The sequence below is a fragment of the Pseudomonas sp. B26(2017) genome, assembly GCF_002113045.1.
Lineage (GTDB): Bacteria > Pseudomonadota > Gammaproteobacteria > Pseudomonadales > Pseudomonadaceae > Aquipseudomonas.
Genome location: NZ_NEJJ01000019.1, coordinates 1 through 57671, shown reverse-complemented (window position 1 = coordinate 57671; position 57671 = coordinate 1). Strand labels below are relative to the sequence as shown.

Genomic DNA, 57671 nt, shown 5'->3' with positions numbered 1-57671 from the left:
GGTCGCCGAATCGATCCTGCACGACATCCTCGGACGCGACCTCATCGCACTGCTGCGCCGCAACGCCAGCGTGCGCCTGGAGATCATCGCCCTCGACAGCGAACTGGCCCTGCGCGCCGTCAGCGCCGACATCGTGCTGTGGCTCGCCCACGGCGAAACCCCGCACCCCGGCCCGACCTTCGCCACCAGCGAACCGCAACGCCTCGCGCAACTGGAATATCAGCCGCACATCGCCAAACGCTACTCCCGCGTGACCGCACGCCCGGAAAGCCCGGATGATCTTGCCGATTTCATGCTGGTGCAATGGCAGCATGACCGGCAGATCGACAGCTTCCGGCCCTGGAACAATCTGGTCGAACAGCGCCTGGCCGGAGTGGTGCAGATGCAGTCCTACGAGCTGATGCTGGAGATGATCCGGTGCAGCGCATGCATTGGTTTGTTGCCGATGTACATGAGCCGGTTTGATCGCGGGCTGGTGGCGTTGCCGGGGTTGTTTGACGAGGCGATGCGGTTGCAGGCGTGGTTGGCGGTGAACAGTGAATCGCAGGAGGTCGGGGAGGTGCAGGTTTTGGTGGAGTTGATTCAACGCACGTTCAATGAGCGACAGGAGTGGTTCGAATAACTACGCAGGTTTATAGATCGTTCCCACGTCGAGGCGTCGAACCGTCCGCGGGGGAATGCCTCAAGGGACGCTCCGCGTTCCAGCTCCGGAAGGGGCGCGGAGCGTGCCGGGCTGCATTCCCACGCAGACGGTTCGACGCCTCGACGTGGGAACGATCATCGAATTAAAGCGGCGCCTCAGTCTTCAACTCCAGATTATCCAGCGCCCGGTTCACCGCCAGTTCCCCCAGCATGATCAATTGCGCAATCCCCAGCAGCACATGCCGATGCGAGCCGTCCACCAGCCCGGCGAAATCGCTGGCCATGGTTTTGGCCGAGGTCAGGGTATCGCAGGCGTCGGCCAGCAGTTCTTCGCTCGGGATGCCGGGGGCGATGAGGTAGCGGGTGTTGGATTTGAGCAGCGGTTTTCTGGGGTGGAACGGATTGAGGTAGTGATCGAGGGCGCGTTCGGCGGCTTCGTGGAATTTCTTGGAATCGAGGGTTTCGTAGGGCGAGGTCGGGTCGGTTTCGGGTGGATTGGGTGTTGGTTTGATCATGATTGAATCTCCAGAGTCATGGAGCCGCCACGATTCGCTGCGATACGAAGGGGTGGCAGCTATACGCGGGTCGCAGACCGGGACTCTAGAACCGGCAGACCCGAGGGTCTCCCACGTACAGCCGCCATAAAACTGGAGGGTGTTGTGCGTCTAGAGATCGCGGGCTGCGAGACCCGATCACTGATTCATCAGCGACCCGGAAACGATAGAGTCGGCCCCCAAGGCACACAAGCCGGCGGATTCTGGCGGATGCGTAGGCAATGGCGCAAGGCGTTGTGGCTTGCTGGAAGTTTCGGTCAACGGCTTTAAACAGGCATGGCGAATCCGTGAGGAAGCGGTTTACATTGACCGGCCACGCACTGATCCAGGAGGGATCGTTCATGCTTGAGCACAACCCCGCGATTGATCTCGAACGCTTCAACGAATGCCATCTTGAAGGCGTCACCGCGCTCTACAACGACCCGGCGTTAGCGCGGCAAGTGTTGCAGATGCCGTTTCAATCCTCCGAGATCTGGCGCCAGCGCCTGATGCCGGACAGCGAGCGGGTGTTGAAACTGGTGGCACTGCACCAAGGGGTGGTGATCGGTTATCTGGGGCTGGAGGCTTTTTCCCGGATTCGTCGCAGTCATGCCGGCAGCATCGGGCTGAGTGTTGCGGTGGCCTGGCAAGGCAAGGGGGTGGGGACGAAACTGATGGCGGCGGCGCTGGATGTTGCCGACAACTGGATGAACCTGCACCGGGTCGAGCTTTCGGTGTACGCCGACAACGAGGCGGCCATCGGCCTCTATCGCAAGTTCGGCTTCGAAACCGAAGGGCTGTTCCGCGATTACGCCGTGCGTGACGGGCAATGGGTCGACACCCTGAGCATGGCGCGTCTGCGCCAGACGCCAAAGGTTTGAAAGATCGTTCCCACGCAGACGGTTCGACGCCTCGACGTGGGAACGATCAACATCAACGGAAGTAGCTCACATTTCGAGATTGACCCACCCCGGCTTTGCCACCTCCGGCGCTACCGCTTTCACGGTCTTGCCGGTGGCCAGCTCAACCCGCCGCGCCACCTCCGGATCATCCGCAAACGGCGTCAGACTCGCCTCATCCAGGCTTTCAGCCGTTTCATGGCGCAAGCAGTACTCAACCGCCAACCATAGAAACAGCACACCCAGCACATTCAAGAAAACATCGAACATGACCGGCTCCCTTTATCAGGCGATCTGCGCTTCACGGTGGGCAATTGCAACATCCGCCACCCGCACCGTGCGCCACACGTTGTAGGCCATCAGCTGCATGCCGCTGAGGAAGAACACCCCGCCTGCAAACCGCACCACAAACCCGGGATGGCTGGCCTGCAGCGCCTCGACGAACGAATAAGTCAGCGTGCCGTCCTCGTTGATCGCCCGCCACATCAGGCCCTGGGTAATTCCGTTGACCCACATCGAAGCGATGTACAAAACGGTGCCGATGGTCGCCAGCCAGAAGTGCAGGTTGATCAGCGGCGTGCTGTGCATCCGCTCACGGCCAAAGACTTTCGGCACCATGTGATAGGTCGCCCCGAAGGTGATCATCGCCACCCAGCCAAGGGCGCCGGCGTGGACGTGGCCGATGGTCCAGTCGGTGTAGTGGGAGAGGGCGTTGACGGTCTTGATCGCCATCATCGGGCCTTCGAAGGTCGACATGCCGTAGAACGCCAGCGACAGGACGAGGAAACGCAGGATCGGGTCGGTGCGCAACTGATGCCAGGCGCCGGACAGCGTCATCATCCCGTTGATCATGCCGCCCCAGCTCGGCGCGAGCAGGATCAGCGACATCGCCATCCCCAACGACTGCGCCCAGTCAGGCAGCGCGGTGTAATGCAAGTGGTGGGGACCTGCCCAGATGTACAGGGTGATCAACGCCCAGAAGTGCACGATTGACAGGCGGTACGAATACACCGGCCGATTGACCTGTTTCGGCACGAAGTAATACATCATCCCGAGGAACCCGGTGGTCAGGAAGAAGCCCACCGCGTTGTGCCCGTACCACCACTGCACCATGGCGTCGGTGGCGCCGGAATACACCGGATAGGACTTGAACCAGTCCACCGGGATCGACAGGTGATTGACCACGTGCAGCATGGCGATCACCAGAATGAATGCGCCGAAGAACCAGTTGCCGACGTAGATGTGTTTGGTCTTGCGCTGCACCACGGTGGTGAAAAACACGATGGCGTATGCAACCCAGACCACGGCCATCCAGACCGCGCCGGAGAATTCGATTTCGGCGTATTCCTTGGTGGTGGTGTAGCCCATCGGCAGGCTGACCAGCATGATCACGATCACTGACTGCCAGCCCCAGAAAGTGAACGCGGCGAGTTTGTCTGAGTACAGCCGCACCTGGCAGGTCCGCTGCACCGCGTAATAACTGGCGGCAAATTGCGCGCTGCCGGCGAAACCGAAAATCACCAGGCTGGTGTGCAACGGTCGCAAGCGGCCGAAGGTGGTCCACGGCAAGTCCAGATTCATGTCCGGCCATACCAGTTGCGAGGCGATCCATACCCCCATCGCCATGCCCACGACACCCCAGAAAACAGTGGCGATGACGAATTGGCGGACGACCTTGTAGTTATAAGCCTGTCCGATTGTTGCTGTGCTCATGGTCAATTCTTCCACGGTTGCAAAGTCTTGCCAGGCCACCCGGTCTGGCACGAGCTGCACTGTAGAAACCCCACCGGAAACAAAACAGGCTCAGGAATTGTTCATTTATGCGGATCAGATCCAGGCGCTGCCTGCGGCCATCTGACGCGCCCTGATACGGTTTTTATGCGTTCAGCTGAATCTGTAACGGGCTGCGCTGCAACGTCATAGTGCTTTCAGGAATCTGTGGGAACGAGGCATCTAGAGATTGCGCCAGATCGCGCAATCTCTAGATGCCTCGTTCCCACAGGATTTGTGCTGAGTGCTGATGAGGTAGCCGATGTATCAATACGACGATTACGACCGGGCGCTGGTGTTCGAGCGCGTTGCGCAGTTTCGCGATCAGGTCGAGCGCTTCATGGCCGGGGAGTTGAGCGAAGAAGAATTCCTGCCGCTGCGCCTGCAGAACGGCCTGTACATGCAAAAGCACGCTTACATGCTGCGGGTGGCGATTCCCTACGGCACGCTGAGCGCCGAGCAGATGCGCACATTGGCGAGCATCGCCAGTGACTACGACCGAGGTTACGGCCACTTCACCACGCGGCAGAACATGCAGTTCAACTGGATCGAGCTGCACCAGGTGCCGGACATCCTTCAACGTCTGGCGCAGGTCAACATGCATGCGATCCAGACCTCGGGCAACTGCGTACGCAACATCACCACCGAAGCTTTTGCCGGCGTCGCGGCGGACGAGTTGATCGACCCGCGCCCGCTGGCGGAGATCCTGCGGCAATGGTCGACGATCAACCCGGAGTTCCTGTTCCTGCCACGCAAATTCAAGATCGCCATCTGCTCGGCGAAGCAGGACCGCGCGGCGATCATGATGCATGACATCGGCCTCTACCTTTACCCCGGCCATGACGGGCAGATGCTCTTGCGAGTGATCGTCGGCGGCGGTCTGGGGCGCACGCCGATCCTCGGTTTGCAGATTCGCGACGGCTTGCCGTGGCAGCATTTGCTGTCCTATGTCGAGGCGGTGCTGCGGGTCTACAACCGCCACGGCCGTCGCGACAACAAGTACAAGGCGCGGATCAAGATTCTGGTCAAGGCGCTGGGCATCGAGGCGTTCGCCAAAGAGGTCGAGGAAGAGTGGCAACACCTCAAGGACGGCCCGGCGCAACTGACGGAGGATGAATACCTGCGAGTCGCCAGTGCTTTCGTGCCGCCGAGCTATCGCACGCTGGCGGATACGGATCTGGATTTCGGCACGCACCTGGCCGAGAACGCGGCGTTCGCCCGCTGGGTCGCGCGCAACGTGCAGCCGCACAAGGTGCCGGGCTACACCAGCGTGGTGCTGTCGACCAAACCGGGCCTGGCTTCGCCACCGGGGGATGTGACCGGTTTGCAGATGCTGGCTGTGGCCGACTGGTCCGAGCGCTTCGGTTTTGGCGAAATACGCATCGCCCACGAGCAGAACATCGTCCTGCCGGACGTGCCCAAATCCGAGCTTTTTGCGTTGTGGCAACTGGCGAAAGAGCAGGGCCTGGGGGCCGCCAACGTCGGTCTGCTGACCGACATCATTGCCTGCCCCGGCGGGGATTTCTGTGCGCTGGCCAACGCCAAATCGATCCCGATTGCCCAGGCGATTCAGGCGCGCTTTGACAACCTCGACTACCTGCACGATCTGGGCGACATCAGCCTGAACATTTCCGGCTGCATGAACGCTTGCGGCCATCATCACATCGGCAACATCGGGATCCTCGGCGTCGATAAAAACGGCAGCGAGTGGTACCAGATCACCCTCGGCGGTGCTCAGGGCAAGAACAGCGCACTGGGCAAAGTCATCGGTCCGTCGTTCAGCGCCGCTGAAGTGCCGCAGGTGATCGAGCGGATCATCGGCACCTTCGTCCGTTATCGCGAGGCCGAAGAGTTGTTCGTCGATACCGTGGCGCGCATCGGACTGGAGCCGTTCAAGGAACGGATCTACCCGAAAGCGCTGGAGGTGCCGGCATGAACAATCTGCTGCGCATGGAGGCGGGCGGGGCGCGGATCGTGCTCGACGATCCATGGACGCTGATCCGCTCGCCTGAAACGGAGCCCGGCGCCGGGATGTTGATTCTGCCGCTGGCCCACTGGCTTGAATCGCCCTCGACCCATGCGGTCTGGCTGGGTCCCGACGATGGCGTCGAAAGCCTGCTGCCATGGCTGACCTCGCTGCCGTTGATCGCCCTCGACTTCCCGAGCTTTCGCGATGGCCGCGCCTACAGTCAGGCCTATCTGCTGCGCAGCCGTTTCGGCTGGAAAGGCGAGTTGCGCGCCATTGGCGATGTGCTGCGCGACCAGCTCAGCCATATGCGCCAATGCGGTTTCGACAGCTTCGCGGTGCGCGAGGATAAATCCGCCGAGGATGCGCTCAAGGGCCTGGCCGGGATGAGCGTGTTGTACGGGCGCTCGGTGATCGAACCGCGACCGCTGTTCCGGCGCAGGTGATGCAGGGGAAACCCCTAGAACCCTGATGAATCGGGGATTTTCCCTTGGGTCGATGGTGGCCTTTTGGTAGAGTCCCCGTCGCCAGCGGGTTTTCGGCTGGACGACGGAACGAAGAAGGGAGTCTGATCAGTGAGTCCGGGCAAAAAAATTCTGGGCATCACCGCGTTGCTGCTGATGGTGACGCTGTGGGCCGGTTACATCTATGTGTTCAACGAAAACCGTGGCGGTCAGCTCGGTGGCGTCGGCGAAAGCACCGCCTGGTGCGGCACGCCGCCGAACACACAAGCGGCGCTGCAGGGCAAGGATCAATTGACCTTGCGCATCACCAACAACCTGCGTGGCGAGTTCATGCTCAGCGGCGCGGTGGTGGTCTCCGAACGTACTTTCAACCGCTATGACCTGGGCCGCAACGAACTGCGTCTGCGCCTGGAACCGTTGCAGTGGTCCTACGGCGTCACGCCGATCTTCCTTGAGCAAGTAAAAGTCCTGCCCCTGAGCCGCAACCTCGCCTCGACCGACAAGAGCGCCTTCGCCGAACTCGAATCGCGCCCGATCAGCGTTCAGGGCCGGGTCACCGAGTTTCCCTTCGACACCTATCGCTACGGCTACAAACCGGTGTTGTATTACCTCAAGGGCAGCGAGCGTATCGACCTGCGCTTCAAGAACATCACCACGCTGATGGAGATGTCCAACACCTTCACGCCGATCCAGAAGTACAACCGCGCTGACTACATCAACGAGAAAAACTCGATGATCCGCGACGAAGACTACAAGGCCTACGGCCCCCACGAATGCGCGTTCAGCGTCGAGCGCAAAGGCTCGTTCAAGGTCGTGGTGCTGTTGATGCTGCTGGTGCTCTGCCTGCCGTTGCTGCTGGTGTTCTATCGCGATGAACCGGGGATCGACTTCCTCGCCACGCTGGTGGGAATCGGCGTGGTACGCACTGTGCTGGTGGGGCCGGTGCAGGATTTCCAGCTGTACAACATCGATTTTCTGTTCGGAGCGGCAATTTTGCTGGTGGGCACGGTGTCGCTGATCAAGGCGATGCGGGCAAACAGCCGGCGGGAGATGGCGTTGAGGAGCGGGGAGACTTCGAGCTGGTAGCAGGAAGCTTCAAGTACCTGTGATGGCCCGGACCTTTCAAAGGTCCGGGCCCGGCATTGCCCAGTGTCGGCGTTTCTGATCGCAAACGACACGGATTCAGCTATACCTGTAACTCCCCCCGACGCAATAAATTCGGCCTTCCGACAGGAGTTACAGCATGAAGCTAGCCGTAATGATGAGCACCCTGTGCATTGCCACGCTGGGCGTAGTGGGCTGCTCCAGCAAAACCGTCGCACCCGACGAATACTCAGGCTTCCTCAAGGACTACAGTCAGCTCAGGGAGGCCAAATCTCCGTCGGGGGCCGAAGTGATGCGCTGGATCGACCCGAAAATCGACATCGGCAAATTCACCAGCGTCTACGTCGAACCGACCCAGCTCTATCCCAAACCGCAACCCACCGTGAAGATTCCGCAGCAGACCCTCAACGGCATCACCAGCTATTACGATCAGGCACTCAAGCGTGAATTGGGCAAATCCCTGCCGCTGGCCTCAGGCCCCGGACCGGGTGTGATCGTGGTGCGCGCGGCCATCACCGCCGTGAGCAGCAAGACCGAAAGCCTGCATGCCTATGAAGTGATTCCGATTGCTCTGGTCGCCGCAGCGGTCAGTACCGCCAGCGGGATTCGTGATCAGGAAACCACCCTGGCGACCGAAGCGGTGTTCCTCGACGGCGGCACCAACAAGGTGGCGGCGCAAGTGGTGCGCAAGGGCACCGGCAAACCACTGGAAAACGATTCGCAGGTGATGAAGGCCGATGATGTGAAAAGCGTGATCGACGGCTGGGCGGCGGATCTGCATCAGTCCTACCTCAAGCTCAAGGCCAGGTAAGACCGGCGCGCCGGGTTGCCCCAACGGACGACCCGGCGGGTTCACTGCGTCAGAAGTTGGCGCGTGCCAGCCGGTTGTAATGGCTGAGCAAGCCGTCGTAACTGCGGGTCACGGCGTAATAGTCCTCGCTCAGGCGCTGAGGCTGTGCATGGTTCTGCCAGTCTGCCTGCAGGGTGTTCAACGCCTCGAGATAGTTTTGCCCCGGCTCGCCAATGCGCAGCCACAGATCACGCGCGGCATCGGTCTTGTTCTGGAACCCACCGGTGCGCGGCGCGAGCCAGGGTTCGCGACGGTTCCAGGCCTGTTGCAGCTTTGCGATGGTCTCGGCCAGCAATTTCGGGGTCAGGGTGCGGTTTTTCATCGCTTCGTCGAGCACATCGACGGTCTCCCGCGCCTGAATCATGTACGCCAGCAAGTCCCAGTGAATGTCCCTGCCCAGACGCGCTTCGATCAGCTTGAGCTGTTCGGGACGCTGCGCGGCGTCGAGCGGCAGCAGGCTTTGCCGCAGAGCTGTCGAAGCGCCGATGTACTCCTGTGACACGCGCTCGATCGCCGCGAGTTCGCCAGGTGAGGGCTGTTGCGATCCGGAGATGAAACTCGCCTCTCGGTAAAAGCGCGCTGGAGCAATGGTCGTCGTGACGTGATTCAGCGCCCGGACATACTCGTTGGCCTGTCGCGCCAGCTCTGGTTGCCAGGTCAGCAGTTCGAGTTTTTCCGTGAGGCCCTGACCGCAGACATCACGCTGTATGTCGCGCACATTGAACGCGTCACTGTCGTCGAAATCCTTGAGGCTCTTCAACCAGCGCTGGTCGCGAGGCAAGGGCGGTTGAGGGTTCTTGTAGCGATCGTAGGCCGCTCGCCATTGCACGTCGATCCGGTTGACGCACGCGATCAGCGGGCTCAGGGCATTGGCCTGAGCGGTGACCGGCGCATCGCGTCCATCCAGCCAGAGATCGAGCTGGAGGAAAGGTCGGGTCGCACTGGTCAGCGCCATCACCACCAGCGCGAAGAAAATACCGACGCAAAACATCACTCTGCTGCTCATGGTCGCGCCTCCTTGCCGTACCACTGTTCAACGGTGGCCGGTGCGCTGCATTCGGCGGTGGTGGCCGGCAAGCGGCTGCACAGGCGTTCGGTCCAGGGTTGCAAGCCCTGATTGCGATTGACTGTGCCTTGGCTGGCGACCACCTTGAACACGCCGAGCACAAGGGCCAGCACTACAATCCCGAGGATCGTCACGCCGACTTTCACGGCAGGTCGGCTCTCTTCCCAGGACACCCGTGGCCGGGACTGCCAGCGCCGCACCAGTCCGAACGTTGCAAGGGTTGCGGCATACACCACGCCGGCAATCGGGCCGAAAAACCAGGCAAGCCCGGCCACCATCAGCGCGCCGGGCACGAAGTCGCGCAGCACGCCGAACGGCGGCCAGTCTTTGAGGGATCCGGGGCAAAGGCTTGCGCTGAGCCGGTCATCCAGCCGCCAAACGCGATGAGCAACGTTGTGCACCAGCCAATTGAGCCCCGCCACGATCACGCCAAACACCACGGTCGAGATCATGACGATATTGATCAGTCCACTGAGGCGTGCGCCCAACGGAATGTAATGGGTGAACGCGCCGATCAGGCAGGCCAACACCACGCCCACGTAGGTTGGCCAGTCATTGAAACTCAATTCCCAGTCGCGCCAGAAAAACGCCGTGCCGCCGGGCATCTGCGCGCAGACATTGGGGTGATTGGCGTACAGTTCGGAACTCAACTTGCGGCACTGCGCCCAGTCTTCTTCGCGCAAGCGTCGGGCCAGCGCACGGCGGGCGCTGAACGAGCCGGTACCCAGCAGCAGGCGGGCGGCGCGGTGTTCGGGGGTGGCGGGTGGTTCCAGGGCGAGCTGTTGCTGGCGTGCCACAAAAAACGGCGCATTTTGTCGAGCCAGCAGGCGTTGCCATTCGCCGTCAGGGCAGGGATTCCCTGTGCCGCCGTGCCAGCCCTGACCGGTGCGCACCCGTTCGAATACCTTGGGAGACCAGAAAGGCGAATCCAGCAGCATCTGGCTCAGGGCACGGTTGAACCATTGCTGATGTTGTTCAATCGCCAGCCAGTTGAAATCCGCACGGCGGGCGTAGGCCTGGAGGAATTCGTCAACGTCTTCGCGTTCGAGGGCATCACGCATCGGTTGCGTGATACGCGTGCGCTGCCGGGCCAGCAACAGCTCGATCGATTCCTCATCCAGCTCCAGCCGTTGCCAGGCGCTGAACCAGAAAAAGGTCGGCACTGCCCAGTCCACCAAGCTGTCGGAGGATTGCGGGTGTTCGATGCAGTGATGCAGCAGCGTGTCCTCGAAGATATGCGCACAGCCTTGTTCGAGGGCGACGGTGTGGCGATGTTCGAGCTCTTCAACGCTGAGCCCGTCCAGCGAGCGGGTTGCCAGTTGCAGGGCGTCGACCTCGACCACGGTCAGGCCGCTCAAGTCCCAGGATTCCTCAATGCGCTGGTCCTGCGCTTGTTGCTGAACTTCGTCCTGATCCTGCGCGTGATACTGCTGCCATTCCTTGTAGGCCAGCGCCTGCTCATAGGCATCGCGCAGTCGCTGGAAACCCTCGGGGTCGTCGTCGGGGCGGGTCTGTTTGAGCAGGACGGCATATTGGCGTTTGATAGTGCGCACATCGGCGTCGGCCGACAGGCCAAGGACGGTCCAGCAACTCATTGCGATGACAACTCCATAAAAACCGCGACGCGATCCAGTGGTGGCATTGTGATGTTGCGCACCCTACCTGTTTCGCGTCGAAAAGTCCTCGTGTCTCGTTCAGTCGCCACCGGCCTTAAAGAAAATGCTGATGTTCTCCATTCGGGGCTTCAGTGTTTTTTGGCTTGTTCGCGTATGCGTTCTTCCTGCTCGCGCAGTTCCGGGGTGAACTCGGCACCGAAATCCTCCGCGCTGAACACCTGGCGAATCTCGATTTCCGATTCAGTGCCCGGCATGGGGTTAGGGCAGCGCTTGACCCATTCGATGGCTTCTTCTTTGGACTTCACGTCCCAGATCCAGTAGCCAGCGATCAGCTCCTTGGTTTCAGCGAACGGGCCGTCGATCACGCTACGGTTTTCGCCGCTGAAGCGCACACGGGCGCCTTTGCTGCTGGGGTGCAGGCCGTCGGCGGAAACCAGAATGCCGGCCTTGGCCAGTTCCTCGTTGTAATTGCCCATGTCGGTCAGCAGTTGCTCGCTGGGCATCACGCCGGCTTCGGAGTCGTGGCTGGCTTTGACAATGATCATGAAGCGCATGGTGTTTCTCCACAGTCAGGTAAGGGATTCATGGCTTAGTCGAACGGCTCGGGTCGGAATCGACAGGTCGTTAAAGAAAAGATGCAGACTTGCGTTTTAACAAGCAGCACCTTCTTTGAGAGCAGGGATGTGGGAAGCCTGGAGAATGTGTATCCAGTTTTGGGCGCCAGCACATGACAATTTCAGTCCAGGCATAGGTCGTCGGACAATTTCGTGGTTAACTTCCGCCTCTTGCATGCTTTCCCAACAACGTTAAGAAGGACTCCGTTCATGGCTCAAGTCACTCTCAAAGGCAACCCGGTTCAAGTCAACGGCCAACTGCCACAAGCCGGTTCCAAGGCGCCAGCCTTTTCCCTGGTAGCCGGCAATCTGTCCGACGTCACCCTGAAAGACTTCGCCGGCAAGCGCAAAGTGCTGAACATCTTCCCAAGCGTCGACACCCCGACCTGCGCCACTTCCGTGCGCAAGTTCAACGCTCAGGCCAACGACATCAGCAACACTGTGGTGCTGTGCATCTCGGCTGACCTGCCGTTCGCCCAGGCTCGCTTCTGCGGCGCCGAAGGCCTGGAAAACGTACAAAACCTGTCGACCCTGCGCGGCGCCGAGTTCATCGAGAACTACGGTGTGGCCATCGCTGACGGCCCGCTGAAAGGTCTGACCGCCCGTGCGGTGGTTGTTCTGGACGAAAACGACAACGTCCTGTACAGCGAACTGGTCAAGGAAATTGCAGAAGAGCCTAACTACGACGCGGCACTCTCGGTTTTGAAATAAGTGTTCTGAACAGCGCTTTTACAATTGTTAACGGCCTGGCCCTGTCCAGGCCGTTTTCATTTGTGTATCAGTGTTTTGCCTCACACCTTGAAACGTAAGTGGAAGGTAAATTGCCGGTAAAGCTGCTTTGCTAAATCCCGGTCAGTGCTTATCGTTCAGCCTCCCGTAAAAGAAGCCCACGCGCCCAATGGTTAATCACTCCATGCAATCGTCTTCCCGAAACTCCCGTCGCTGGCTGTTGAGCCTGCTTGTCTTGCTGGTCATTGCCGGTCTGTGCTGGAAATTCTGGCCCGCCGGTTCGACCCAAAAGGAGGGCGGCGAGAAGGCGCAGGCCGGTCACACGGGGCGTTCCGGGATGATGCGGCCGGGCTTCGGCGGCGCGGCGGGGCCGATTCCGGTGCGCGTGGCGCCGGCGGTCACCGGGGACTTCCCGCTGTATTACAAGGCACTGGGCACGGTCACGGCGCTTAACACTATCAATGTGCGCAGCCGGGTCGGTGGCGAGCTGGTGAAGATCTATTTCGAGGAAGGGCAGATGGTCAAGGCCGGCGACCTGCTGGCGGAGATCGACCCGCGTCCGTACCAGAACGCCTTGCTCCAGGCTGAAGGCACCTTGCTGCAGAATCAGGCGCAGTTGAAGAACGCCCAGGTCGATGTCGAGCGTTATCGCGGTCTTTACAAGGAAGACAGCATCGCCAAGCAGACCCTGGATACCGCCGAAGCGCTGGTCGGCCAGTACCTCGGGACCGTGAAAACCAATCAGGCGGCGGTCAACGACGCCAAGCTCAATCTTGAATTCACCAAAATCCGCGCACCGATTGCCGGTCGCGTCGGCCTGCGTCAGCTCGACGTCGGCAACCTGGTGGCGGCGAACGACACGACTTCCCTGGCGGTGATCACCCAGACCCAGCCGATCAGCGTCGCCTTCACCCTGCCGGAAAACAGCCTGGAAACCGTGCTTGCCCGCTACCGCAGCGGCGCCAAGCTGCCCGCCGAAGCCTGGGATCGTGGCGACACCAAACTGCAAGCCACCGGTGTGCTGCAAAGCCTCGACAACCAGATTGACGTGACCACCGGCACCCTGAAATTCAAGGCTCGCTACGAGAACCGCGATCAGTCGCTGTTCCCCAACCAGTTCGTCAACATCCACCTGCTGGCAGACACCTTGAAAGGTGTGGTGCTGGCGCCCTCGGCGGCCATTCAGTTCGGCACCAATGGCACCTTCGTCTACGCGCTGGACGGCGACAAGAAAGTCACTATCCGCCAGTTGAAGATCGGTGCCAGCGACGGCGAAAACACCGTGATCACCGAAGGCCTCGCCGCTGGCGATCGCGTGGTGCTGGAAGGCACTGACCGCCTGAAGGAAGGCAGCGAAGTGGAAGTGGTCAACGACAGCAAGGACGTACCGACCACTCCGACCGAGCACCTGCAAGGCAAGTCGGCCGCGAACGCGCCTGACGCCACCGTCACCGACAAAGCCAAGAAGGGCGCATGAACATTTCGCGCCTGTTCATCCTCCGCCCGGTCGCCACCACACTGAGCATGCTGGCCATCGTGCTGGCCGGTCTGATTGCCTATCGCCTGCTGCCGGTGTCGGCGTTGCCGCAGGTCGATTACCCGACTATCCGGGTCATGACTCTTTATCCCGGCGCCAGTCCGGACGTAATGACCAGTGCCGTCACCGCGCCACTGGAACGTCAGTTCGGGCAGATGCCGGGTCTCACGCAAATGGCTTCGACCAGCTCCGGCGGTGCCTCGGTGCTGACCCTGCGTTTCAGCCTCGACATCAACATGGACGTCGCCGAACAGCAAGTGCAGGCCGCGATCAACGCCGCGACCAACCTGCTGCCGACCGACTTGCCGGCGCCGCCGGTGTACAACAAGGTCAACCCGGCGGACACCCCGGTGCTGACCCTGGCCATCACTTCGAAAACCATGTTGCTGCCCAAACTCAATGATCTGGTCGATACGCGCATGGCGCAGAAGATCGCCCAGATCAGCGGCGTCGGCATGGTCAGCATTGCCGGCGGTCAGCGTCAGGCGGTACGGATCAAGGTCAACCCCGAGGCGCTCGCCGCCAACGGCCTGAACCTGTCGGACGTGCGCACGCTGATCGGCGCGTCCAACGTCAACCAGCCCAAGGGCAACTTCGATGGCCCGACCCGGGTGTCGATGCTCGATGCCAACGACCAGCTGACCTCACCCAAGGATTACGCCAACCTGATCCTGGCCTACGCCAACGGCGCGCCATTGCGGCTCAAGGATGTCGCGCAGATCGTCGACGGCGCCGAAAACGAGCGTCTGGCGGCGTGGGCCAACCAGAATCAGGCGGTTCTGCTGAACATCCAGCGTCAGCCGGGCGCCAACGTGATCGAGGTGGTCGACCGGATCAAGGCGCTGCTGCCAAGCATCACCGACAACCTGCCGGCCGGTCTCGACGTTGTCGTGCTGACCGACCGCACCCAGACCATCCGCGCCTCCGTGACCGACGTGCAGCACGAATTGCTGATCGCCATCGCGCTGGTGGTGATGGTGACGTTCCTGTTCCTGCGACGGGCCAGCGCTACGATCATTCCGTCGGTGGCCGTGCCGTTGTCGCTGATCGGTACGTTCGGCGTGATGTACCTTGCCGGGTTCTCGGTCAACAACCTGACCTTGATGGCGCTGACCATCGCCACCGGTTTTGTGGTCGACGATGCGATCGTGATGCTGGAAAACATCGCGCGCTTCATCGAGGAGGGCGACAGCCCGATGCAGGCCGCGCTCAAGGGCGCGAAGCAGATCGGCTTCACCCTGATTTCCCTGACTCTGTCGCTGATCGCGGTACTGATTCCGCTGCTGTTCATGGCCGACGTAGTGGGGCGGTTGTTCCGCGAATTCGCCATCACCCTGGCGGTGGCGATCCTGATTTCCCTGGTCGTTTCGCTGACCCTGACGCCGATGATGTGCGCGCGTCTGCTCAAGCGTGAGCCGGAAGAACATGAACAGGGCCGCTTCTACCGTGCCAGCGGTGCGTTTATCGACTGGATGATTGCCGCTTACGGGCGCAAGTTGCAGTGGGTGCTCAAGCACCAGCCGCTGACCCTGCTGGTGGCCATCGGTACGCTGGCCCTGACCGTGTTCCTTTATATGGTGGTGCCCAAGGGCTTCTTCCCGGTGCAGGACACCGGGGTGATCCAGGGGATTTCCGAAGCGCCACAGTCGATTTCCTTTGCCGCCATGGGCGAGCGTCAGCAGGCGCTGGCCAAGGTGATTCTGGAAGATCCGGCGGTGGAAAGCCTGTCGTCCTACATCGGTGTCGACGGTGACAATGCCACGCTCAACAGCGGTCGGCTGCTGATCAACCTCAAGCCTCATGGCCAGCGTGATCTGACCGCCACCGAAGTGATTGCCCGCCTGCAACCGCAACTGGACAAACTGGTGGGCATCCGCCTGTTCATGCAGCCGGTGCAGGACCTGACCATTGAAGACCGCGTCAGCCGCACCCAGTACCAGTTCAGCATGTCGTCGCCGGATTCCGAACTGCTCAGCCTGTGGAGCGGGCGCCTGGTCGAGGCGCTGGCCCAGCGTCCGGAACTGACCGACGTTGCCAGTGACTTGCAGGACAAGGGCTTGCAGGTGTTCCTGGTGATCGACCGCGACGCCGCTTCCCGGCTGGGCGTGTCGGTATCGAACATCACCGATGCGTTGTACGACGCGTTTGGCCAGCGGCAGATTTCGACCATCTACACCCAGGCCAGCCAGTACCGTGTGGTGCTGCAGGCTCAGGCTGGAGAGAAGATCGGCCCGCAGGCGCTTGACCAGATTCACGTCAAGACCACCGATGGCGGGCAGGTGCGGTTGTCGAGTCTGGCCCACGTCGAGGAACGGCAGGCGCAACTGGCGATCACCCACATCGGCCAGTTCCCGGCGGTGATGATGTCGTTCAACCTCGCGCCGGGCGTGGCGCTGGGGCATGCGGTGGACATCATCGAGCAGGTGCAAAAGGACATCGGCATGCCGCTCGGCGTGCAGACCCAGTTCCAGGGCGCAGCCGAAGCGTTCCAGGCCTCGTTGTCGAGCACCTTGCTGCTGATTCTGGCGGCGGTGGTGACCATGTACATCGTGCTCGGGGTGCTTTACGAGAGCTACATTCATCCGATCACCATCCTGTCGACCTTGCCGTCGGCAGCGGTGGGGGCCTTGCTGGCGTTGCTGCTCAGTGGCAACGATCTGGGCATGATCGCGATCATCGGCATCATCCTGCTGATCGGTATCGTGAAGAAGAACGCGATCATGATGATCGACTTCGCCCTCGACGCCGAACGCACCCAGGGCATGGCGCCGGAGCAGGCGATCTATCAGGCGGCGCTGTTGCGCTTCCGGCCGATTCTGATGACTACGCTGGCGGCGCTGTTCGGTGCAGTGCCGTTGATGCTGGCCACCGGTTCCGGCGCTGAATTGCGTCAACCGCTGGGTCTGGTGATGGTCGGCGGGTTGCTGGTGAGTCAGGTACTGACGCTGTTCACCACCCCGGTGATCTACCTGTACTTCGATCGTCTCGGCCGGCGCTGGGGCCGTGCACCGTCGGCCGTGGAGCCGGTGGAACAGCCATGAACCTGTCCGGCCCTTTCATCAAGCGTCCGGTGGCGACCATGCTCCTGAGCCTGGCGATCATGCTGCTGGGCGGTGTGAGTTTCGGCCTGCTGCCGGTGTCGCCGCTGCCGCAAATGGACTTCCCGGTGATCGTCGTGCAGGCGAGCCTGCCCGGCGCCAGTCCGGAAGTCATGGCCTCCACGGTGGCCACGCCGCTGGAGCGCTCGTTCGGCGCCATCGCTGGCGTCAACACCATGAGCAGTCGCTCCAGCCAGGGCTCGACCCGGGTGATTCTGCAATTCGACCTCGACCGCGACATCAACGGCGCGGCGCGGGAAGTGCAGGCGGCGATCAACGCTTCGCGCAACCTGCTGCCGAGCGGGATGCGCAGCATGCCGACCTACAAGAAGGTCAACCCGTCGCAGGCACCGATCATGGTGTTGTCGCTGACCTCGGACGTGCTGGAAAAGGGTCAGCTCTACGACCTGGCCTCGACCATCCTGTCCCAGAGCCTGTCCCAGGTGCAGGGCGTCGGTGAAGTGCAGATCGGCGGCAGCTCGCTGCCGGCGGTGCGCATCGAACTCGAACCCCAGGCGCTGAACCAGTACGGCGTAGCGCTCGACGATGTGCGCAAGACCATCGCCGAATCCAACGTGCGCAGGCCCAAGGGCTCGGTCGAGGATGACCAGCGCCTGTGGCAGATTCAGGCCAACGACCAGTTGGAGAAAGCCAAGGATTACGAATCGCTGATCATCCACTACAACGGCGGCGCGGCCCTGCGTCTGAAAGACGTGGCCAAGGTCAGCGACGGCGTGGAAGACCGCTACAACAGCGGTTTCTTCAACGATGACGCGGCGGTGCTGCTGGTGATCAACCGCCAGGCCGGTGCCAACATCATCGAGACGGTCAACGAGATCAAGGCGCAGTTGCCGGCGTTGCAAGCGGTCTTGCCGGCCAGCGTCAAACTGAACCTGGCGATGGACCGTTCGCCGGTGATCAAGGCTACCCTGCATGAAGCGGAGATGACCCTGCTGATCGCCGTGGCACTGGTGATTCTGGTGGTGTTCCTGTTCCTCGGTAACTTCCGCGCGTCCCTGATTCCGACCTTGGCGGTGCCGGTGTCGCTGGTCGGCACCTTTGCAGTGATGTACCTCTACGGATTCTCGCTGAACAACCTGTCGCTGATGGCGCTGATTCTCGCCACCGGGCTGGTGGTGGACGACGCCATCGTGGTGCTGGAGAACATTTCCCGGCACATCGACGAAGGCGTAAAACCGATGAAGGCCGCCTACCTCGGGGCCAGGGAAGTCGGTTTTACCTTGCTGTCGATGAACGTCTCGCTGGTGGCGGTGTTCCTGTCGATCCTGTTCATGGGCGGGATCATCGAAAGCCTGTTCCGCGAATTCTCCATCACCCTGGCGGCGGCCATCGTGGTGTCGCTGGTGGTTTCGCTGACGCTGACCCCGATGCTCTGCGCCCGCTGGCTCAAACCCCACAAGCCGGGCGAGGAAAACCGCCTGCAACGCTGGAGCCGGCGCACCAACGACTGGATGGTCGGCAAATACGCCACCAGCCTCGACTGGGTGTTGCGTCACCGTCGCCTGACGTTGCTGAGCCTGATCATCACGGTCGGGGTGAACGTCGCCCTCTATGTCGTCGTGCCGAAAACCTTCATGCCGCAGCAGGACACCGGCCAGTTGATCGGTTTCGTGCGCGGTGACGATGGTCTGTCGTTCAGCGTGATGCAGCCGAAAATGGAGACCTTCCGCCGAGCGGTGCTCAAGGACGACGCGGTCGAGAGTGTTGCCGGGTTCATCGGTGGGACCAACGGCACCAACAACGCGTTCATGCTGGTACGCCTGAAGCCGATCAAGGAACGCAATATCTCGGCGCAAAAGGTCATCGAGCGCCTGCGCAAGGAAATGCCCAAAGTGCCCGGCGCACAACTGATGCTGATGGCCGACCAGGATCTGCAATTCGGCGGCGGCCGCGAGCAGACCACGTCGCAGTACAGCTACATCCTGCAAAGTGGTGATCTGGGCGCCTTGCGCGAGTGGTACCCGAAAGTGGTCACCGCGCTGCGAGCCTTGCCGGAACTGACGGCCATCGACGCCCGTGAAGGGCGCGGTGCGCAGCAGGTGACGTTGATCGTCGACCGCGATCAGGCCAAGCGCCTGGGGGTGGACATGAACATGGTCACCGCCGTGCTCAACAACGCCTACAGTCAGCGGCAGATTTCCACGATCTACGACAGCCTCAACCAGTATCAGGTGGTGATGGAGGTCAATCCGAAATATGCCCAGGATCCGGTGACGCTCAAGCAGGTTCAGGTGATCACTGCCGACGGTGCGCGGATTCCGTTGTCGACGTTCGCCCATTATGAAAACAGCCTGGAAGACGACCGGGTCAGCCACGAAGGCCAGTTCGCCTCCGAGAGCATTGCCTTCGACATGGCCGAAGGCGTGACGGTGGAGCAGGGCAGCGCCGCCATCGAGCGGGCGATTGCCAAGGTCGGCCTGCCGGAAGACGTGATCGCGAAAATGGCCGGCACCGCTGACGCTTTCGCCGCGACTCAGAAGAGTCAGCCGTTCATGATCCTCGGTGCGTTGCTGGCTGTGTACCTGGTGCTGGGCGTTTTGTATGAAAGCTACATTCACCCGCTGACAATCCTCTCGACGTTGCCGTCGGCCGGCGTCGGTGCGTTGCTGTCGATCTATGCGCTGGGCGGCGAGTTCAGCCTGATCTCGCTGCTCGGGCTGTTCCTGCTGATCGGCGTGGTGAAGAAGAATGCGATCCTGATGATCGACCTGGCGTTGCAACTGGAGCGTCATCAAGGCATGGCGCCGCTGGAGTCGATCCGCAGCGCCTGTCTGCAACGTTTGCGGCCGATCCTGATGACCACGCTGGCGGCGATCCTCGGCGCCTTGCCGTTGTTGCTCGGCCGGGCTGAAGGCGCCGAAATGCGCCAGCCGCTGGGCCTGACCATCATCGGCGGGCTGGTCTTCAGCCAGGTGCTGACCCTCTACACCACGCCTGTGGTTTACCTCTATCTCGACAAGCTGCGCCATCGTTTCAACAAATGGCGTGGCGTGCGCACCGATGCAGCTCTGGAAACTCCGCTATGACTGACCGTTCGCTTATCAATCTGGCTACCGTTCGCGGCTCGCGCCTGCTGAGCCTGTCTCTGTGCGTGGCGATGCTCAGTGCCTGCGCCGTCGGCCCGGACTACCAGCGCCCGCAGACCGCCGAAATCGCCCAGTACAAGGAAGCCGAAGGCTGGCGTCAGGCCAACCCGAGCGATTCCCTGGCGCGTGGTGCCTGGTGGGAGCTGTATGGCGACCGTCAGCTCAACGAGCTGATCGAGAAACTCAACAGCTCCAACCAGACCGTCGCCCAGTCCGAAGCCCAGTACCGTCAGGCCCAGGCCCTGGTGCGCAGCGCGCGGGGGGCGTTTTACCCGAGCGTCGATCTGAGCGCCGGCAAGACACGCTCCAGTCAGGGCACCGGCAGCAGCAGTTCGAGCCTTAGCAGTTCCGCCAGCGGGATTCGTGACACCTACAACGCGCAACTGGGCGTGAGTTGGGAAGCGGATGTCTGGGGCAAATTGCGTCGTGGCCTCGAAGCCAATGAAGCCAGTGCCCAGGCGAGCTACGCCGATCTGGCGGCGATGCGTTTGAGCCAGCAGTCGGAACTGGTGCAGAACTACCTGCAATTGCGGGTGATCGATCAGCAGAAACGCCTGCTTGAATCGACAGTCGCCGCTTACGAGCGCTCGCTGAAAATGACCATGAACCAGTACAACGCCGGGGTTTCCGGGCGCGATGCGGTGGCGCAGGCGCAGACCCAGTTGAAAACGGCCCAGGGCGATCTGGTGGACCTGGTCTGGCAACGGGCGCAGTTCGAAAACGCCATCGCGGTACTGACCGGCCAGCCGCCCGCCGAATTCAACATTGCCGAAACCCAGGACATTCCCAAGCTGCCGCAGATCCCGCTGAGCCTGCCGTCGCAATTGCTCGAACGCCGCCCGGACATTGCTTCGGCCGAGCGTTCAGTGATCGCCGCCAATGCCAACATCGGTGTGGCCAAGGCTGCGTACTACCCGGATTTCAGCCTGAGCTTGAGCGGCGGCTACAGCAGCAGTACCTCGCAGAACCTGATCAGCCTGCCGAACCGCTTCTGGTCGGTGGGGCCGAAAATGACCCTGCCGCTGTTCGACGGCGGCATCCGTTCGGCCGAAGTCGACCGCACCGAAGCGGTGTACGACCAGACCGTGGCCAAATACCGCCAGACCGTGCTCGACGGCTTCCGTGAAGTGGAAAACTACCTGGTGCAGTTGAAGGTGTACGAGGACGAAGCGGCGGTGCGCCAGGAAGCCCTTGACGCGGCACGAGACTCGTTGCGTCTGACCGAAAACCAGTACAAGGCTGGCGTAATCGCTTATCTGGATGTGGTGGTGGTGCAGGCGACTGCCCTGAGTAATGAACGCACTGTCCTGAATATTCTGCAGAACCGCTTGATCGCCAGCGTGCAGTTGATCGCGGCGCTGGGCGGTGGTTGGGACGGCCAGTTGGAAACCACTGATAACCGCTGACGTGAAGCAATGATCATTGATCGTTCCCACGCTCTGCGTGGGAATGCCTCCACGGACGCTCTGCGTCCTGCCTTGGAAGGGACGCGGAGCGTCCCGGGCTGCATTCCCACGCAAAGCGTTGGAACGATCAGAACCCTGAATCAGAGGCTTGTCAGACGATCAAACAAGCGTTTCATCGGGTTGATGGCTATTTGATAACTTTGTCAGTGAATTCTTTTACGCAATCAGTACAATCGGCGCATTTGGCCCCGCCGAGAACGGACGCAGTACAGCGGGGTGGTCACGAGAATTTTCATGCTCATCGGTAGCTATTCCTTCACGCTGGTTTTCATTTCGCTGTGTGTGGCGATCCTTGCTTCCTATACCGCGCTCGATCTCACCGGGCGCATTGCCACTGCCAAGGGCCGCGCCGTGCATTTATGGACGGCCGGCGGGGCGTTTGCCATGGGCATCGGCGTCTGGTCGATGCACTTCATTGGCATGCTGGCGTTCAAGCTGCCGATCAGTCTCGGTTACGACATTTCGATCACGGCGCTTTCATTGCTGATCGCCGTGCTGTCCTGCGGATTCGCCCTGTGGCTGGTCAGCCAGCCGAAACTGCCGGCCTGGCAACTGGCCTTTGGTGCGCTGATCATGGGCGCCGGCATCAGCGCCATGCATTACACCGGCATGGCCGCGATGCGCATGCAACCGGGCATCGACTACGATCCGACGCTGTTCGGCGCCTCGTTGCTGATCGCGGTCGGTGCGTCGGCCGCAGCGCTGTGGATCGCCTTTCGTCTGCGTCAGCATTCGCCTTACGTGCGACTGTTCCGTGCCGGGGCGGCGATTGTCATGGGCGTGGCGATTGTCGGCATGCATTACACCGGCATGGCCGCGGCGCGGTTTCCTGACGGCAGTTTCTGCGGTGCGGCACTCAGCGGCCTGAACGGCAATGGCCTCGACAATCTGGTGTTGATCACCACGCTGGCGGTGCTGGCCATCGCGCTGCTGACCTCGATTCTCGACGCCCGCCTTGAAGCCCGCACCGCCGATCTGGCCCATTCGTTGACCGTGGCCAACCGCGAACTCACCCAACTGGCGCTGCACGACACCCTGACCGGCCTGCCCAACCGCATGCTGCTGGATGACCGGATCAATCAGGCGATGAAAAAGGTCAACGAGCAGGGCGGTTGCTTTGCTTTGATGTTCATCGATCTGGACGGCTTCAAACCGGTCAACGACGCTTTTGGCCATCACATGGGCGACCAGTTGCTGCGCGAAGTGGCGGTGCGTCTGCGTGAAGACTTGCGCAGTCTGGATACCCTGGCGCGGATCGGCGGCGATGAATTTGTCCTGCTGGTGCGCCTGACCGAACCCAATGATGCGCTGGGGCTGGCGGCCCGTCAGGTCGGCCTGATCGCGCAATCGTTCCGGGTCGCCGAACATGACCTGCAGATTTCCGCCAGCGTCGGCATCGCGCTGTACCCGGGCAACGGCCAGAACGCCCAGGAACTGCTGATGAACGCCGACGCCGCGATGTACCACGCCAAGGGCGGCGGCAAGAACGGTTACAGCTTCTTCGACGCCTCGATGAACAGCAACGCGCGCAAGCAATTGCAACTGCTGCAAGATCTGCGCGCTGCACTGGAACACGGCGAGTTCAGCCTGCATTACCAACCCAAATTCCATGCGGCAGACGGTCGTCCGGTCGGTGCCGAGGCGCTGTTGCGCTGGGAACATCCGACCCACGGCATGCTGATGCCGGACAAGTTCATCGATCTGGCAGAGAAGACCGGGCTGATCATTCCGATTGGCGAATGGGTGCTCAACGAAGCCTGCCGGCAGATGCGCGAGTGGTACGTGCTGGGCTACACCGACTGGCGGATCGCGGTGAACCTGTCGGCTTTGCAGTTCTGCCACTCGGGGCTGGTGCGCAGCGTGGCCAAGGCCTTGGCCACTCATCATCTGCCGGCCAACAGCCTGACCCTGGAAATCACCGAAACCACTGCCATGAGCGACGCCGACGCGAGCATGACGGTGTTGCAGGAGCTGGCCGATATGGGCGTCGACCTGTCCATCGACGACTTTGGCACCGGTTATTCAAGCCTGATGTACCTCAAGCGTTTACCGGCCAATGAGCTGAAGATTGATCGCGGTTTCGTCCGCGATCTGGAGCACGACAGTGATGACGCGGCCATCGTTTCGGCGATCGTCGCCCTCGGTCAGGCGCTGGGCCTGCGCATCGTTGCTGAAGGTGTAGAAACCGATTCGCAACAGGACTTCCTGACGCAACTGGGCTGCGATTCGCTGCAAGGTTATCTGCTCGGTCACCCGATGCCGGCCGATCGCTTCCTGCAGGACATCGTGCGCGGCAAACAATTGGCGGTGAGTTGAGCCGCTAATCGCAGGTCATGCAAAAGCCGGCAATGGCGGTTATTCTTGCCCCGACTGTTACGTGTGCATCGGGGGAAAGGCCAGCATGGATAAAGTCATTGTGATCACTGGCGGCGGTCGTGGAATCGGCGCCGCCACTGCTTTGTTGGCTGCCGAGCAAGGCTATCGGATCTGCATCAATTACCAGACTGACGAACAGGCGGCTCACCAGGTGCTCGACCAGGTGCGCGAGCGCGGCGCCACGGCCATCGCCGTGCGCGCCGATGTCAGTATCGAAGACGAAGTGGTCGCACTGTTCAACCGGGTCGACAGCGAACTGGGCCGCGTCACCGCCCTGGTGAACAATGCCGGCACCGTGGGACACAAGTCCCGGGTCGACGAAATGTCCGAATTCCGCATCCTCAAAATCATGAAAACCAATGTGCTGGCGCCGATCCTCTGCGCCAAGCACGCAATCCTGCGCATGTCGCCCAAACACGGCGGGCAGGGCGGCAGCATCGTCAACGTCTCCTCGGTCGCCGCCCGGCTGGGTTCGCCTAACGAATACGTCGATTACGCAGCGTCCAAAGGTGCGCTGGATACGTTCACCATCGGCCTGTCCAAGGAAGTGGCGGGCGAGGGGATTCGGGTCAATGCGGTGCGTCCGGGCTACATCTATACCGATTTCCACGCCTTGAGCGGCGACCCGGATCGGGTCAGCAAGCTGGAGTCGGCGATTCCGATGGCGCGGGGCGGGCGGCCGGATGAAGTGGCGGAAGCGATTGTGTGGTTGCTGTCGGACAAGGCTTCGTATGCCACCGGGACCTTTGTCGACCTCGGCGGCGGGCGCTAAAACCCTACCGATCGTTCCCACGCTCTGCGTGGGAATGTAGCCCGGGACGCTCCGCGTCCCTTCCAGAGCTGGAACGCGGAGCGTCCCTTGAGGCGTTCCCACGCAGAGCGTGGGAACGATCAGCGGTAACTCAAAATGACCGCACAATCCGTCCCAGCGTCTCCATCGCCTTCTCCGCATCCTCGGTCCACGGGCTGCCGTAGTTCAATCGAATGCAATTGCGAAAGCGCTGAGTCGGCGAAAATATCGGCCCCGGCGCGATGCTGATCCCCTGCGCCAACGCCATCTGAAACAACTTCAACGAATCCATCTGCGGTGGCAGTTCCAGCCACAGGAAGTAGCCGCCAGCCGGTTGGCTCACGCGCGTCTGCGCCGGGAAGTAGCGGGCAATGGCCGCGAGCATCGCGCTTTGCTGCTCTTCCAGGGCGTAGCGCAGTTTGCGCAGGTGGCGGTCGTAGCCGCCGTGTTGCAGGTAGTCGGCGATAGCCGCTTGCGCGGGCATCGAGGCGCATAGCGAGGTCATCAGCTTCAGTCGTTCGATTTTCTGTGCGTAGCGCCCGGCGGCGACCCAGCCGATGCGGTAGCCGGGAGCCAGGCTCTTGGCGAACGAGCCGCAATGCATCACCAGACCTTCGGTGTCGAAGGCCTTGGCCGGTTTCGGCGCCTGCTGGCCGTAATAGAGTTCGGCGTAGACGTCGTCTTCGATCAGTGGCACCTGATGCTGCTTCAACAGCTCCACCAGTTCCTGTTTCTTGGCCTCGGGCATGGTTGCGCCCATCGGGTTCTGGAAACTGGTCATGCACCAGCAGGCCTTGATCGGGTGCCGCTCCAGCGTTTGGGCGAGCACGCCGAGGTCGATGCCGTCGCGCGGGTGCACGGGGATTTCCACGGCTTTGAGTTTCAGCCGCTCCAGCACTTGCAGGCTGGCGTAAAACGCCGGGGCTTCGATGGCCACCAGATCGCCGGGTTCGGTGACCGCTTGCAGGCACAGGTTCAGCGCTTCGAGGGCGCCGTTGGTGATCAGCAATTCTTCCATCGGCAGCATCAGGCCGCCGACCATGTAGCGCAGGGCAATCTGCCGACGCAATTGCGGATTACCCGGCGACATGTCGGTGACCACCATGCGCGGATCCATTTCCCGCGCAGCACTGGCCAGTGAACGGGACAGGCGTTGCAGCGGGAACAGGGTCGGGCTGGGGAACGCCGAGCCGAACGGCACGGTGCTGGGGTCCTTGATCGACTCAAGCACCGAGAACACCAGTTCGCTGACGTCGACCTTGGTGGACTCGTTGACCTGGCTGCTGATCACCGGCTCCGAGAACGGGCTCGGGGCGTGGGTGTTGACGAAGTAGCCGGAACGCGGGCGGGCACGGATCAGGCCGCGGCGTTCCAGCAGGTAATAGGCCTGGAACACGGTGGACGGACTGACGCCGTAGGTCTGACTTGCGTAGCGCACCGACGGCACCCGCTGGCCGGGGCCGAGGACGCCGGAGCGGATCAGTTCAGCGATGTCGTCGGCGAATTTTTCGTAGCGTTTCATCTTGGGTCCGGATTGATTTCTTTCTGGAAGACCGTGTCGCCTTCATTCGCGAGCAAGCTCGCTCCCACAGTTGACCGTATTCCTCTGTGGGAGCGAGCTTGCTCGCGAATGGCCGCGCCGCAGTCTAAGGGATCATCGATTCATCGGCGCAACAAACCGGCTCTTCGCCACGCTATAAATCTCTGGCTCATCATTGTCGGCAATCCTGAAGCTCAAGGTCTGCGAGCTGCTGGCCGCACGTTCGGCAGTCATCGCCACCGACACCGGCACATCGACAATCTCGCCCGGCGCCAGGCTCAGTTGGGTCTTGCCTTGCAGCTGGAAGCCATCACCGTCCTCCAGGCTCAGGTTGTAGTCCTGGCGCTGCTGGGTCTTGTTGATGACCTTTAGTGTGTAGATGTTTTCGATCTGCCCCTGACCATTCTCGCGGAACAGGCCACGGTCCTTGGTCACGTCCAGCGACACCATTGGCCGTTCGACCAATGCCAGGGCGAGTGCGCCGATCATCACGACCAGTACTGCAACGTAGCCGATCAGTCGCGGACGCAGCAGATGCGTCTTGCCACCCTGCAATTCGCGTTCGGAGGTATAGCGGATCAAGCCACGGGCGTAATTCATCTTGTCCATGATCGAATCGCAGGCGTCGATGCACGCCGCGCAGCCGATGCATTCCATTTGCAGGCCGTCGCGGATGTCGATGCCGGTCGGGCAGACCTGTACGCACAGCTGGCAATCGATGCAATCGCCGAGCCCGGCTTCGGCGGGTTTCACGTCGCGTTTGCGCGGGCCGCGGTTTTCGCCTCGGGCGGCGTCGTAGGAAATCGCCAGAGTGTCCTTGTCGAACATCACGCTCTGAAACCGCGCATACGGGCACATGTGCATGCATACCGCTTCGCGCAGCCAGCCGGCATTGATGTAGGTGGCGGCGGTGAAGAACAGCAACCAGAACAGGCTGACGCCGCCGATCCGCAGGGTCAGCAATTCTTCGGCCAGTGGCCGGATCGGGGTGAAATAGCCGACAAAGGTCAGGCCGGTCAGCACACTGATCGCCAGCCACAACGTGTGCTTGGCCGCGCGCCGGGCGAGTTTGTTCAGGCTCCAGGGCGCCGCTTGCAGCTTGATGCGCTGGTTGCGTTCGCCTTCGGTGATTTTTTCGCACCACATGAAGATCCATGTCCACGAACTCTGCGGGCAGGTGTAACCACACCAGACCCGGCCGGCGAACACAGTAATGGCGAACAGGCCGAACGCGGCGATGATCAGCAGCGCCGAAAGCAGAATGAAATCCTGTGGCCAGAAGGTTGCGCCAAAGATGTGGAATTTGCTTTCGGAAAGGTCCCAGAGCACTGCCTGACGACCGCCCCAGTTCAGCCATACGGTGCCGAAGAACAGCAGGAACAGAAATCCCGCACCGCTCATGCGCAAGGTGCGGAACAGGCCGGTGAAGCTGCGGGTGAAAATCTGGTTATCGCTGGTGGCGTGCTTCGCCTTCATTGGGCGCGCCGGTACTGTTTTTATCTGGGGAGATGCTTCTACGGTTCGGACGGGGATTCGTTCGCTCATGGTCGTTCGCTCATCAGCCTCCATCAGGCCGGGGAACTATGAGCGCCGATCTGTTTGCATAACAGACTCAGGTATTTCAATAAAAAGCGTATCAGATGGCTTTTTCAGGCATGCCTGCGACAACTTGAAGCAGCACGCCGGCCAGGGCGCAGATGCCTATCCCAGACGTCTGCGCCGGTCGTTGATCAAGGTCAGTCAAATCACCGAATCACTGTCGTCGGCCTTCAGGTGTTTGCGTCCATCGCTGGCACCTGCCACGGTCAATGCATCCGCTTCGGCTTCGGTGACGTAGATGCGCCGGCCGTCCACTTCGACGAACGACATGGATTTTTCGCTATCTGTCCTGACTTCCAGGGTGTCGCAGATCCGGATTTCCTCACCATTTTCAACGGTGAAAAAACACACTTTCGATTCCGGATTGCTGTCATCGATACGCAGGGGCATGGGCCAGTCCTTTTTCACAGGGGATCTGAAGGGTTAGGGCCTACGCTGCGCCGATCGTTCTACGCAACCGATTAATGGTCGCCGCTGTCCACCTTTTATCGCCTCTTTACAAGGACTGCAGGATGAACGCCTGGTGGCATGAAGTGTGGGAAACCCTGCAAGCGGAATTCGCCGACATCGGCGATGCATCGCAGCTGACGCGGATCACCGTGCGCCTGCTCATGGCGGCGCTATTGGGCGGGATTCTCGGGTTCGAGCGCGAGCACAAGGGCAAGGCCGCCGGGGTGCGAACGCACATGCTGGTGGCCCTCGGCGCGGCGTTGTTTGTGCTGGTGCCGCAATTGTCCGGGTCTCAGGCCGATGCCATGAGCCGGGTGGTGCAAGGGGTAATCGCCGGCATCGGCTTTCTCGGCGCCGGGACCATCCTGAAGAATCACGAAGGCGACGAAGGCCACGTCAAGGGTCTGACCACCGCCGCGGGTTTGTGGATGACCGCCGCCATCGGCGTCGCGGCCGGGTTGGGCCGCGAGGCGACGGCGGTGTTCAGTACGTTGCTGGCGCTGGGGATCTTCAGTGTCATGCCGCGGATCGTCAGCGTGTTCGAGAAGGATCAGCCGGATAAGGACCGCATCGAGAAGGATCACAGCGATCCTCGCTGATCAGACAATCACCGGCGGCATGGTCGTCGGCGGTTCCTCCTTGGGCGGTGGCGTGGTGCCAGGGGGGTCCTGTTCGGGGATCGGTTGCGGTTCGGTCTCGGGCAGGACCGGTTTGTCGATATTCGGGTCAGGTGTTTCGGCCGGAATCGGAATAGTCATCGGGTAAACCTCCGTGTGGCACTTGGCGTAGGAAGTGCTTAAGTGGATTGACCACTGCACTGCGAAATCGATCCGATTTTGTGGCGGGGCAAATCTCTGTGAACTTTTCCCGGCGATGGCCGCTCGGAACCTGAGAGATTTCATCACCGGGCGCAGGCCCGGCCGTGACCGCCAAACAGGCAAACGAGCGTCCTTGGGGCGTTAAGGAGAGATGCTCAATGACTGCTGAAAAACCCTCCGAACTGAGCTACAACCCGCACATCCCGCTGTCGCAGGCGCTGTTGCTGCCGCGCATCGTCATTGAAAACACCGCACCGACCCTCGACGGTGGACAGTTTGCCGTCAAGGCGATCGCCGGTCGCGAGATCGTGGTCACCAGCAAGGTGTTCGCCGACGGTCACGACAAACTCGCAGTGCGCATCCGCTGGCGCGAAGAGGGCGATGAGACCTGGCAGACCGAAGTCATGAGCGATCAGGGCAATAACGGCTGGCGCGGTGTGTTTCAGCCGCAGCGCATGGGCCGTTATCTGTTCCTTATCGAAGCGTGGATCGACCAGTTCGCCAGTTTTCAGTACGAACTGGAGAAAAAACACACCGCCGCCGTCCCGGTCAGTCTCGAGTTGCAAGAGGGGCGGAACATGGTGCAGCAGGCCGCCGAGCGCAGCGAAGGGCAGCTCAGCGAACAGCTGGCCGGCCTGCACCACGAATTGTCCGGCCTGCTCGAAACCGAGCAGGTCGCGTTGTTTCTGCACTCGCGCAGTGCGCAACTGATGGCCGAGGCCGATCATCGCGCCTACTTGAGCCTCAGCCCGGAATTTCCGGTGGACGTCGAGCGCGAACTGGCGGAATTCGCCAGTTGGTATGAACTGTTTCCCCGCTCGATCACCGACGATCCCGCTCGCCACGGCACTTTCAATGACGTGCATTCGCGGTTGCCGATGATTCAGGACATGGGCTTCGACGTGCTGTACTTCACGCCGATCCACCCGATTGGCCGCAGTCATCGCAAGGGCCGCAACAATTCCCTGACCGCCGGCCCGGATGATCCCGGCAGCCCGTATGCGATCGGCAGCGAGGAGGGCGGCCACGAAGCGATTCACTCGCAACTCGGTACCCGCGAAGACTTCCGTCGGCTGGTGGCTGCTGCCGCTGACCATGGTCTGGAGATCGCCCTCGATTTCGCCATCCAGTGTTCCCAGGATCACCCGTGGCTCAAACAGCATCCGGGCTGGTTCAACTGGCGGCCGGACGGCACGATCAAATACGCGGAGAACCCGCCAAAGAAATATCAGGACATCGTCAACGTCGACTTTTATGCGCCGGAAGCGATTCCGAGCCTGTGGGTCGAGTTGCGCGACATCGTGGTCGGCTGGGTGCAGGAGGGCGTGAAGATCTTTCGCGTGGACAACCCGCACACCAAACCGCTGCCGTTCTGGCAATGGTTGATCGCCGATGTGCGCACGCTGTACCCGGAAGTGATCTTCCTCGCTGAAGCCTTCACCACCCCGGCGATGATGGCGCGGCTGGGCAAGGTCGGTTACACCCAGAGCTACACCTATTTCACCTGGCGCAACACCAAGACCGAACTGGCGACCTACTTCAGCGAACTCAATGAATCGCCGTGGCGCGAGTGCTACCGGCCGAACTTCTTCGTCAACACCCCGGACATCAACCCGGCGTTCCTGCATGAATCGGGGCGTCCCGGATTTTTGATTCGCGCGGCGCTGGCGACCATGGGCTCGGGCCTGTGGGGCATGTATTCGGGGTTTGAGCTGTGTGAATCGGCGCCGGTGCCCGGCAAGGAGGAATACCTCGATTCCGAGAAGTACGAGATCCGTGTCCGCGACTTCAACCAGCCCGGCAACATCATTGCCGAGATCGCCCAGCTCAACCGCATCCGCCGCCAGAACCCGGCGTTGCACAGCCATCTGGGCCTGAAGATCTACAACGCCTGGAACGACAACATTCTGTATTTCGGCAAGCGCAGCGCGGACGGCAGCAACTTCATTCTGGTGGCCGTCAGCCTCGATCCGCATAACGTTCAGGAAGCGAATTTCGAGTTGCCGCTGTGGGAAATGGGCCTGCCGGACGATGCCATCACCCACGGCGAAGACCTGATGAACGGCCATCGCTGGGACTGGTACGGCAAATACCAGTTCATGCGGATCGACCCGGCGTATCAACCGTTCGGAATCTGGCGCATTACTTCTTCCTGATGATGATCGTTCCCACGTCGAGGCGTCGAACCGTCCGCGTGGGAATGCATCCCGGGACGCTCCGCGTCCCAGCGGTGGACGCAGAGCGTCCAAGGCGGCATTCCCACGCAGAGCGTGGGAACGATCAGTAGCAGCTTCGGCTTCAATGAATTCAACAGGAGTTTCACATGGCGAAGAAACCCAAGGCAGCCACCTTCATCAAGGACCCGCTCTGGTACAAGGACGCGGTGATTTATCAAGTTCACGTCAAATCCTTTTTCGATTCGAATAACGACGGAATCGGCGACTTTCCCGGCCTGATCGCCAAACTCGATTACATCGCCGAACTCGGCGTCAACACCATCTGGCTATTGCCGTTCTATCCCTCGCCACGCCGTGACGACGGTTACGACATTGCCGAATACCGTGGCGTGCACAGCGATTACGGGACGATGGCCGATGCCAAACGGTTCATTGCCGAGGCACACAAGCGTGGCTTGCGGGTGATTACCGAGCTGGTCATCAACCACACCTCCGATCAGCACCCGTGGTTCCAGCGGGCGCGCAAGGCCAAGCCCGGATCGGCGGCGCGCGACTTTTATGTGTGGTCGGATGACGACCAGAAGTACGACGGCACGCGGATCATTTTTCTCGACACCGAAAAGTCCAACTGGACCTGGGACCCGGTCGCCGGCCAGTACTTCTGGCACCGTTTCTATTCGCACCAGCCGGACCTGAACTTCGACAACCCGCAAGTCATGAAAGCGGTGCTCTCGGTGATGCGTTACTGGCTGGACATGGGCATCGACGGCCTGCGCCTGGACGCGATTCCGTACCTGATCGAACGTGACGGCACCAACAACGAAAACCTCCCGGAAACTCACGACGTCCTCAAGCAGATCCGCGCCGAAATCGACGCCAATTATCCGGATCGCATGCTGCTGGCCGAGGCCAATCAATGGCCGGAAGACACCCAGCTGTACTTCGGTGATACCGACGCCGAGGGCGTGAATGGCGATGAATGCCACATGGCGTTTCACTTCCCGCTGATGCCGCGCATGTACATGGCGCTGGCCCAGGAAGATCGCTTTCCGATCACCGACATCCTGCGCCAGACTCCGGAGATCCCGGCCAACTGCCAATGGGCGATCTTCCTGCGCAACCACGATGAACTGACGCTGGAGATGGTCACCGACAAGGAACGCGACTACCTCTGGAACTACTACGCCGCCGACCGCCGCGCACGGATCAACCTCGGCATTCGCCGACGCCTGGCGCCGCTGATGGAGCGCGACCGTCGTCGCATCGAGCTGCTCAACAGCCTGCTGCTGTCGATGCCCGGCACGCCGACCCTGTATTACGGCGATGAAATCGGCATGGGCGACAACATCTATCTGGGCGATCGCGACGGCGTGCGCACGCCGATGCAATGGTCGATCGACCGCAATGGCGGCTTCTCCCGCGCCGATCCGGCCAGCCTGGTGCTGCCGCCGATCATGGACCCGCAATACGGTTACCAGTCGGTCAACGTCGAAACCCAGGCCGGCGATCCACACTCGTTGCTGAACTGGACTCGCCGCCTGCTGGCGGTGCGCAAGCAATCCAAGGCATTCGGGCGCGGCACGCTGAAAATGCTCTCGCCGGCCAATCGTCGCGTCCTGGCCTACACCCGCGAATACACCGGGCCGGACGGCAAGCATGAAATCATCCTGTGCGTGGCCAACGTGTCGCGCAGCGCGCAAGCGGTGGAACTGGACTTGTCGGCCTACGTCGGCATGGTGCCGGTGGAAATGCTGGGCGGTAACGCATTTCCGCCCATCGGCCAGCTCAACTTTCTGCTGACCCTGGCGCCTTACGGCTTCTACTGGTTTGGCCTGGCGGCGGAAAACCAGATGCCGAGCTGGCACGTTGAGCCCGCGCAGAGCCTGCCGGACTTCACCACGCTGGTGCTGAAAAAACGCATGGAGGAACTGCTGGAGGCGCCGTCCCGCGCCACCCTCGAACAGGGCATCCTGCCAAACTGGCTGCAAAACCGCCGCTGGTTCGCCGGCAAGGATGCCGCCATCGACCAGGTGAAACTGGCCTACGGCGTGCGTTTCGGCGACGCACAGCATCCGGTGTTGCTCAGCGAAATCGAAGTGCACAGTGACGGGCAGACCAGCCGTTATCAGCTGCCTTTCGGGTTCATTTCGGAAGATCAGGTCGGGCCGGCGTTGCCCCAGCAACTGGCCTTGGCGCGAGTGCGCCGAGTGCGTCAGGTCGGGTTGATCACTGACGCCTTCAGCCTTGAAGCGTTTATTCGCGCGGTTCTGCAAGGCATGCAGAGCGGCACGGTGCTGGAATCCAGCGATGGCGAGATCCGTTTCGAAGCAACGCCGCAACTGGAAAAACTCGGCCTGGACGCGGAATCCGAAGTGCGCTATCTGTCCGCCGAGCAATCCAACAGTTCGGTGGTGATCGGCGGCAGTCTGGTACTGAAGCTGATCCGCAAAGTCGCTTCCGGCGTACACCCGGAGCTGGAGATGAGCGCTTACCTGACCGATGCCGGATTTGCCAATATCTCCCCGCTGCTCGGTTCGGTGATTCGCCGCGGCGCCGATGGTGAAGACAACCTGCTGATGATTGCGCAAGGCTATTTGAGCAATCAGGGCGATGCCTGGGAATGGACGCAGAACAACCTCGAACGGGCGCTGCGCGATGAGCTGGCGGACGCCGTGTCCGAGCAGGCGCAGCATTACAACGCCTTGGGTGAACTGAAGGATTTCGCCGGCATGCTCGGCCAGCGTCTGGGGGAAATGCATCAGGTGCTGGCGGCGCCGAGCGACAACCAGGACTTCGCACCGCAACTCAGTTCGGCCAAGGATGCACAGGCGACCGGCAAGGATGTCGGAGCTCAGGTCGAGCGCGCGTTGCAGCTGCTCAAACAGCATCAGGGCGAACTCGACGGGGCGGATCAGAAGCTTGTTGCCCGGTTGCTCGACAACAAGAAAACCATTCTTGCCCACGTGCAGGAACTGGCGAAGCAATCTGCCGGCGGCTTGCGCATTCGTGTGCACGGCGACCTGCATTTGGGGCAAGTGCTGGTGATCAAGGGCGACGCGTACCTGATCGATTTCGAAGGCGAACCGGCGCGACCACTGGCCGAACGCCGAGGCAAGCACAGTCCGTACAAGGACGTCAGTGGTGTGCTGCGCTCCTTCGATTACGCGGCCGCCATGGCGCTGAATGTGCACAACGTCGACAACAGCCCCGAGGCCGAAGCCGCGCGTCGGCGGGTCACGGAGCGTTACCTGCGTGAAGCCCGGGAAGCATTTCTCCAGGCATATCGCCAAGCGGCAGCTAGTCTTGATCATGCCTGGCAAGATCCTGAAGGTGCCAACGCCGCACTGGCGTTGTTCGGTCTGGAGAAAGCGGCCTACGAAGTGGCCTATGAAGCCGAAAATCGCCCCACCTGGCTGCCCGTGCCGCTGCACGGTCTGTATGGGTTATTGACGGGGCTCAAACCCTTTTCCGATCTTGGTGGAGAGTAGTCATGAGTTTCTCGAACAAGGAACAGGGTCACGTTAACGAACGATTGCTGCCCAGGGCGAAGGACATCGATGCCCTGGTGCGTGCAGAACATCACGACCCGTTTTCCATTCTTGGCCCCCACGGCGATGGTGCCGGCGGGCAATTCATCCGGGCGTATCTGCCCGGCGCGTTAAGCGTTTCGGTACTGGACAAACACAGTGGCGAAGAGCGTGGCCCGCTGGAGGCTACCGAAACACCGGGGCTGTTCGTCGGCCATTTCGAGGACGCGCGGCCCTACCTGTTGCGTACTCGTTGGGCCGGCGGTGAGCAGGTCGCGGAAGATCCCTACAGCTTTGGCCAGTTGCTCGGTGAAATGGACTTGTATCTGTTCGCCGAAGGCAACCATCGCGACCTCAGCAGTTGCCTCGGTGCGCAGCTGAAAACCGTTGATGGCGTCGACGGTGTGCGCTTTGCCGTGTGGGCACCGAATGCCCGACGGGTATCGGTGGTCGGCGACTTCAACGTCTGGGACGGGCGCCGGCACCCGATGCGCTTGCGGCATCCGTCCGGCGTGTGGGAGTTGTTCATTCCGCGCCTGCAAGCGGGGGAGCTGTACAAGTACGAAATCCTCGGGCCTCACGGCATCCTGCCGTTGAAGGCCGACCCGATGGCGCTGGCCACCAGTCTGCCGCCGGACACTGCGTCGAAAGTCGCCTCGCCGCTGCAGATCGACTGGCAGGATCAGGACTGGATGACTGGCCGTCGCGAGCGCCAGCAGCACAATGCGCCGCTGTCGATCTATGAGCTGCATGCCGGATCCTGGCAATGCGAACTCGACGATCTCGGCGAAGTGGCGCGTCAGTACACCTGGCCGGAGCTGGCCGAGCGACTGATTCCCTACGTGAAGGAACTGGGTTTCACCCACATTGAACTGATGCCGATCATGGAGCACCCGTTCGGCGGTTCCTGGGGTTATCAGTTGCTGTCGCAGTTCGCCCCGAGCGCCCGTTACGGCACGCCGGACGAGTTCGCGGCGTTCGTCAACGCCTGCCATCAGGCCGGTATCGGGGTGATTCTCGACTGGGTGCCGGCACATTTCCCGACCGATGCTCACGGTATGGCGCAGTTCGACGGGACCGCGCTGTACGAATATGGCAACCCGCTGGAAGGCTTCCATCAGGACTGGGACACGCTGATCTATAACCTCGGTCGCACCGAAGTGCACGGTTATATGCTGGCCTCGGCGCTGCACTGGTTGAAGCATTTCCACATTGACGGCCTGCGGGTCGATGCGGTGGCGTCGATGCTCTATCGCGACTACTCGCGCAAGGCGGGGGAGTGGGTGCCCAATCGCCATGGCGGTCGCGAGAATCTGGAAGCCATCGATTTCCTTCGCCACCTGAACGACGTGGTGGCGCTGGAAGCTCCGGGCGCGCTGGTGATCGCCGAGGAATCCACGGCGTGGCCGGGTGTCAGCCAGAGTACCCAGCAGGGCGGGCTCGGTTTCGCCTACAAATGGAATATGGGCTGGATGCACGATTCGCTGCACTACATTCAGCAGGACCCGGTATACCGCGCCCATCACCACAACGAGCTGAGCTTTGGTCTGGTGTACGCCTGGTCCGAGCGTTTCATCCTGCCGATTTCCCACGACGAAGTGGTACACGGCAAGCATTCGCTGATCGACAAGATGCCCGGTGACCGCTGGCAGAAATTCGCCAACCTGCGCGCTTACCTGAGCTTCATGTGGACCCATCCGGGCAAGAAACTGCTGTTCATGGGTTGCGAGTTCGGCCAGTGGCGCGAGTGGAATCACGACCAGCAGCTGGACTGGTATCTGCTGCAATATTCGGAGCACAAAGGCGTGCAGAAACTGGTCGGCGACCTCAACCGGCTCTACCGGGAAGAGCCGGCGCTGCACGAGCAGGACGATGCGCCGCAAGGCTTTCAGTGGTTGATCGGTGACGATGCGATCAACAGCGTTTACGCGTGGTTGCGCTGGAGCAAGGACGGCACGCCGGTGCTGGTGGTGGCCAACTTCACCCCGGTGCCGCGCCAGTCGTACCGCGTGGGCGTGCCGTTTGCCGGACGCTGGAAGGAATTGCTCAACAGTGACGCCGACACCTACGCCGGTTCCAATTATGGCAACGGCGGCGGTGCGTTCACCGATGAGGTCGCGAGCCATGGGCAGGCGTTGTCGCTGGAACTGAACCTGCCGCCATTGGCGGTGTTGATCCTTAAGCCCGAGGGCCCAAGCGAGTAACGGGACGCCCCCACGCGAGATCGCTCCCTCGCGGATTACTGATCGTTCCCACGCGGACGGTTCGACGCCTCGACGTGGGAACGGTCAATAGAAGAGCTCACCAGCGCATCCGGACTCCCAGGCTGCCAATCAACCCGTTCAAGTCATTGTCGTCGACATCGCTGCTGTAATCGGCGCTGACGTACAGGCTCACCGTCGGCGTCATTTTCGCCACCAGCCCCAGGCCGAGTTCCACGGTCGAGGATTTTCGGCTGCTGCTGATCTTGTCCACCTGATCCAGCGTCACCGTATTGCCGGTGTACACCGTGTGCCACAAGTTCGTGCGCACGTAGGGTTCGACCGGCAGACCGTTCAGGTCGTAGCTACCTTTCAAACGCGCACCGACCCGGCCGCTCCACGACGAAATATCACTGGAAGACGCCTTGCCCGAACCGGTATAGGGCGTGTCCAGGGTGATGCGCTGGTTGATCAATTGCGCCTGCGGTTCAACCACCCAGTTTTCACTGAGGCCGATCGGGAATCCGCCTTCCACCGACAAGGTCATCGCGCTGCCTTCTGTGGCCAGGCGTGCGCCTTGCTCGTTTCGGCTGAACCCGCTGACCCGGCCGCCACTGGCTGACAGATCGACGTGCCAGCCCTGGGGACCGATCAAACTGTAGTAAGCGCCCAGGCTCTGGCCTTGCAGGTTGAGGGTGTCGGTGGTCGGGTCGGCGAGGGCGCGGCTGGTGATCAGGCCGTTGCCATTGGCCTGGATCCGGTTGATCCCGCCGATCAGGCCGACCTGCTGGGTATGGCCGCTGCTGCTTTTCAGGGTCAGTACGGCCGGGCCTTTGAAGTCACCGGTGCCGGGCGTGGCGAAGCCCGGGCTGAGGACGTCGGTTTGTGCCTGGCGGGACGTCTGGCCGTAGAGTTGATCCCAGGCGGAGGGAGCAAGGTCTTCGGTGATCAGGTCGGCGCCGCGCAGATCCGGTTGCGGGCTCAGGCGTTGCGGGCCCGGGGTCACGATCGTGGCGGGGAGGGTCATGACGGGGATGTTCTGGCGATACCAGGGCGTGGCCTCGTCCGTCGCAGGTCCCGCCTGCGCCTCCATGGACGAGCACAGCAAGATAGAACTTGAAACAGTGCAGAACGTGACTTTGATCTCTTGTGAGGTGAGTGAGGTTTTCATGGAGTTCTACCTTGCTAGCGCATGTGGTATCTCGCCTTGGCGTCTCTCCTACCCCGAACGAGGGGCGACCGAATGGAGCGTGGCGAACCCGTGGCCGCCCGTTTTGACGAATGACCTGAGGTTCGCCCCGAGTAGTACTTCCGGGGGTAGTAAGGTACAGCTAAGAAGACCGGAGCCCATGCGTCAAGAAAATGGACGATGAGTGGTATGGCTGAATCAGAGATTGCAAGCGTTTGTTTTTATGCACATATCTAAGTTGTTGTTTGCTGGGGAAAACACGCTTCGAGCCGCGAAACAGAGCGCTTGCTTAGCCTGCTATCGACTTACCAACTGATGCGAATACCCATATTTGCCGCCAGGCCACGCAGGTCGTTACTGTCAATATTGCTGCTGTAGTCGGTGCTGGCGTAGATACTCACGGCGCGGTCGAGGGTCAGTACGACGCCGAGACCGACATCCGCCGTCGACGATTTCTGATCACTGTCGATGGTCGTGGTGCCGTCGAATGTCACCGAATCGGTGCCGGAAAACGTGTGCCACAGATTGGCCCGAAGGTATGGCTCCAATGGTAGTCCGTTGAGCTGATAACGCCCTTTGAGCCGGGCACCGAGGCGACCGGTCCATGCACTGTCGGAATCGAACGATACCCGCGAGATGCCATCGTTTTGACTGTCGAGCGAGATCTTTTGGTGGATCACCTGCGCTTGCGGCTCGATCACCCAAGTGTCGTTCAGGGCGAACGGGTAACCGGTTTCTGCCGAGAGCGTCAGGGCGTGGCCGCGATTATCCAGTTTCACCCCACGGTCGGAGCGGCTGTCGCCGTCGAAACGCGTGCCCATCACGACCGTGTCGATGTACCCGCCGTGCGGATCGGTCAGCGTCCAGTACAGGCCATAGCTGTCGCCCTCCAGTTTGATCTTGCCCGCGCTGTTGTGTTCGAAGCCTTCGTTGAAGCCGTCCACATCGCCCCTGATCCGGCTATGGCCGACGAACAGGCCGAGGCGTTGGGTTTGCCCGCCCGCGGTCTGTGAGCTGTACAGATCGTTGCCGACCTGAAACCCATTGAGTGAACCGTCCAGCCTTGGCGTGACGGTGCCGGCCCAGGTCTGGTCGAGGTTCTTGCCGTAGACCCGGCCCCAACCGGCGCTGAAAGCTCCCGTTTCGCTTAACAGACGTTGCTCGCCCTGACGGTCGTGGAAAGTGCCAAGTGCGCTGAGGGTCAATTGGGCGGCCGCGGGTGGCAGGACCGACCAGGTGGGGACTTCCGGACGATAGATCGGAATCGGCGCCTTACCCGCCACGGCGACGGGAAGCACTGGCTGAACGGCCAATGACAGATCCGGTTGCCCGGATGCCGGAATGATCGCGGCCGCCACCGGCACAGGCACTACCGGCACCAGAATCGGCGGCAGTGTCGGGTCGGGATTGGGCACGCTCAGCACTTGAGGGGCGACCACAGCGGAGCGCAAATACCAGCTGTTTTCGGTGCCGGCGGTGACACCACCCTTGAACAGATAGTAGTCATAGGCCCCCGCCGAAATCGGGCCGTTGAGGACGAAGGCGGAATTGTTGCTCACGGCAGTGCCTTGGGCCTGCACCAGTTGAATGCCGTTTTCCAGCGTCAGTCCGCCCGGCCCGCCGAGGTTGCTCACCGTGATGGCGGTTGCGCCGCTCAAGCTGCCGTTGTTGACCACCAGTTTGTCACTGGGTGCGCCGTCGCCGTCGAGTACGCTTTGCAATAACAGTTGCCCGCTATTGCCGACGTAGTTGCCGTTGATCGTCAGCGTGTCATTGGTGCGGCTATTGTTGTGGGTCAGGTCGATGATGCCGGCGTTGTTGAAAGTCACCGCTTGTCCGGCCACGGCGGGCGACACCGCGCCCTGGGTGGAAAACACGCTGCTGCCGGCGTCCACGTTCAGCGCACCGGTGCCGCTGACAGTGTCGCCGAGCAGCAAGGCGCCCGAGCCCAGGTCCAGCTGCGAGGCGTTGTTCAGGTTCACCGTTTCCCAATTGCTGAAACGCGCCGGCAGCGCAGTGCGAGTATTGTCGAACGTCAGCACATCGTTGCCTGCACCGCCATCAAGGTTCGGCGTCAGTGCCAGCACGCTGTCATCAAGGTTGCGCAGCGTGGCGTTGTCATTGCCGCCACCCATAAGAATCGCCGATCGGACAATGCCGCCGCCGTCCCACAGCAAACGGTCTTCACCGGTACTGGCGCGAATTTCACCGACAATTTCTCCGCCAGTGATCGTGATGGCGTCATTGCCGCCACTGACACTCAGATTGCCGCCTATCAGCCCGCCGGAGATCCGAATCGTGTCATCGTCGAAACCTGTCACCAGATTATTGATGATCCGCCCACCGGATAATTCGAAGACGTTTTTATCGAGCTTCATGTCGACGCGTCCGATCGTGCCCCCGCTCATTTGCGCAAAGTCGCCGTCCTCAAAGGCCCCGGTGATAGTGCCACCGGTCATCTGGAAACTGTCGAAGCCATCGCCTTGTGCCAGTGAGCCGATAGTGCCCGCGTGCATGATGAACGTGTCGACAGCGTTGCGCTGATGAACCTCACCTGCGATAACGCCGCCGTCGATCTGCAACACATTGGCGCCGTTGCCCATATCGAGATCGCCGGTAATTGTCCCGGACTGCATGAGCACGCGATCAGCCCCGGCGCCGAACGTGACGTTGCCGGGAATATTGCCGGTGCCATTGGCGGGAAAACTCAAGCTGTTGTTGCCCGACAGATCGGAAAGAGGCGCGCTGCCAGGACTGTCACAGGTGTATTGATCGTCACCCGCTGTCGGGCTGAAGGCGCACTGGGCCAGCGCCGACTCCGGGGAGTCCAGTAGCAGCCAGATTGAAAAGGCCAGCAAATGATGGCGGGCAAGGAAAGTGCCGCAGGCGTTCATAAGGTCACCACGCATTGGCGCCGGTGTTCGGCGCAACGGTTTCAACCTAACAAGGGCATGATGAGCTGCCTACTGTCAGAACTGACAGGGGAAGCGGGCGAATCGGCAGACAAATGGCGTCTACGCCCTAAATGTGCACTTCTACTGCCAGCGGTAAATGATCCGACAGATGCGTCCACGGTTTGTTGCCAAGGATCTGCGGGTCGTGGCTGCTGGCATTGCGCAGGTAGACCCGGTCCAGTCGCAGCAACGGGAAACGCGCAGGGTAAGTCTTGGCCGGACGGCCGTGATGACGTTCGAAGGCTTCGTGCAGGTAGTCGCGGCGGGCGAGGGCGACGTTGCCCTGCAACTGCCAGTCGTTGAAGTCGCCGGCGATGATCACCGGGGCATCGTCAGGCAGGGATTCGAGCAACTGGCAGAGCAGCTGCAACTGCAATTGCCGATGGCTTTCGAGCAAGCTCAGGTGCACGCAGATGGCATGCACTTCGGCATGCCCCGGCACATCCAGGACGCAATGCAGCAGCCCGCGCCGTTCCGGGCCGGTGATCGAGACGTCAAGGTTGCGGTATTCGCGGATCGGGTATTTCGACAACAGAGCGTTGCCGTGATGGCCATCGGGATACACCGCATTGCGGCCGTAGGCAAAGTCGCTCCACATGCTGTCGGCGAGAAATTCGTACTGCGAGGTCTGCGGCCATTCGTTGTAGCGGCTGGAATGCCGCTCGTGTTCACCCACCACTTCCTGCAGAAACACCAGATCGGCCGAGGTGCTGCGTACCGCTTCACGCAGTTCCGGAAGGATGAAACGTCGATTGAGCGCGGTGAAACCCTTGTGCGTATTGACCGTCAGCACCCGCAGGCGATGGATGGCGGACGGGGTCGAGGTCTGTGCGTCGACGGCATGACGCTTCGGATCGCTGGACACGTTCACTCCTCTGAATCATGACTGCCTGTTCATGCGACTGATCCGGACGCGGGCAGTTCACTTTGAGTGGCTGCCTGCGCCCGACGGATCATCAGTCGACGAAGACGATTTCGTAAGGCAGGCGCATGCGTTCCAGAATCGACTTGGGCAGCAGCGGTGCGATACCGATCGCCGGTTCGCCAATGAGCTGGCTGGCGTAGGCATGGGTGGCGTGGCTCTTGCGCGCGACGGTCCAGGTATCGAGTCGCAGTTTGCGTGCGCGATGCCACGGTATCTGAGCCTGGTCCCGCTCCGGCCAGTGCCAGGCCCAGACCGGCACGTCGTGAAAAGTGGCGCCGACCTGTCTTGCGGCTTTGGCGCTGGCCCGGCCGACCGCTTCATGATCGGCGGTGCCGTCCTGGCACCAGGTGCTGAAGACCACGTCGCCGGGGCGCAGGTAGCGGGCGATGAACTCGGTCAGTTGGGTTTCCTGGTCGAGCAGGGCGTTGTCGGTGAAACCGCCGCGTACCCATTTCAGGCTGTGCATCGGCATGCCCAGACGGCGCAGGGCTTCGACGCTTTCCTGCGGGCGGAACACGCTCAGGCGTTTTTCCGACCACTGACGCGAGCCCGGATGACTGGCGCTGCCATCGGTGATCGACAGCAGTTGCAAGGGATGCCCGAGGCTGGAAAGCAGTTGCAGCAGGCCGCCGCAGGTCACCACTTCATCGCCGGGGTGCGGGGCGATGACCACGGCGCGAACGCCGGGTGGCACCAAAGTGTGAGTATTGATGACGGGAATGTTGTCGAGCTGCGGGGCGCTGTTCCAGATCTGCGCCGGCAGGCCGCTCTCGCTGAGGGATAACGATTTCATCAGTGATACGTCCTTGTTGAGTCTCGCCCTCAGTCGTACAAGCGCTGGTCATTCCAGGCGTGTTCGACCCGTGAAGGCTGGTGGAAAGCCCTGCAGCGCTCCGAACCCTGGATTGCTGCGCAGCAGAGTATTGCTCAAGACGGGCGGTTCGTCGCGTCACAGATCAACCTGATCCGCTTTTTTTTATTCAGTCTGTGCCAACTGTCGCAGATAGTCGCCAAAACCGCCCCGCGCGCGACTGTCCAGACGGGCGCTGGTGATGACTTGCGGACGATGGCTCCAGGCGATGCTGGCTCCTGAACGCTCGAGTTGACGCACCAGCTGCACGTCCTCATCTCGGGGCAACGGCTCGAAGCCGCCGGCGCGGACATAGGCTTGCGCGCTGACACCCAGATTGGCGCCATGGATGTGCCGGTGGCCATCGCAGGCCCGGTAATCGCGGTGATAGCGAATCTGTGCCGCCTCATCGAACCCGTCTTGCCAGCGGTCAACGGTCACCGTGCCGCACACCGCATCGGTGCCCAGCCCCAACTGTGCCACCAACCAATCCTCGGCAACGCGGCTGTCGGCGTCCGAGCAGGAAATCCAGCGCGCACCGCGCTCAAGCAGGTGTTGTGCGCCAACCGCACGGGCCTGACCGACATTGCGCGCTTCGATGCTCAATGCTTGCACCGGGTATTGGCTGACGATGTGTGCCGAGCGATCGGTACAACTGTCGAGCACTACGAGGATTTCCACCGGTTCACCGGCCAGCAGGGAGTTTTCGGCGGCCCGCAAGGCCGCGCGCAGGCATTCATCGAGCCATTGCTCTTCGTTGTGCGCAGGAATCAGGATGCCGATCATCGCAACCCCTCCAGCGCGGCCACCGAACGGGGTTCGCGGCTCCAGACTTCCAGCAGAAAGTCCGCTTCCTGATGCAGAACCAGTCGCGGCAGGTGCAACTGTTCGTGAATCAGGTCGTGAACCTGTCGCGCATTGAGCGGGCAACCTTCGATGGGCGGGCGCCAGTGACAGGCCAGCAGTTGCCCGTCCGCCGTCAATGAATCGCTGATGCGCCGGATGACTTCCGTCAGATCCTGCCGGTCGAGGTAGTAGCCGATTTCGCTAAATACAATCAGGTCGAATTTTTCCTCAGGCCAGTCGCTCGGCAAGCGTCCGTGCCGTACCTCGGCATGGTCGAACAGGCTCAGCCGAGTACGCGCCAGATTGGCAGCGGCGGCGCTGGTGTCGCAGCACAACAGCCGATCGCAGCGCCCGGCCAGCGCCGCACTCAGTTCACCATTGGCGCACCCCGGTTCGAAGATGGCCCGATAGTGCGGACGGGGCAGGGCCGCCAGCGTCACGAGGCGTTTGCGTTGTTCGTACCAGCGCTGGCGAAATCCCCAGGGGTCGCTGTTGCCCGTGAACAGGCCTTCGAAGTAGCGGTCCTCGACACTCATAGAAAGACCACCTCGAACGGTTGCAGCAATCGATCGATGACATAGGGCGCGAGCACCGGAGCGAGTCCGGCTTGCGGATCGCCTTCCAGCTGGCTGGCGAACGCATGCACCGCGTGGCGTTTGCGCGCGACCTGTGCGGGGCTGAGCAAAATCTTGCGCGCCCGCTCCCACGGCACGACGGCGTCTTCGGGGGTTGCCCAGTGCCAGGTCCAGACCGGCAGTTCGTGGCAGATCGCGCCCACGCGCCGGGCCGCCTCGACACTGGCGCGGCCGACAGCTTCGTGGTCGCTGTGGCCGTCTTCGCGCCAGGTGGTGAAGATCACATCGTCGGGATGCAGGTAGCGGGTCAGGTATTCGCACAGCATCGACTCGCTCGCGGCGACCTGGGTGTCGGGGAAGCCGCCGCGCAGCCATTGCAACTGGTGCATGGGCAGGCCGAGACGGCGCAGGGCTTCGGCGGACTCCTGCGGGCGCACCACGCTCAGGCGCTCCACCGGCCAGCGATCCGATCCCGGATGACTGGCGCTGCCATCGGTGACCGAGATCAATTGCAGGGTTCGGCCCGCCGCCGCGAGCCGTTGCAGCAGTCCGCCGCAACCGAGCACTTCATCATCCGGATGCGGCGCGATCACCACCGCCCGCGACCCCGGCGGTACCAGCTCGAGAATGTCGATGCTGTCCACCGCCGCCAGATGACGTGAGCCCTGCCATTCGTGCAGTGAGGTTCCCTCGCCGACGATCGGATTGCGCTTCATAAGGCCCAACCCTCGCGCGGTTGCTGAGCGATCAGTTGGCCCAATGCCGCCAGATCACGTTCGGCGTGGCTCTGGCGCAGATACACCGGCAAGTCCGCCGCCAGGCGGGCAAAGTGTGGATCCTTGCAGAACGGCCCGGCGCCGAGTGCCCGACCGGTCTCGCGAATGACCTGTTCGGCGGCATCCTCGACCACGGCGCGCACGCGGCGGGCCAGCAACTCGGCGTTGCGGTGAGGATTGCTGTCGATGTTCAGGGCACTGACCCGCAGCACCTCAGCGGCCCCGTGCAAGGCGCTGTCGACGGCGCCGAGACTGGCCAGCGCGTGGGGTTCTTCACGTCGCGCACATTGCTGGCGCAAGCGCTCGCCGATCTCCCTCGCGGCGCCGTACCAGCACGCGGCGATCCCGATCCCGCCGTGCCAGAAACCCGGACGTTGCAGATAGTCGCCAGGGTCGCCGATCGCCTGGGCCTCGACATCGTCGAACAGCACCTCGACGCTGCCGGTGGCCGCCATACCGACCGCTTGCCAGCCCTGATCGGTCACGGTCACACCCGGTTGATCGAGGGCCACGGCCACCAATTGCTGACGATCGTCCTCATCCCACGCGGTGAGCAGGGCGTGACTGAGCACCGCCGCGCCGGAGCACCAGGCCTTGCGCCCGTTCAACCGCACCATTTGCCCCGACCGGCTGACCCGAACCCGCGCCTGCGGCGGTTCGGCCGCCCACATGCCCCATGTGCTGCCGGGCGTCGGCGAGCCACCTAGTTGCTCGATGATCGCCAACGCATCGGTGTGGCCTTCGTAGAGTTTGCACAGCCCCAGATCATGCCCGCCGACCTCGGACAGCCGTTGCCAGCGCTCCAGCGTGCGGCCGCTGCCCGGCAGTGGCAGACGGTCGAGACCGGCCTCGACCATTTCCCGCAGACACAGCCCGAGAGCGGTGGTATCGCGGTAATCCGGCGCGTGCCGTGAGAGATAGCCGGGCAAGTCCATGTCAGTCCTCTTCTTCGCGTTGCAGTTCAAACAGCAGCAGCGAACGCCCGGTGACCGAATACTCGTGACCGAACGTGAAGCGCTCCTGACCCCGGATCGATGGTTGGTTGGTGTCGATCATGCAGGTCCAGAAGCTGCCTTCAGGCACTTCCGGCAAGGTGAAGTTGACGATGTCGTGATGGGCGTTGAACACCAGCAGCAACGTGGCGTCGGCGCCCTTGCGGCGGATCCCGGTTTCCTGCGCGCGACCGTCGAGCAACATACCCATGCAACGGTTGTGCGCGTCATGCCAGTGTTCGGTGGTCATCTCCGTGGCATCCGGCGCGAGCCAGGTCACGTCCTTGACGCCGATGTCCTCGTTGTATTCGCCCACCAGAAAACGCCCGCGTCGCAGGATCGGATAGGCCAGACGCAACTTGATCAGGCGTTTGACGAATTTCAGCAGCGCCTTCCCGTCTTCGCTCAGGTCCCAGTTGACCCAGCCGATTTCGCTGTCCTGGCAATAGGCATTGTTGTTGCCGTCCTGGGTGCGGGCGAATTCGTCGCCGGCCACCAGCATCGGCGTGCCCTGGGACAGCAGCAAGGTGGCGAAGAAGTTGCGCATCTGCCGGTGGCGCAGCGCGTTGATTTCCGGATCGTCGGTGGGGCCTTCGACGCCGTGGTTCCATGACAGGTTGTTGTTACTGCCGTCCTGATTGTTTTCGTCGTTGGCCTCATTGTGCTTGTCGTTGTAGGAGACCAGATCGTTGAGGGTAAAACCGTCGTGGGCAGTGACGAAATTCACCGACGAATAAGGCCGGCGGCCGCGCTGGTTGAACATTTCCCCGGAGGCGGTCATGCGACTGGCGAAGTCGGCGAGCTGGCCGTCGTCGCCTTTCCAGAACGCGCGTACGGTGTCGCGGAACTTGTCGTTCCACTCGACCCAGCCCGGCGGGAAGTTGCCGACCTGATAACCGCCGGGGCCACAGTCCCAAGGCTCGGCGATCATTTTCACCTGGCGCAGTACCGGGTCCTGGCGGCAAGCGACAAGGAAGCTGTGGCGCTCGTCGAAACCGTCGTGATAACGGCCGAGGATGGTCGCCAGGTCGAAACGGAAGCCGTCGACGTGCATTTCGCTGGCCCAATAGCGCAGCGAGTCGGTGACCATTTGCAGCACGCACGGGTGGCTCAGGTCGAGGGTGTTGCCGGTGCCGGAATCGTTGATGTAGAAGCGCTTGTCGTCCGGCATCAAGCGGTAGTACGAGGCATTGTCGATCCCGCGCATCGACAGGGTCGGGCCTTGCTCGTTGCCCTCGGCGGTGTGGTTGTAGACCACGTCGAGAATCACTTCGAGATTGGCATCGTGCAGGTGCGCGACCATTTCCTTGAACTCGGCAATCTTGCCGCTGGCCAGGTAGCGCGGGTCCGGAGCGAAGAACGCGATGCTGTTGTAGCCCCAGTAATTGGTCATGCCTTTGTGCAACAGATGCTGATCGTTAACGAAGGCGTGGATCGGTAACAGTTCGACGGTCGACACACCCAGTTTGCGGATGTGTTCAAGCACATCTTCAACCATCAGCCCGGCAAACGTCCCGCGCACGTTTTCCGGCACGGAAGGGTGGCGCATGCTGATGCCGCGCACGTGGGTCTCGTAAATGATGGTCTTGTCCCACGGCACGCTGACGCGATGGTCGTGGCCCCAGGTGTGTGCCGGGTCGATGACTTTGCACTTGGGGACGAAGGGCGCGCTGTCGCGCTCGTCAAAGCTGAGGTCGGCGTCCGGGTGACCGATGGTGTAGCCGAACAGCGCCTCTGACCATTTCAACTCGCCGACCAGTTGTTTGGCGTACGGATCGATCAGCAATTTGTTGTGGTTGAAGCGGTGGCCGTTGGCCGGGTCGTACGGGCCGTAGACCCGGTAACCGTAAATCAGCCCGGGATGCGCATCGGGCAGATAGCCGTGGTAGATCTCGTCGGTGTATTCCGGGAGTTCGATGCGTTCGAGCTCGACTTCGCCGGCATCGTCGAAAATGCACAGCTCAACCTTGGTGGCGTTGGCGGAAAACAGCGCGAAGTTGACCCCCAGACCATCCCAGGTCGCACCGAGCGGGAAGGGCAAGCCTTCACGGATGCGCGAGGGTTCGGCGTGCGCGGCGGGCTCGGCTTTCTTTGGACGGGTCATAGGTGCTCCTGCAAAAAATCGGGGGTGGGTATTTTTTCGAGGACGAGTGCGCCCTCGGTGGCGAGCGAACCCGCCACACGGTCATTCAATTCAATGGTTGGGGACGCGTCAGACCGCTGGCGGCTTGCGCGGTGCGCGAGGTTTTTTCTCTGAGGCTTTTTCGCCCGGGGGAATAACTTTGGCGGCACTGGCTGGCTTGGCCTTGGCCGCGGTCGCTTTGGGTTTGGCTACGGGCGCCTTGCCGTCGGCGGCTTTGCTGGTGGCGGTCTTGCCGGCGGTTTTACTGCCGGCAGCCTTGGGCGATTTCTTCGGTGCCAGCGCTTCGGCTTCGGCCAGTTTGCGCGCCATCTCCCAGTGGCGGGCTTCCTGGCCTTCGGGTTTTCCTTCTGATTCCCAGATCTGATAGGCGAATTCGCGGATGCGTTTATCGTCGGTACTCATCGCAATGCTCCTGAACTGAACTCATGCTGCTAGACGTGTTGAATAAGCAGATTGACCGGGAAATCCCCCAGCGCGGCGCTGACGTGCAGCTCCCTGTTTTTTGTGACTGCGCTGCTTGAAAAAAGTCCCTTCAGATTTTCGTCAGAGGCGTCGAACGGTAAAACCACCCGCGTATCGCCCCAGCGCAGCGCATCGACCTTCGGTATGGCACTGTTTTCCAGCAGTGTTGCGCAACGGATCGGCACGACTACGATGACCCGTTGCCCCCCATGCTCGCGGGCAAACGCGAGCACGTTGTGCGCCTGGCTGCCCAGTACCTCGAGGGCCTGGTACGAACCGCGGCGGAACAATTCGCTGTGTTCGGTGCGCAACTGCAGCACCTGAGCGATCAAGGCCTGCTTGATTCGCCCGTCACGCCAACCCGATAACAGCTCCTGGGCGGGTGTCGCCTTCAGGGTCTGTTCGCGCAGGCCGTAGTCCACCGGCCGGCGATTGTCGGGATCGACCAGACTGAAATCCCAATACTCGTTGCCCTGATACAGATCCGGCACCCCCGGCACCGTCATGCGCAGCAAGGTTTGCGCCAGCCCGTTAAGGGCGCCGGCCGCGGCGATGCTGTTGACGGTCTTGGCCAGCGCCCCGCGCAGCAGTTCGCCTTCGGGGGCCAGCAGCAATTGTTCGGTGAACGCTTGGGCTGCGTTTTCGTAAGCCTCGTTCGGCGCACTCCAGCTGCTTTGCAGCTTGGCTTCGCGCAGGGCTTTCTGCTGCCACTGCCAGACACGCTTGGCGTAGTCGGCGAAACCGGCCTGATCGTCGTCGCGCAGGTCCAGCGGCCAACTGCCGAGCAGCGCCTGATAGAGGATCAATTCGTCTGCCGACGACGGCAGTTGATCGTCATGGCGCAGCGGCCGGGCGAGGGCACGCCACAACTCGACCTGTTCGGCGTACCAGTGGCTGCGTTCGCTGAGCACGGCCAGCCGCGCGCGGGTGTCTTCGCCGCGTTTGTGATCGTGGGTGGCGGTGGCCAGCAGGTTGTCCGGGAAGCTCGCCAGCCGTTGCTGGTTCACCGCGTGAAAGTCGCTGATCGGCGCGCTGAACTGTTCGGTGTTGTAGCCGACGTCATTGCGCGACAGCAGCACCGCCGAGCGATACAGCGCGGTGTCTTCCACCGCTTTGGCGGCAGCTGGCGAGGTGAGTTGCTGAAAGCGCACGCAGGCGTGTTTCAGAATCTTGCGCGAACGGCCACGGGGCTTGCGTCGCCACGGCTGGCCGCCGAGCCAGCCGGCTACGGAGTCCAGCACTGGCCAATCGGCTTCGCTCAATGCCTGCCGCGCCCCGTCCATGGCCTGTTGGAAAAACACCTCGTCCCGCGCGGAGCGGCCCATCGGAGTGATGTAAGTGCGATAGACCGGGAAGTGCACGATCAGCCCCTGCAACACCCGGCGGATCGAGCCGAGCGTGAGGTCGCGGGTCATCAGGTCATCGCGCGCCACTTGCAGCAGGGCCTGGGCGACGCTTTCGCAATCGCTGGCCAGCGAACCGTTGAGGATCTGCTGACGCGCCAGTTGCGCTTCTTCGATAAACGCAGAGGGACGTTCGGTGCGACGTTTCCACAAATCGCCCAGCACATGTTCGCCGTCCGGGTCGTGTTGCAGCAGCGACAACTGATTCATGAATTCGTAACCGGTGCTGCCGTCCACGGACCAGTCGGTGGGCAGGGTTTCACCGTCGCCAAGAATCTTCTCGACGTAGATCGGCAAGTGACGGCCCGGTGCCAGGTGGTCGAGGCGCCGGCGCAGTTTGCGGCAGTAACTGCGCGGATCGGCGAGGCCGTCGATGTGGTCGATGCGCAGGCCGTCGATCAGGCCTTCGCCGATCAACTGGAAAATCTTGCCGTGGGTGGCCTCGAACACCGCCGGACGCTCGACGCGCAAACCGCCAAGTTCGTTGATGTCGAAGAAGCGCCGCCAGTTGATGTCATCCGCCGCCGTGCGCCAGCTCGCCAGACGATAGCTTTGCCGCTCGAGCAATTGGTGCAGGCGCTGAAACCCGTCTTCGGTCTTCGAATCGTAGCGGGTCAGGTTGCGCTGGATGGCCTGCAGAACGTCGGGGTCGCTGGCCAGTTGCTGAAGTTCTTCCTTGAGCGGGAGGGCCAGCGAGCGGGCGTCGGTCTGATAACTGAGCGCGCTGAAGCGGTTGGCCAGGGCTTTGAGCGCTTCGTTCGAGGTGTCATCGGCTTTGAGCAGTTCGCCGTAATCGCCGGGGCAGATCGGGAAGTGGTGTTCGTAGTGCTCGACATGGAAGGCACCGCTCTCGGCGTTGAACACCAGCGGCAGGGTCGCGTCCTGTAGCGCGACGCCGTAATCGCTGCCAAGAAACGGCAGCAGCAACTGGCCTTCCATCAAGGGGTCAGGCGAGTGCCACTGAATGTCGAAGAACTCGCCGTAGGGGCTGAGCCGTCCCCATTCCAGCAGATCGAGCCACCACGGGTTGTCGCCGCCACCGACCGCCATGTGATTGGAGACGATGTCGAGGATCAGCCCCATGCCATGCTCGCGCAGGCTGGCGACCAGGCGACGCAAGGCCGGCTCGCCGCCGAGTTCCGGATTGACGCGGGTCGGGTCGACCACATCGTAGCCGTGCATCGAGCCCGCGCGGGCGGCGAGCAACGGCGAGGCATAAATGTGGCTGATGCCGAGCCGGGCGAAGTACGGCACCAGCGGCACTGCTTGATCAAGGGTAAAGCCGCGATGAAACTGCAGGCGGACCGTGGCCCGCGGTGTCTGGATAGGCAATGTACTCATCGGTCACGCTCGGCTGCCTGAAGACGCGCGCAAGCCAACAGTTCAAGGCGTCTCGCGGCGTCGACGCCGTCAAGCAGCGCTTCACTGGTGCCGGGCAGGCGACGCGACCAGTTGGGGTGGGTGTCGATGGTGCCGGGCAGGTTGGCCTGTTCGTCGAGACCCAACGCATCTTCCAGTGGCAGCAGCACCAACGGCGCTCGGGTGTGGCCGAGGAAACGTACAGCGGCGTCGACCACCTGATCGGCCTCGTGGGATTCCTCGCGAAAGTTTTGCGGATCCTGGCTCAGTGCACCGCGCAAGCCTTCGCGCTCGCGTTCGCGATAACGGCGCCAATCGATTTCGCCATTGGCATCGATGAGCCCGAGCCGCGCGTTCCAGTCGATGTCGCGACCATGCCACCAGCCATTGAGTGTCGGTAGATCATGGGTGCTGGTGGTCGCGAGAGCGTTGTCCGGCCAGTCGAGTATCGGCTTGAAAAAAGTGTTGTCCTGTTCGAACAACAGCACGCGCATGCCGAGCATGGCGCGGGCGATGAGTTTTTCCCGCAGGCCATCGGGCACGGTGCCGAGGTCTTCACCGAGCACGATCGCTTGATGGCGATGGGACTCGAGTGTCAGCAGACGCAGCAGGTCGTCCACCGGGTAATACAGGTAGGCGCCGTCCGCCGGGGCTGCACCGTTGGGAATCACCCATAACCGTTGCAGACCCATGACATGGTCGATGCGCAGCCCGCCGGCATGGGCGAAGTTGGCGCGCAGCATGTCGATGAACGCGCGAAAACCGTTGCGCACCAGACCTTCCGGGGAAAACGCGGAAATGCCCCAGCCCTGTCCGGATCGATTGAGAATGTCCGGTGGCGCGCCGACGGTCAGCGAGGCCAGCAGTTCATCCTGAAAACTCCAGGCCTGGCTGCCGGCACCGTCGGCACCCACCGCCAGGTCGGCGATCAGGCCGATGCCCATGCCGGCGCTGCGGGCGGCGGTCTGGGCGCGTTCCAGGCAGCGGTGGATCAGCCATTGGCAGAATGCGAAGTAGCTGATGCGCTCGGCGTATTCCTCGGCAAACGCGCCGAGGGCAGCGCCGCGCGGGTCCTGCCAGTGTTCCGGCCATTGGCGCCAGTCGAGGCTTTCGCCTTGGGCGGCGCGCATTTCCTGGATGGCTTCGAAGCGGCAATGGTTTTCCAACGCTTCGCCACCGGCATCGCGGAAGCTGGAGAAGTCTGCATGTAACGGGTGTTCGCCACTGATGAAACCGTCGTACAAGGCTTGCAGCAGTTTCAGTTTGGCCTCGGCGGCTTTTGGCCAGTCGATCAGTTTCAGGTTTTCCAGTTGTTCGAACTGATCGGTCAGGCCGGCTGCGGCAATCGCATCGCGCAGCGCGCGCTCGCCAAGAATTGCGCCGGGCGCGGCGTACAGCGCATTGAGAAACAGCCGACTGGACGGCGAGTAGGGGCTATAGCGCCCGGTGTCGGCGCTGAACATCGCATGCAGCGGGCTGATCGCCAGCGCATCGGCACCACGTTCGCCGGCCACCCGGGCCAGTTCTTCCAGGGCCTGGGTGTCGCCGAAGCCGCCATCGCCGGGGCGGCGCAAGCCATAAAGCTGCACGCTCAGGCCCCACACGCGGGGGATCGGACTGTCCACCGCGTCTCCGACGCTGAAGCAGCGTTCCGGTGCCACGGCGAGAGTGAATTGTTGATCGGCGATGTGCACTTGCTGGTAGCCGACCGGAATCTCGCCCGGCAACACGGCCTTGGCGTCCAGCTTGAGGCTCAGGCGCGAGCCGTCTTCAAGGTGAATCTCGCAAGGGGTTTCGGGTTGGAAATAGCGGGCCAGATCCAGGCCAACGCCGAGGTCTGCGGTGAGCAGTGGAGGCAGATGGCGGTTTTCCTGTACTTGTTGCAGTTCGAGCAGGCTGGCGTCGATTTCCTGGGCCGTTCCGGCCGGGTGACCGAGGCCGGTCAAAACATTGCGCAGCACCGCCGGGGCGACTTTTTGCTGGCGGCCATTGGCGTCGATCCAGTCGACGGCAAGGCCGGCCCGGCTGGCGAGAATTTCCAGTTGCGCATCGCTCATAGGCGCTCTCCATCCAAGGGTGGCAAAGGGGTTGCGGCCGTGAGGCTGACGAGCGCGCAATACGGGGGCAGTTGCCCCTCATCCGTCAGACCTGCGGTGGCGGGCTGGCGGAACAGCCACACCGGTTCGGTCTGTGGAAGGTTGACCACTGGCGTGTCGCCGAGGTTCAGGTCGATTCGCAGCTCGCTGCCATCGCCCAGCCGCCAGCGTGCGCTGACGGCGCCGCGGCCCAGTACGTGGGCGCCGAGCGCCTGCGTACCGGGCAAATGCGCAATGATGTGCTGGTGGCGCAACTGCAACAGTTGCCGATACAGCGCCAGTGTCGCCTGCTGTGCCGGCGTACCGCTGCCGGTCAGGCGCGGTTGCGAGGCATGGAAAGTCTGCGCGGCGTTGGGATCGGGAATCTGCTCCCGTCGCTGTGGGTCGGCGAAGGCGCTGAACGCTGCAAATTCGTTGCGTCGGCCTTCGCGCACGAGCTTGGCCAATTCGCCGTGATGGCTGGTGAAGAACAGGAACGGTTGTTCGGCAGCGTATTCGTCGCCCATGAACATCAGCGGAATCATCGGCGATAGCAGCAACAGCACCGTGGCGGCTTGAAGCGCGCGCGGGTCGGCCAATTGATGCAGGCGTTCGCCAAAGGCGCGGTTGCCGATCTGGTCATGGTTCTGCAGGAACAGCACGAACGCGGTGGAGGGCAGATGCTCGCTGGGCTCGCCACGGGGTGTGCCATGTCGGGTGGTATGCCCCTGAAACACGAAGCCCTGGCTCAGGCAGCGGGCCAGTTGTTCGGTGGGTTGCTCGGCGTAGTCGGCGTAATAGGCGTCGGTCTCGCCGGTCAGCAGCACATGCAAAGCGTTGTGGCCGTCATCGTTCCACTGAGCATCGTAGGCGTCTTCCAGCAGGCTGGCCTGATTGTGTTCATTCTCCACGGTCAGCCAGACGTGGCGGGTCGGGTCAATCTGCTGACGTACGCGCCGGGCGAGTTCCTGAAGGAAATCCGGGTCCTCGATGGCGTGCACCGCGTCCAGGCGCAGGCCGTCGAAACGGTATTCCAGCAGCCACATCAATGCGTTTTCGATGAAGAAGTCCCGCACTTCGCGACGACGAAAATCGATGGCCGCGCCCCACGGCGTATGTTTGTCTTCGCGAAAAAAGCCTTTGGCGTAGCGATGCAGATAATTGCCGTCGGGACCGAAATGGTTGTAAACCACGTCGAGAATCACCGCCAGGCCATAACCGTGGGCGCTGTCGATCAGGTGTTTGAGTTGTTCCGGCGTGCCGTAACTCGCTTGCGGCGCGTAATGCAGCACACCGTCGTAGCCCCAGTTGCGATCACCGGGAAATTGCGCAATCGGCATCAGTTCAATGGCCGTGATGCCGAGCCCGGCCAGACGCGCCAGATGCTGCTCGACTTCGGCAAACCCGCCGAGTGCACCGACATGCAGTTCGTAGATCACCGCCTCATTCCACGGCCTGCCGTGCCAGGTGGTGTTGCGCCAGGAATAAAGATGAGGATCGACCACCACGCTGTGACGGTCGAGGTCTCCGTCCTGCGCCCTGGAGGCGGGGTCGGGCACCTCCAGTTCCCCATCGATATTGAAACGGTAGCGGCTGCCGGCCGGGCAACGGCTCTTGATCACGAACCAGCCATCGCCTTGAGGCAGCATGGGCAGGGACTGACCGTCTTCCAGCTCGACGCTGACGTAAAACGCATCCGGCGCCCACAACGCGAACTGTGTGTGGTCGGCATCCAGCATGATCGCGCCGTGTGGCCAGCTTTCAGGTGTCCGTGACGCCATCGTTGAAACCTCCCTGGTTATTTGTGGTGCGTTTTGCCCAGTGCCTTGGCCACCAGTTGTTCGTAGAGTTCGGCGTAGGGTTCGACGGCTTTGCACCAGTTGAACGGCGCGGCCATCGCCCGGCAGCGCATCGCGTGCAGCAGTTCCGGGAAAGCAAACACCTTGAACGCGCGGCTCAGGGCTTCGCGGTAGCTGTCCGGTGTCGATTCGTTGAAGAGGAAACCGGTGACGCCGTTTTCGATGGTGTCGGCCAGCCCGCCGGTATTGCGTGCCACCGGCAGCGAGCCGAAACGCTGGGCGTACATCTGGCTCAGGCCGCAAGGCTCGTAACGCGATGGCATTAGCAGGAAATCGCTGCCGGCAAACATGCGCCGGGCGTCGGTTTCATTGAAGCCGATGCGCACGCCGATCTGGCCGGGGAAACGCAGCGCCAGCTCGCGCATGGCCTGTTCTTCTTCCGGTTCGCCACGACCGATGATCGCGATCTGGCCACCGTTCTGGACGATGTATTCCGACACCGCTTCGGTCAGGTCCAGGCCTTTTTGATAGACCAGACGCGAAACCACGGCAAACAGCGGGCCTTCGGAGTCATGCAGACCGAACAGTTCGCGCACGTGGGCGGCGTTGATTGCCTTGCCTTCCCAGTCGCCGATGGCGAACGGCGCGAACAGGTGCGGATCGGTGGCGGCGTCCCAGCTTTCATCGATGCCGTTGGGGATGCCGCTGAGCAAACCTTGCTGGGTCTTGGCGGCGAGAAAGCCGTCCAGACCACAGCCGAAATCCGGGGTGGTGATTTCTTGCGCATAGGTCGCGCTGACCGTGGTGATGTGGCTCGAATAGGCCATGCCGGCCTTGAGGAACGACATCTTGCCGTAGAACTCCATGCCTTCCTGTTGCAGGGCATGGGCAGGAATCCCGAGTTCCGGGCACGAGCCCAGACTGGTCACGCCTTGATAGGCGAGGTTGTGAATGGTGAACAGAGTCGGCGTGCGCTGCCCGCGCCAGTGCATGTAGGCAGGCGCCAGCCCGGCCGGCCAGTCGTGGGCGTGCACCAGATCCGGGCACCAGTGGATTTGGGCGAGGTTGGCGGCGATGTCGGCAGCTGCCAGGCCCAGACGGGCGAAGCGAATGTGGTTGTCCGGCCAGTCGCGACCGTTGTTGGCGCCATAAGGGCCGCCGTCGCGGGCATAGAGTTCAGGGCAGATCAGCACATAAATCACCAGACCATCGGGCATGTCCATGCGCCCGATCTTGCAGGGCGGCAGTGCGGCGTGGCCACCCAGTTCGCCGATGATATGGATCGGATTCTCGCTGTTCATCACTTGCGGGTAACCGGGGATCAACACCCGGACGTCATGCAGATGCGCCATGGCGCGGGGCAGGGCGGCAGAAACGTCTCCCAGACCACCGGTCTTCACCAGATCGGCGATTTCCGAGGTCACGAACAACACTTTCTTCTTGTTGGGGTTCTGACTGGCCACTGGCGTCAGTGTCTTGGTGCCCGGGACGTTGATCGACCGGCTGCCGGGAACGCTTACGGTGCTCGATTCACCCATCGGCTGATGAGCCCGTTCTCCCTGAATTTCCAATGCCGCACTGATCATATGAATCTCCCGTTTTGTTTGATCTGATTCTTGTCTTGAACAAGCGATGTCCATGGCCAAGTCCTGTGGCCGGGCGCAAACGCGCCACGCATCGGTGAGCAAACGCTACCCAACACGCGCAAGCAGAATGGGTGAAGAGGCCGTTGCAAGGAACGAACCAAACGCTTTGGCCCAGTTGTTCAGATGACCCGGTGCGATCAGCAAAAGTTTCGATTAATTTTCGGCTTTGTGACCGCTCGGTTTAGCTCCGCGAAAACCAGTCTAGGTCAGATCCTAGAGCGGGCCAGGGCAATCGGATGAATTGTTCGACAATCGGTGGGAGGACCTCGAATCTTGCGGGCTGCACGGTGTAACGCACCGACGAAGTGCATGTTTGCCCGTACGAGTGGATCACAACAGTGACTTGTTGGTCGCGATTTAGAGCGCTTCGTGTGGTCGGCTGCACTGTTGCGGTGCGCAGTTTGTTGCCGTGTAGTTCATTTTTCAGAGACGCATCCTACAAGAAGCCTGGAAATATCTGACTGCGCCTGAGCGCGAAGCCCAGCAAAGTCCTGTGTTTGGATATCACCAGGACCTGTGAATGTTTATCGTCGCTCACTCAGTCACCATCAGGTTCGTCACCGGGGTGGCGCGCCCATGACCCATCCCGCCATCCTCGACGCTGCCGCCGCCTCGAAAGCCCCCATCGTTGCGCCCGCGGCTTGCCCGCTGCAACAAACCCATGTGCAACTGCTGCCGCTGAGCTACGGCCTGGTGGAAAGAGCGTTCGATCCGGGCACCGAATTGAAATTGCCGTAC

At 61.8% G+C, this 57671-nt stretch carries 41 protein-coding genes (1 of these 41 running past the window's edge); 17 read left to right on the top strand and 24 right to left on the bottom strand.

Going from position 1 to position 57671, the window contains the following annotated elements; translation table 11 throughout:
* Nucleotides 1–622 carry the 3' portion of a LysR family transcriptional regulator gene (locus CAF79_RS24590; protein WP_085700716.1) on the top strand. Its footprint begins 356 nt before the window's first position, so the window shows 622 of its 978 coding nt (coding positions 357–978); the start codon falls outside the window, past its left edge; its stop codon occupies nucleotides 620–622.
* Between the two features lie 163 nt (nucleotides 623–785).
* Here CAF79_RS24590 and CAF79_RS24585 read toward each other — a convergent pair whose 3' ends face one another.
* The gene (locus tag CAF79_RS24585; protein WP_085700715.1) at nucleotides 786–1157 is read right to left on the bottom strand and encodes a DUF6124 family protein; all 372 of its coding nucleotides are present in this window, start codon (nucleotides 1155–1157) and stop codon (nucleotides 786–788) included.
* A gap of 380 nt (nucleotides 1158–1537) precedes the next feature.
* On the opposite strand from CAF79_RS24585, the gene CAF79_RS24580 reads away from it, so the two are divergent.
* A complete protein-coding gene (locus CAF79_RS24580; RefSeq protein WP_085700714.1) occupies nucleotides 1538–2056 on the top strand; it encodes a GNAT family N-acetyltransferase in 519 nt (172 codons plus the stop codon).
* 66 nt (nucleotides 2057–2122) lie between these two features.
* On the opposite strand, the gene CAF79_RS24575 is transcribed toward CAF79_RS24580, so the two are convergent.
* Both CAF79_RS24575 and ccoN read right to left on the bottom strand, forming a co-directional pair.
* Complete coding sequence (locus tag CAF79_RS24575; protein WP_085700713.1) at nucleotides 2123–2344, bottom strand: CcoQ/FixQ family Cbb3-type cytochrome c oxidase assembly chaperone; 222 nt, start codon at nucleotides 2342–2344, stop codon at nucleotides 2123–2125.
* A gap of 15 nt (nucleotides 2345–2359) precedes the next feature.
* On the bottom strand, nucleotides 2360–3787 hold the full coding sequence (gene ccoN / locus CAF79_RS24570; RefSeq protein WP_085700712.1) for a cytochrome-c oxidase, cbb3-type subunit I: 1428 nt from the start codon (nucleotides 3785–3787) through the stop codon (nucleotides 2360–2362).
* Nucleotides 3788–4106: 319 nt separating this feature from the next.
* Here ccoN and CAF79_RS24560 point away from each other — a divergent pair, with 319 nt between their 5' ends.
* The 4 genes from CAF79_RS24560 (at nucleotide 4107) to CAF79_RS24545 (ending at nucleotide 8189) form a co-directional block, all read left to right on the top strand.
* Nucleotides 4107–5780, top strand: a complete 1674-nt coding sequence (locus tag CAF79_RS24560) for a nitrite/sulfite reductase (protein ID WP_085700711.1) — start codon at nucleotides 4107–4109, stop codon at nucleotides 5778–5780.
* Nucleotides 5777–6256: a DUF934 domain-containing protein gene (locus CAF79_RS24555; RefSeq protein WP_085700710.1), complete on the top strand. Its 480-nt coding sequence runs from the start codon at nucleotides 5777–5779 to the stop codon at nucleotides 6254–6256. The genes CAF79_RS24560 and CAF79_RS24555 overlap by 4 nt, the downstream gene beginning before the upstream one ends.
* Nucleotides 6257–6385: 129 nt before the next feature.
* Nucleotides 6386–7360 (top strand): hypothetical protein, encoded by a 975-nt coding sequence (locus tag CAF79_RS24550; protein ID WP_085700709.1) that lies wholly within the window; start codon nucleotides 6386–6388, stop codon nucleotides 7358–7360.
* A gap of 157 nt (nucleotides 7361–7517) precedes the next feature.
* Nucleotides 7518–8189, top strand: a complete 672-nt coding sequence (locus tag CAF79_RS24545; RefSeq protein ID WP_085700708.1) for a DUF3313 domain-containing protein — start codon at nucleotides 7518–7520, stop codon at nucleotides 8187–8189.
* A gap of 49 nt (nucleotides 8190–8238) precedes the next feature.
* Here CAF79_RS24545 and CAF79_RS24540 read toward each other — a convergent pair whose 3' ends face one another.
* The 3 genes from CAF79_RS24540 to CAF79_RS24530 all read right to left on the bottom strand — a co-directional run bounded on the left by CAF79_RS24540 (nucleotide 8239) and on the right by CAF79_RS24530 (nucleotide 11464).
* Entirely contained in the window at nucleotides 8239–9234 is a 996-nt protein-coding gene (locus tag CAF79_RS24540) for a DUF3829 domain-containing protein (protein WP_085700707.1), read from the bottom strand.
* The gene (locus CAF79_RS24535; RefSeq protein WP_085700706.1) at nucleotides 9231–10889 is read right to left on the bottom strand and encodes a J domain-containing protein; all 1659 of its coding nucleotides are present in this window, start codon (nucleotides 10887–10889) and stop codon (nucleotides 9231–9233) included. The genes CAF79_RS24540 and CAF79_RS24535 overlap by 4 nt, the downstream gene beginning before the upstream one ends.
* A gap of 149 nt (nucleotides 10890–11038) precedes the next feature.
* Nucleotides 11039–11464, bottom strand: coding sequence for a YciI family protein (locus CAF79_RS24530; RefSeq protein ID WP_074690904.1), 426 nt, complete (start codon nucleotides 11462–11464; stop codon nucleotides 11039–11041).
* 270 nt (nucleotides 11465–11734) lie between these two features.
* On the opposite strand from CAF79_RS24530, the gene tpx reads away from it, so the two are divergent.
* From tpx to CAF79_RS24495, 7 genes are all read left to right on the top strand, one after another.
* Nucleotides 11735–12235 (top strand): thiol peroxidase, encoded by a 501-nt coding sequence (gene tpx / locus CAF79_RS24525; RefSeq protein WP_085700705.1) that lies wholly within the window; start codon nucleotides 11735–11737, stop codon nucleotides 12233–12235.
* A gap of 187 nt (nucleotides 12236–12422) precedes the next feature.
* Complete coding sequence (locus CAF79_RS24520; protein WP_085700704.1) at nucleotides 12423–13730, top strand: MdtA/MuxA family multidrug efflux RND transporter periplasmic adaptor subunit; 1308 nt, start codon at nucleotides 12423–12425, stop codon at nucleotides 13728–13730.
* On the top strand, nucleotides 13727–16831 hold the full coding sequence (locus CAF79_RS24515; RefSeq protein ID WP_085700703.1) for an MdtB/MuxB family multidrug efflux RND transporter permease subunit: 3105 nt from the start codon (nucleotides 13727–13729) through the stop codon (nucleotides 16829–16831). Before CAF79_RS24520 ends, CAF79_RS24515 begins: the two co-directional genes overlap by 4 nt.
* Nucleotides 16828–19935: an efflux RND transporter permease subunit gene (locus CAF79_RS24510; RefSeq protein ID WP_085700702.1), complete on the top strand. Its 3108-nt coding sequence runs from the start codon at nucleotides 16828–16830 to the stop codon at nucleotides 19933–19935. Before CAF79_RS24515 ends, CAF79_RS24510 begins: the two co-directional genes overlap by 4 nt.
* A complete protein-coding gene (locus CAF79_RS24505) occupies nucleotides 19932–21401 on the top strand; it encodes an efflux transporter outer membrane subunit (RefSeq protein WP_085700701.1) in 1470 nt (489 codons plus the stop codon). Before CAF79_RS24510 ends, CAF79_RS24505 begins: the two co-directional genes overlap by 4 nt.
* Nucleotides 21402–21695: 294 nt before the next feature.
* Nucleotides 21696–23777 carry a bifunctional diguanylate cyclase/phosphodiesterase gene (locus CAF79_RS24500; RefSeq protein ID WP_085700700.1) on the top strand — a complete coding sequence of 694 codons (2082 nt, stop codon included), beginning with the start codon at nucleotides 21696–21698 and terminating at the stop codon, nucleotides 23775–23777.
* A gap of 85 nt (nucleotides 23778–23862) precedes the next feature.
* Nucleotides 23863–24609, top strand: a complete 747-nt coding sequence (locus tag CAF79_RS24495; RefSeq protein ID WP_085700699.1) for an SDR family oxidoreductase — start codon at nucleotides 23863–23865, stop codon at nucleotides 24607–24609.
* Between the two features lie 130 nt (nucleotides 24610–24739).
* Here the strand turns inward: CAF79_RS24495 and mapR are convergent, their stop codons facing one another.
* The 3 genes from mapR to CAF79_RS24480 all read right to left on the bottom strand — a co-directional run bounded on the left by mapR (nucleotide 24740) and on the right by CAF79_RS24480 (nucleotide 28156).
* Nucleotides 24740–26149, bottom strand: coding sequence for a GntR family transcriptional regulator MpaR (gene mapR / locus CAF79_RS24490; RefSeq protein WP_039772397.1), 1410 nt, complete (start codon nucleotides 26147–26149; stop codon nucleotides 24740–24742).
* Between the two features lie 132 nt (nucleotides 26150–26281).
* The gene (gene ccoG / locus CAF79_RS24485; RefSeq protein WP_085700698.1) at nucleotides 26282–27712 is read right to left on the bottom strand and encodes a cytochrome c oxidase accessory protein CcoG; all 1431 of its coding nucleotides are present in this window, start codon (nucleotides 27710–27712) and stop codon (nucleotides 26282–26284) included.
* Nucleotides 27713–27907: 195 nt separating this feature from the next.
* Entirely contained in the window at nucleotides 27908–28156 is a 249-nt protein-coding gene (locus tag CAF79_RS24480; protein WP_085700697.1) for a DUF3203 family protein, read from the bottom strand.
* Nucleotides 28157–28278: 122 nt separating this feature from the next.
* On the opposite strand from CAF79_RS24480, the gene CAF79_RS24475 reads away from it, so the two are divergent.
* On the top strand, nucleotides 28279–28815 hold the full coding sequence (locus CAF79_RS24475) for an MgtC/SapB family protein (protein WP_085700696.1): 537 nt from the start codon (nucleotides 28279–28281) through the stop codon (nucleotides 28813–28815).
* Here CAF79_RS24475 and CAF79_RS29230 read toward each other — a convergent pair whose 3' ends face one another.
* Complete coding sequence (locus CAF79_RS29230; protein ID WP_170929785.1) at nucleotides 28816–28974, bottom strand: hypothetical protein; 159 nt, start codon at nucleotides 28972–28974, stop codon at nucleotides 28816–28818.
* A 218-nt stretch (nucleotides 28975–29192) separates the two neighbouring features.
* Here CAF79_RS29230 and CAF79_RS24470 point away from each other — a divergent pair, with 218 nt between their 5' ends.
* From CAF79_RS24470 to glgB, 3 genes are all read left to right on the top strand, one after another.
* Entirely contained in the window at nucleotides 29193–31190 is a 1998-nt protein-coding gene (locus CAF79_RS24470) for an alpha-1,4-glucan--maltose-1-phosphate maltosyltransferase (RefSeq protein WP_085700695.1), read from the top strand.
* A 167-nt stretch (nucleotides 31191–31357) separates the two neighbouring features.
* The gene (gene treS / locus CAF79_RS24460) at nucleotides 31358–34699 is read left to right on the top strand and encodes a maltose alpha-D-glucosyltransferase (protein WP_085700693.1); all 3342 of its coding nucleotides are present in this window, start codon (nucleotides 31358–31360) and stop codon (nucleotides 34697–34699) included.
* A gap of 2 nt (nucleotides 34700–34701) precedes the next feature.
* On the top strand, nucleotides 34702–36942 hold the full coding sequence (gene glgB, locus CAF79_RS24455; protein WP_085700692.1) for a 1,4-alpha-glucan branching protein GlgB: 2241 nt from the start codon (nucleotides 34702–34704) through the stop codon (nucleotides 36940–36942).
* A 97-nt stretch (nucleotides 36943–37039) separates the two neighbouring features.
* Here the strand turns inward: glgB and CAF79_RS24450 are convergent, their stop codons facing one another.
* From CAF79_RS24450 to glgA, 14 genes are all read right to left on the bottom strand, one after another.
* Nucleotides 37040–38110 carry an autotransporter outer membrane beta-barrel domain-containing protein gene (locus tag CAF79_RS24450; protein WP_085700691.1) on the bottom strand — a complete coding sequence of 357 codons (1071 nt, stop codon included), beginning with the start codon at nucleotides 38108–38110 and terminating at the stop codon, nucleotides 37040–37042.
* A 323-nt stretch (nucleotides 38111–38433) separates the two neighbouring features.
* Nucleotides 38434–41022 (bottom strand): autotransporter outer membrane beta-barrel domain-containing protein, encoded by a 2589-nt coding sequence (locus CAF79_RS24445; RefSeq protein WP_085700690.1) that lies wholly within the window; start codon nucleotides 41020–41022, stop codon nucleotides 38434–38436.
* Nucleotides 41023–41149: 127 nt separating this feature from the next.
* Nucleotides 41150–41947: an endonuclease/exonuclease/phosphatase family protein gene (locus CAF79_RS24440; RefSeq protein WP_085700805.1), complete on the bottom strand. Its 798-nt coding sequence runs from the start codon at nucleotides 41945–41947 to the stop codon at nucleotides 41150–41152.
* A 91-nt stretch (nucleotides 41948–42038) separates the two neighbouring features.
* Nucleotides 42039–42800: a PIG-L deacetylase family protein gene (locus tag CAF79_RS24435; RefSeq protein ID WP_085700689.1), complete on the bottom strand. Its 762-nt coding sequence runs from the start codon at nucleotides 42798–42800 to the stop codon at nucleotides 42039–42041.
* Between the two features lie 183 nt (nucleotides 42801–42983).
* Entirely contained in the window at nucleotides 42984–43643 is a 660-nt protein-coding gene (locus CAF79_RS24430; RefSeq protein WP_085700688.1) for a glycosyltransferase family 2 protein, read from the bottom strand.
* On the bottom strand, nucleotides 43640–44239 hold the full coding sequence (locus CAF79_RS24425) for an SAM-dependent methyltransferase (RefSeq protein WP_085700687.1): 600 nt from the start codon (nucleotides 44237–44239) through the stop codon (nucleotides 43640–43642). Before CAF79_RS24425 ends, CAF79_RS24430 begins: the two co-directional genes overlap by 4 nt.
* Entirely contained in the window at nucleotides 44236–44994 is a 759-nt protein-coding gene (locus CAF79_RS24420; RefSeq protein ID WP_085700686.1) for a PIG-L deacetylase family protein, read from the bottom strand. The genes CAF79_RS24425 and CAF79_RS24420 overlap by 4 nt, the downstream gene beginning before the upstream one ends.
* Nucleotides 44991–45989 carry an acyl-CoA dehydrogenase family protein gene (locus CAF79_RS24415; protein ID WP_085700685.1) on the bottom strand — a complete coding sequence of 333 codons (999 nt, stop codon included), beginning with the start codon at nucleotides 45987–45989 and terminating at the stop codon, nucleotides 44991–44993. Before CAF79_RS24415 ends, CAF79_RS24420 begins: the two co-directional genes overlap by 4 nt.
* A 1-nt stretch (nucleotide 45990) precedes the next feature.
* On the bottom strand, nucleotides 45991–48150 hold the full coding sequence (glgX, locus tag CAF79_RS24410) for a glycogen debranching protein GlgX (protein ID WP_085700684.1): 2160 nt from the start codon (nucleotides 48148–48150) through the stop codon (nucleotides 45991–45993).
* A 108-nt stretch (nucleotides 48151–48258) separates the two neighbouring features.
* Entirely contained in the window at nucleotides 48259–48591 is a 333-nt protein-coding gene (locus CAF79_RS24405; RefSeq protein ID WP_085700683.1) for a DUF2934 domain-containing protein, read from the bottom strand.
* Between the two features lie 29 nt (nucleotides 48592–48620).
* Nucleotides 48621–51395, bottom strand: a complete 2775-nt coding sequence (locus tag CAF79_RS24400) for a malto-oligosyltrehalose synthase (RefSeq protein ID WP_085700682.1) — start codon at nucleotides 51393–51395, stop codon at nucleotides 48621–48623.
* Nucleotides 51392–53470 (bottom strand): 4-alpha-glucanotransferase, encoded by a 2079-nt coding sequence (gene malQ, locus CAF79_RS24395; protein ID WP_085700681.1) that lies wholly within the window; start codon nucleotides 53468–53470, stop codon nucleotides 51392–51394. The genes CAF79_RS24400 and malQ overlap by 4 nt, the downstream gene beginning before the upstream one ends.
* A complete protein-coding gene (gene treZ / locus CAF79_RS24390) occupies nucleotides 53467–55269 on the bottom strand; it encodes a malto-oligosyltrehalose trehalohydrolase (protein WP_085700680.1) in 1803 nt (600 codons plus the stop codon). The genes malQ and treZ overlap by 4 nt, the downstream gene beginning before the upstream one ends.
* Nucleotides 55270–55286: 17 nt before the next feature.
* Nucleotides 55287–56873 (bottom strand): glycogen synthase GlgA, encoded by a 1587-nt coding sequence (gene glgA / locus CAF79_RS24385; RefSeq protein WP_085700679.1) that lies wholly within the window; start codon nucleotides 56871–56873, stop codon nucleotides 55287–55289.
* Nucleotides 56874–57671 lie beyond the last annotated feature (798 nt).

Coding starts and splice junctions, on each gene's coding strand:
- CAF79_RS24585 (WP_085700715.1), bottom strand. CDS start 1,157: ATGATCAAACCAACACCCAATCCACCCGAAACCGACCCGACCTCGCCC.
- CAF79_RS24580 (WP_085700714.1), top strand. CDS start 1,538: ATGCTTGAGCACAACCCCGCGATTGATCTCGAACGCTTCAACGAATGC.
- CAF79_RS24575 (WP_085700713.1), bottom strand. CDS start 2,344: ATGTTCGATGTTTTCTTGAATGTGCTGGGTGTGCTGTTTCTATGGTTG.
- ccoN (WP_085700712.1), bottom strand. CDS start 3,787: ATGAGCACAGCAACAATCGGACAGGCTTATAACTACAAGGTCGTCCGC.
- CAF79_RS24560 (WP_085700711.1), top strand. CDS start 4,107: ATGTATCAATACGACGATTACGACCGGGCGCTGGTGTTCGAGCGCGTT.
- CAF79_RS24555 (WP_085700710.1), top strand. CDS start 5,777: ATGAACAATCTGCTGCGCATGGAGGCGGGCGGGGCGCGGATCGTGCTC.
- CAF79_RS24545 (WP_085700708.1), top strand. CDS start 7,518: ATGAAGCTAGCCGTAATGATGAGCACCCTGTGCATTGCCACGCTGGGC.
- CAF79_RS24540 (WP_085700707.1), bottom strand. CDS start 9,234: ATGAGCAGCAGAGTGATGTTTTGCGTCGGTATTTTCTTCGCGCTGGTG.
- CAF79_RS24535 (WP_085700706.1), bottom strand. CDS start 10,889: ATGAGTTGCTGGACCGTCCTTGGCCTGTCGGCCGACGCCGATGTGCGC.
- CAF79_RS24530 (WP_074690904.1), bottom strand. CDS start 11,464: ATGCGCTTCATGATCATTGTCAAAGCCAGCCACGACTCCGAAGCCGGC.
- tpx (WP_085700705.1), top strand. CDS start 11,735: ATGGCTCAAGTCACTCTCAAAGGCAACCCGGTTCAAGTCAACGGCCAA.
- CAF79_RS24520 (WP_085700704.1), top strand. CDS start 12,423: ATGGTTAATCACTCCATGCAATCGTCTTCCCGAAACTCCCGTCGCTGG.
- CAF79_RS24515 (WP_085700703.1), top strand. CDS start 13,727: ATGAACATTTCGCGCCTGTTCATCCTCCGCCCGGTCGCCACCACACTG.
- CAF79_RS24510 (WP_085700702.1), top strand. CDS start 16,828: ATGAACCTGTCCGGCCCTTTCATCAAGCGTCCGGTGGCGACCATGCTC.
- CAF79_RS24505 (WP_085700701.1), top strand. CDS start 19,932: ATGACTGACCGTTCGCTTATCAATCTGGCTACCGTTCGCGGCTCGCGC.
- CAF79_RS24500 (WP_085700700.1), top strand. CDS start 21,696: ATGCTCATCGGTAGCTATTCCTTCACGCTGGTTTTCATTTCGCTGTGT.
- CAF79_RS24495 (WP_085700699.1), top strand. CDS start 23,863: ATGGATAAAGTCATTGTGATCACTGGCGGCGGTCGTGGAATCGGCGCC.
- mapR (WP_039772397.1), bottom strand. CDS start 26,149: ATGAAACGCTACGAAAAATTCGCCGACGACATCGCTGAACTGATCCGC.
- ccoG (WP_085700698.1), bottom strand. CDS start 27,712: ATGAGCGAACGAATCCCCGTCCGAACCGTAGAAGCATCTCCCCAGATA.
- CAF79_RS24480 (WP_085700697.1), bottom strand. CDS start 28,156: ATGCCCCTGCGTATCGATGACAGCAATCCGGAATCGAAAGTGTGTTTT.
- CAF79_RS24475 (WP_085700696.1), top strand. CDS start 28,279: ATGAACGCCTGGTGGCATGAAGTGTGGGAAACCCTGCAAGCGGAATTC.
- CAF79_RS29230 (WP_170929785.1), bottom strand. CDS start 28,974: ATGACTATTCCGATTCCGGCCGAAACACCTGACCCGAATATCGACAAA.
- CAF79_RS24470 (WP_085700695.1), top strand. CDS start 29,193: ATGACTGCTGAAAAACCCTCCGAACTGAGCTACAACCCGCACATCCCG.
- treS (WP_085700693.1), top strand. CDS start 31,358: ATGGCGAAGAAACCCAAGGCAGCCACCTTCATCAAGGACCCGCTCTGG.
- glgB (WP_085700692.1), top strand. CDS start 34,702: ATGAGTTTCTCGAACAAGGAACAGGGTCACGTTAACGAACGATTGCTG.
- CAF79_RS24450 (WP_085700691.1), bottom strand. CDS start 38,110: ATGAAAACCTCACTCACCTCACAAGAGATCAAAGTCACGTTCTGCACT.
- CAF79_RS24445 (WP_085700690.1), bottom strand. CDS start 41,022: ATGAACGCCTGCGGCACTTTCCTTGCCCGCCATCATTTGCTGGCCTTT.
- CAF79_RS24435 (WP_085700689.1), bottom strand. CDS start 42,800: ATGAAATCGTTATCCCTCAGCGAGAGCGGCCTGCCGGCGCAGATCTGG.
- CAF79_RS24430 (WP_085700688.1), bottom strand. CDS start 43,643: ATGATCGGCATCCTGATTCCTGCGCACAACGAAGAGCAATGGCTCGAT.
- CAF79_RS24425 (WP_085700687.1), bottom strand. CDS start 44,239: ATGAGTGTCGAGGACCGCTACTTCGAAGGCCTGTTCACGGGCAACAGC.
- CAF79_RS24420 (WP_085700686.1), bottom strand. CDS start 44,994: ATGAAGCGCAATCCGATCGTCGGCGAGGGAACCTCACTGCACGAATGG.
- CAF79_RS24415 (WP_085700685.1), bottom strand. CDS start 45,989: ATGGACTTGCCCGGCTATCTCTCACGGCACGCGCCGGATTACCGCGAT.
- glgX (WP_085700684.1), bottom strand. CDS start 48,150: ATGACCCGTCCAAAGAAAGCCGAGCCCGCCGCGCACGCCGAACCCTCG.
- CAF79_RS24405 (WP_085700683.1), bottom strand. CDS start 48,591: ATGAGTACCGACGATAAACGCATCCGCGAATTCGCCTATCAGATCTGG.
- CAF79_RS24400 (WP_085700682.1), bottom strand. CDS start 51,395: ATGAGTACATTGCCTATCCAGACACCGCGGGCCACGGTCCGCCTGCAG.
- malQ (WP_085700681.1), bottom strand. CDS start 53,470: ATGAGCGATGCGCAACTGGAAATTCTCGCCAGCCGGGCCGGCCTTGCC.
- treZ (WP_085700680.1), bottom strand. CDS start 55,269: ATGGCGTCACGGACACCTGAAAGCTGGCCACACGGCGCGATCATGCTG.
- glgA (WP_085700679.1), bottom strand. CDS start 56,873: ATGATCAGTGCGGCATTGGAAATTCAGGGAGAACGGGCTCATCAGCCG.